At 65.0% G+C, this 57,671-nt stretch carries 47 protein-coding genes and 2 pseudogenes (2 of these 49 cut by a window edge); 28 read left to right on the forward strand and 21 right to left on the reverse strand.

All coding sequences use genetic code 11. The features are described 5' to 3' along the window. The 6 genes and pseudogenes from G6N16_RS01105 to G6N16_RS01130 all read left to right on the forward strand — a co-directional run. Positions 1-243, forward strand: partial view of a TIGR03084 family metal-binding protein gene (locus G6N16_RS01105; protein ID WP_062655121.1) — the 3' end only. 570 nt of this gene lie to the left of the window's left edge; 243 of the gene's 813 nt are visible here — the last part of the coding sequence; its start codon lies off the left edge, out of view; its stop codon occupies positions 241-243. Further along, positions 240-1,976 carry an acyclic terpene utilization AtuA family protein gene (locus tag G6N16_RS01110; RefSeq protein ID WP_011895440.1) on the forward strand — a complete coding sequence of 579 codons (1,737 nt, stop codon included), beginning with the start codon at positions 240-242 and terminating at the stop codon, positions 1,974-1,976. The genes G6N16_RS01105 and G6N16_RS01110 overlap by 4 nt, the downstream gene beginning before the upstream one ends. 413 nt (positions 1,977-2,389) lie before the next feature. Next, the gene (locus G6N16_RS01115) at positions 2,390-3,052 is read left to right on the forward strand and encodes a TetR/AcrR family transcriptional regulator (RefSeq protein ID WP_062655122.1); all 663 of its coding nucleotides are present in this window, start codon (positions 2,390-2,392) and stop codon (positions 3,050-3,052) included. Positions 3,053-3,065: 13 nt separating this feature from the next. Then, a complete protein-coding gene (locus G6N16_RS01120) occupies positions 3,066-3,629 on the forward strand; it encodes an adenylate cyclase regulatory domain-containing protein (RefSeq protein WP_163787718.1) in 564 nt (187 codons plus the stop codon). A gap of 83 nt (positions 3,630-3,712) precedes the next feature. Further along, a protein-coding gene (locus G6N16_RS01125; protein ID WP_110810710.1) for an IS3 family transposase occupies positions 3,713-4,851 on the forward strand; the annotation gives its coding sequence in 2 pieces (ribosomal slippage) (positions 3,713-3,983 and positions 3,983-4,851; 1,140 coding nt in all). Positions 4,852-4,883: 32 nt separating this feature from the next. Beyond that, positions 4,884-5,456, forward strand: a pseudogene (locus G6N16_RS01130) (adenylate/guanylate cyclase domain-containing protein); the annotation flags it as partial. Between the two features lie 109 nt (positions 5,457-5,565). Here G6N16_RS01130 and G6N16_RS01135 read toward each other — a convergent pair. Further along, positions 5,566-6,711, reverse strand: a complete 1,146-nt coding sequence (locus tag G6N16_RS01135) for an acyl-CoA dehydrogenase family protein (protein ID WP_043985036.1) — start codon at positions 6,709-6,711, stop codon at positions 5,566-5,568. Positions 6,712-6,849: 138 nt separating this feature from the next. Here G6N16_RS01135 and G6N16_RS01140 point away from each other — a divergent pair, with 138 nt between their 5' ends. Next, on the forward strand, positions 6,850-7,566 hold the full coding sequence (locus G6N16_RS01140; RefSeq protein ID WP_234711386.1) for a TetR/AcrR family transcriptional regulator: 717 nt from the start codon (positions 6,850-6,852) through the stop codon (positions 7,564-7,566). Between the two features lie 23 nt (positions 7,567-7,589). Here the strand turns inward: G6N16_RS01140 and G6N16_RS01145 are convergent, their stop codons facing one another. The 8 genes from G6N16_RS01145 to G6N16_RS01180 form a co-directional block, all read right to left on the reverse strand. Then, positions 7,590-8,390 (reverse strand): SDR family NAD(P)-dependent oxidoreductase, encoded by an 801-nt coding sequence (locus G6N16_RS01145; protein ID WP_234711385.1) that lies wholly within the window; start codon positions 8,388-8,390, stop codon positions 7,590-7,592. A 163-nt stretch (positions 8,391-8,553) separates the two neighbouring features. Further along, positions 8,554-10,011, reverse strand: coding sequence for a cytochrome P450 (locus tag G6N16_RS01150; protein WP_043985034.1), 1,458 nt, complete (start codon positions 10,009-10,011; stop codon positions 8,554-8,556). A 154-nt stretch (positions 10,012-10,165) separates the two neighbouring features. Further along, the gene (locus G6N16_RS01155) at positions 10,166-11,755 is read right to left on the reverse strand and encodes a flavin-containing monooxygenase (RefSeq protein WP_043985033.1); all 1,590 of its coding nucleotides are present in this window, start codon (positions 11,753-11,755) and stop codon (positions 10,166-10,168) included. A 62-nt stretch (positions 11,756-11,817) separates the two neighbouring features. Beyond that, on the reverse strand, positions 11,818-12,780 hold the full coding sequence (locus G6N16_RS01160; RefSeq protein WP_043985032.1) for an alpha/beta hydrolase: 963 nt from the start codon (positions 12,778-12,780) through the stop codon (positions 11,818-11,820). Continuing rightward, positions 12,777-14,291, reverse strand: a complete 1,515-nt coding sequence (locus G6N16_RS01165) for a flavin-containing monooxygenase (RefSeq protein WP_043985121.1) — start codon at positions 14,289-14,291, stop codon at positions 12,777-12,779. Before G6N16_RS01165 ends, G6N16_RS01160 begins: the two co-directional genes overlap by 4 nt. Before the next feature lie 86 nt (positions 14,292-14,377). Beyond that, positions 14,378-16,045: a flavin-containing monooxygenase gene (locus tag G6N16_RS01170; protein WP_043985031.1), complete on the reverse strand. Its 1,668-nt coding sequence runs from the start codon at positions 16,043-16,045 to the stop codon at positions 14,378-14,380. Continuing rightward, a complete protein-coding gene (locus tag G6N16_RS01175; protein ID WP_011895451.1) occupies positions 16,042-16,965 on the reverse strand; it encodes a hypothetical protein in 924 nt (307 codons plus the stop codon). The genes G6N16_RS01170 and G6N16_RS01175 overlap by 4 nt, the downstream gene beginning before the upstream one ends. A 31-nt stretch (positions 16,966-16,996) precedes the next feature. Beyond that, on the reverse strand, positions 16,997-17,833 hold the full coding sequence (locus G6N16_RS01180; protein WP_043985120.1) for an SDR family NAD(P)-dependent oxidoreductase: 837 nt from the start codon (positions 17,831-17,833) through the stop codon (positions 16,997-16,999). 140 nt (positions 17,834-17,973) lie between these two features. Between G6N16_RS01180 and G6N16_RS01185 the strand changes: the two genes are divergently transcribed. Further along, positions 17,974-18,615 (forward strand): TetR/AcrR family transcriptional regulator, encoded by a 642-nt coding sequence (locus G6N16_RS01185; protein WP_074243573.1) that lies wholly within the window; start codon positions 17,974-17,976, stop codon positions 18,613-18,615. 147 nt (positions 18,616-18,762) lie between these two features. Here the strand turns inward: G6N16_RS01185 and G6N16_RS01190 are convergent, their stop codons facing one another. After that, positions 18,763-19,962: an acyl-CoA dehydrogenase family protein gene (locus G6N16_RS01190; RefSeq protein ID WP_372508921.1), complete on the reverse strand. Its 1,200-nt coding sequence runs from the start codon at positions 19,960-19,962 to the stop codon at positions 18,763-18,765. A 106-nt stretch (positions 19,963-20,068) separates the two neighbouring features. Between G6N16_RS01190 and G6N16_RS01195 the strand changes: the two genes are divergently transcribed. The 5 genes and pseudogenes from G6N16_RS01195 (at position 20,069) to G6N16_RS01215 (ending at position 28,252) form a co-directional block, all read left to right on the forward strand. Next, positions 20,069-21,670 (forward strand): acyl-CoA carboxylase subunit beta, encoded by a 1,602-nt coding sequence (locus G6N16_RS01195; protein ID WP_043985027.1) that lies wholly within the window; start codon positions 20,069-20,071, stop codon positions 21,668-21,670. Between the two features lie 5 nt (positions 21,671-21,675). Continuing rightward, positions 21,676-23,691 carry an ATP-binding protein gene (locus G6N16_RS01200; RefSeq protein ID WP_011895456.1) on the forward strand — a complete coding sequence of 672 codons (2,016 nt, stop codon included), beginning with the start codon at positions 21,676-21,678 and terminating at the stop codon, positions 23,689-23,691. A gap of 58 nt (positions 23,692-23,749) precedes the next feature. Continuing rightward, positions 23,750-24,904: an acyl-CoA dehydrogenase family protein gene (locus G6N16_RS01205; protein WP_043985026.1), complete on the forward strand. Its 1,155-nt coding sequence runs from the start codon at positions 23,750-23,752 to the stop codon at positions 24,902-24,904. A gap of 127 nt (positions 24,905-25,031) precedes the next feature. Next, complete coding sequence (locus G6N16_RS01210; RefSeq protein WP_062655125.1) at positions 25,032-26,588, forward strand: acyl-CoA synthetase; 1,557 nt, start codon at positions 25,032-25,034, stop codon at positions 26,586-26,588. Between the two features lie 267 nt (positions 26,589-26,855). Then, a pseudogene (locus tag G6N16_RS01215) lies at positions 26,856-28,252 on the forward strand (IS1380 family transposase). Positions 28,253-28,710: 458 nt separating this feature from the next. Here the strand turns inward: G6N16_RS01215 and G6N16_RS01220 are convergent. From G6N16_RS01220 to G6N16_RS01240, 5 genes are all read right to left on the reverse strand, one after another. Further along, positions 28,711-30,003, reverse strand: coding sequence for a PucR family transcriptional regulator (locus G6N16_RS01220; RefSeq protein ID WP_011895461.1), 1,293 nt, complete (start codon positions 30,001-30,003; stop codon positions 28,711-28,713). Between the two features lie 18 nt (positions 30,004-30,021). After that, complete coding sequence (locus tag G6N16_RS01225) at positions 30,022-30,321, reverse strand: hypothetical protein (protein WP_131805205.1); 300 nt, start codon at positions 30,319-30,321, stop codon at positions 30,022-30,024. Positions 30,322-30,787: 466 nt separating this feature from the next. Continuing rightward, complete coding sequence (locus G6N16_RS01230) at positions 30,788-31,687, reverse strand: alpha/beta fold hydrolase (protein ID WP_011895462.1); 900 nt, start codon at positions 31,685-31,687, stop codon at positions 30,788-30,790. A gap of 52 nt (positions 31,688-31,739) precedes the next feature. Beyond that, positions 31,740-32,174 (reverse strand): PaaI family thioesterase, encoded by a 435-nt coding sequence (locus G6N16_RS01235; protein ID WP_011895463.1) that lies wholly within the window; start codon positions 32,172-32,174, stop codon positions 31,740-31,742. A 48-nt stretch (positions 32,175-32,222) separates the two neighbouring features. Continuing rightward, the gene (locus G6N16_RS01240) at positions 32,223-32,816 is read right to left on the reverse strand and encodes a TetR/AcrR family transcriptional regulator (protein ID WP_011895464.1); all 594 of its coding nucleotides are present in this window, start codon (positions 32,814-32,816) and stop codon (positions 32,223-32,225) included. Positions 32,817-32,996: 180 nt separating this feature from the next. On the opposite strand from G6N16_RS01240, the gene G6N16_RS01245 reads away from it, so the two are divergent. The 4 genes from G6N16_RS01245 to G6N16_RS01260 all read left to right on the forward strand — a co-directional run bounded on the left by G6N16_RS01245 (position 32,997) and on the right by G6N16_RS01260 (position 37,426). After that, positions 32,997-34,490, forward strand: coding sequence for an acetyl-CoA acetyltransferase (locus tag G6N16_RS01245; protein ID WP_041800306.1), 1,494 nt, complete (start codon positions 32,997-32,999; stop codon positions 34,488-34,490). Beyond that, on the forward strand, positions 34,487-35,584 hold the full coding sequence (locus G6N16_RS01250) for a zinc-dependent alcohol dehydrogenase (protein ID WP_043985022.1): 1,098 nt from the start codon (positions 34,487-34,489) through the stop codon (positions 35,582-35,584). The genes G6N16_RS01245 and G6N16_RS01250 overlap by 4 nt, the downstream gene beginning before the upstream one ends. A gap of 35 nt (positions 35,585-35,619) precedes the next feature. Continuing rightward, positions 35,620-36,195, forward strand: a complete 576-nt coding sequence (locus G6N16_RS01255; protein WP_041800308.1) for a carboxymuconolactone decarboxylase family protein — start codon at positions 35,620-35,622, stop codon at positions 36,193-36,195. A gap of 71 nt (positions 36,196-36,266) precedes the next feature. Then, positions 36,267-37,426, forward strand: a protein-coding gene (locus tag G6N16_RS01260) for an IS3 family transposase (protein ID WP_110810709.1) whose coding sequence is annotated in 2 segments (ribosomal slippage) — positions 36,267-36,558 and positions 36,558-37,426 — 1,161 coding nt in all. Because the reading frame shifts where the segments join, the coding sequence is not laid out codon by codon here. A gap of 70 nt (positions 37,427-37,496) precedes the next feature. On the opposite strand, the gene G6N16_RS01265 is transcribed toward G6N16_RS01260, so the two are convergent. Beyond that, complete coding sequence (locus G6N16_RS01265) at positions 37,497-38,045, reverse strand: hypothetical protein (protein ID WP_052537336.1); 549 nt, start codon at positions 38,043-38,045, stop codon at positions 37,497-37,499. 179 nt (positions 38,046-38,224) lie between these two features. Then, positions 38,225-39,094: a metal-dependent hydrolase gene (locus tag G6N16_RS01270; protein WP_011895469.1), complete on the reverse strand. Its 870-nt coding sequence runs from the start codon at positions 39,092-39,094 to the stop codon at positions 38,225-38,227. A 102-nt stretch (positions 39,095-39,196) separates the two neighbouring features. Between G6N16_RS01270 and G6N16_RS01275 the strand changes: the two genes are divergently transcribed. Beyond that, entirely contained in the window at positions 39,197-39,838 is a 642-nt protein-coding gene (locus G6N16_RS01275) for a TetR/AcrR family transcriptional regulator (protein WP_011895470.1), read from the forward strand. 91 nt (positions 39,839-39,929) lie between these two features. Here G6N16_RS01275 and G6N16_RS01280 read toward each other — a convergent pair whose 3' ends face one another. After that, complete coding sequence (locus G6N16_RS01280) at positions 39,930-40,571, reverse strand: TetR/AcrR family transcriptional regulator (RefSeq protein ID WP_085981140.1); 642 nt, start codon at positions 40,569-40,571, stop codon at positions 39,930-39,932. Between the two features lie 373 nt (positions 40,572-40,944). On the opposite strand from G6N16_RS01280, the gene G6N16_RS01285 reads away from it, so the two are divergent. Further along, positions 40,945-44,031, forward strand: coding sequence for an MMPL/RND family transporter (locus G6N16_RS01285; protein ID WP_062660222.1), 3,087 nt, complete (start codon positions 40,945-40,947; stop codon positions 44,029-44,031). Positions 44,032-44,270: 239 nt separating this feature from the next. Here G6N16_RS01285 and G6N16_RS01290 read toward each other — a convergent pair whose 3' ends face one another. After that, the gene (locus tag G6N16_RS01290; protein WP_062660257.1) at positions 44,271-45,440 is read right to left on the reverse strand and encodes a Fic family protein; all 1,170 of its coding nucleotides are present in this window, start codon (positions 45,438-45,440) and stop codon (positions 44,271-44,273) included. Positions 45,441-45,978: 538 nt separating this feature from the next. On the opposite strand from G6N16_RS01290, the gene G6N16_RS01295 reads away from it, so the two are divergent. Beyond that, positions 45,979-47,223 (forward strand): exo-beta-N-acetylmuramidase NamZ family protein, encoded by a 1,245-nt coding sequence (locus G6N16_RS01295; protein ID WP_083029228.1) that lies wholly within the window; start codon positions 45,979-45,981, stop codon positions 47,221-47,223. Between the two features lie 3 nt (positions 47,224-47,226). Here the strand turns inward: G6N16_RS01295 and G6N16_RS01300 are convergent, their stop codons facing one another. Beyond that, on the reverse strand, positions 47,227-48,585 hold the full coding sequence (locus tag G6N16_RS01300) for a DUF3533 domain-containing protein (protein WP_083029227.1): 1,359 nt from the start codon (positions 48,583-48,585) through the stop codon (positions 47,227-47,229). A 100-nt stretch (positions 48,586-48,685) separates the two neighbouring features. Here G6N16_RS01300 and G6N16_RS01305 point away from each other — a divergent pair, with 100 nt between their 5' ends. The 6 genes from G6N16_RS01305 to lfrA all read left to right on the forward strand — a co-directional run bounded on the left by G6N16_RS01305 (position 48,686) and on the right by lfrA (position 55,320). Beyond that, positions 48,686-49,243: a PadR family transcriptional regulator gene (locus G6N16_RS01305; RefSeq protein ID WP_083029226.1), complete on the forward strand. Its 558-nt coding sequence runs from the start codon at positions 48,686-48,688 to the stop codon at positions 49,241-49,243. A gap of 105 nt (positions 49,244-49,348) precedes the next feature. Next, the gene (locus G6N16_RS01310) at positions 49,349-50,161 is read left to right on the forward strand and encodes a DUF1906 domain-containing protein (RefSeq protein WP_083029225.1); all 813 of its coding nucleotides are present in this window, start codon (positions 49,349-49,351) and stop codon (positions 50,159-50,161) included. A gap of 53 nt (positions 50,162-50,214) precedes the next feature. Then, complete coding sequence (locus tag G6N16_RS01315; protein ID WP_083029288.1) at positions 50,215-51,912, forward strand: N-6 DNA methylase; 1,698 nt, start codon at positions 50,215-50,217, stop codon at positions 51,910-51,912. Continuing rightward, on the forward strand, positions 51,905-53,002 hold the full coding sequence (locus tag G6N16_RS01320) for a hypothetical protein (RefSeq protein WP_083029289.1): 1,098 nt from the start codon (positions 51,905-51,907) through the stop codon (positions 53,000-53,002). The genes G6N16_RS01315 and G6N16_RS01320 overlap by 8 nt, the downstream gene beginning before the upstream one ends. A gap of 113 nt (positions 53,003-53,115) precedes the next feature. Then, on the forward strand, positions 53,116-53,670 hold the full coding sequence (locus G6N16_RS01325; RefSeq protein WP_083029224.1) for a TetR/AcrR family transcriptional regulator: 555 nt from the start codon (positions 53,116-53,118) through the stop codon (positions 53,668-53,670). A 75-nt stretch (positions 53,671-53,745) separates the two neighbouring features. Continuing rightward, the gene (gene lfrA, locus G6N16_RS01330) at positions 53,746-55,320 is read left to right on the forward strand and encodes an efflux MFS transporter LfrA (RefSeq protein WP_163787719.1); all 1,575 of its coding nucleotides are present in this window, start codon (positions 53,746-53,748) and stop codon (positions 55,318-55,320) included. 139 nt (positions 55,321-55,459) lie between these two features. On the opposite strand, the gene G6N16_RS01335 is transcribed toward lfrA, so the two are convergent. Beyond that, positions 55,460-55,924: a GatB/YqeY domain-containing protein gene (locus tag G6N16_RS01335; RefSeq protein WP_083034014.1), complete on the reverse strand. Its 465-nt coding sequence runs from the start codon at positions 55,922-55,924 to the stop codon at positions 55,460-55,462. Positions 55,925-56,030: 106 nt separating this feature from the next. Between G6N16_RS01335 and G6N16_RS01340 the strand changes: the two genes are divergently transcribed. Further along, positions 56,031-57,449, forward strand: coding sequence for a DUF3824 domain-containing protein (locus G6N16_RS01340; protein ID WP_163787720.1), 1,419 nt, complete (start codon positions 56,031-56,033; stop codon positions 57,447-57,449). Next, positions 57,431-57,671: the 5' portion of a DUF4129 domain-containing protein gene (locus tag G6N16_RS01345; protein ID WP_083033469.1), read on the forward strand. The gene runs 410 nt beyond the window's last position; 241 of the gene's 651 nt are visible here — the first part of the coding sequence; it begins with the start codon at positions 57,431-57,433; its stop codon lies beyond the right edge, outside the window. Before G6N16_RS01340 ends, G6N16_RS01345 begins: the two co-directional genes overlap by 19 nt.

A 57,671-nucleotide genomic window follows, 5' to 3' on the forward strand; every position in this document is an offset into this window, starting at 1 on the left:
CGTGTCGAGCTCACCGCACCGGGGGGCACGCTGTGGACCTGGGGCCCCGACGGCGTGCCCAACCGGGTCACCGGCACTGCGCACGACTTCTGCCTGCTCGTCACCCAGCGCAGGCATCGCGACGACACCGCACTGCACGTCACCGGTCCGCTCGCCGAACAGTGGCTCTCCATCGCGCAGGCCTTCGCCGGACCTCCCGGTGGCGGGCGCACCGCAGGACAGTTCGACGGAGGTGTGTCGTGAGGGACCCGGTACGCATCGGAAATTGCTCGGGCTTCTACGGCGACCGGATCGCCGCGGCGCGGGAGATGGTCGAGGGCGGGACGGGCGAGCAGAGCATCGACGTGCTGTGCGGGGACTACCTCGCTGAACTGACGATGCTCATCCTGGCGAAGGCCCAGGCGAAGGATCCGGCGGGCGGTTACGCGCGCACGTTCCTGACCCAGATGGAGCAGGTGTTGGGCACCTGTTCCGACCGCGGTATCAAGATCGTGGCCAACGCCGGTGGGCTCAACCCGGCCGGGCTGGCCGTCAGATTGCGCGAGCTTGCGGACCGGCTCGGTATCACCGTCCGGATCGCCCACATCGAAGGTGACGACTTGCGCGGGAACCTCTCCGCGATCACCCCTGCGGTCGGTGAGGTCAAGCCGGTCTCGGCCAACGCCTACCTCGGGGGTTGGGGTATCGCCGAAGCGCTGGGTGCGGGCGCCGACGTCGTCGTCACCGGACGGGTGACAGACGCCTCGCTGGTCGTCGGCCCGGCCGCCTGGTGGCACGGGTGGGAGCGCACCGACTGGGACCGGCTCGCCGGTGCCGTCGTGGCCGGCCACGTCATCGAATGCGGACCACAGGCCACGGGCGGCAACTACGCCTTCCTCGACGAGATCACCGACCGTCGCTACCCGGGCTTCCCGATCGCGGAGGTGGCGGCCGACGGCTCGTCGGTGATCACCAAGCACGCCGACACCGGGGGGCTGGTGTCGGTCGGTACGGTCACCGCCCAGCTGCTCTACGAGATCGCCGAGCCGGCCTATCTGGGGCCCGACGTGGTGACTCACTTCGACACGATCTCGCTGGCCCAGCAGGCCGAGCACCGGGTGGCGATCACGGGTGTCACCGGCAGCCCGCCACCGGAGACGCTCAAGGTGGCGCTGAACGAGGTCGGGGGCTACCGGAACACCATGACGATGGTGCTCACCGGCTTGGACCTGGAGGCGAAAGCCGCGTTCGCGCAGCAGCAGCTGTTCGACATCCTCGGCGGCCGGGGATCCTTCGCCGAGGTCGACGTCCGGTTTCTGCGTTTCGACACACCGGACGCCCCCACCAACGACCAGGCGTGCGCGCACTTGCGGATCACGGTCAAGGACACCGACCCGCGCAAGGTCGGCCGGGCGTTCTCGAGCGCAATCATGGAGATCGCTCTGGCCGGGTATGCCGGCTTCCACACCACCACGCCACCCACGTCGGAGTCAGTGTTCGGCGTGTATCGCCCAGCGACCGTGCCCCGGTCGAGCGTGACGCAGGTCGTGGTGCTGCCCAACGGTGAGCGCCGGAGGATCGCCGATCCGCCGACCGGTAGCGTGCCGGCCGCGAAGGTCCGGGGCAGCGCGGCAGCCGCGCCGCCGACCGAGCCGACATGCCGCGCGCCGCTGGGCGCGGTTCTGGGCGCGCGGTCCGGCGACAAGGGCGGCAACGCCAATATTGGTCTCTGGGCCCGCGACGACGCCGGCTATGCCTGGGTGCGCGAGCACTTAACCGTCGAGCGACTGCGCGGGCTGCTCGGCCCGGAGGCTGCGCAGCTGCGCATAGAGCGATTCGAGCTGCCCAACCTGCGTGCGCTCAACGTTGTGGTGCACGGGCTGCTGGGGGAAGGCGTGGCATCCTCGACCCGGCCGGATGCCCAGGCGAAGGGCTTGTGCGAGTACCTGCGCTCCCGCATCGTGGACATACCGCAATCCCTTGTCGGCGCGACCTGACAAATCCCGAATTTGGAGTAGCCGGGCCACTCTGTCGACGTATCGCCAATCAAGTCGCCGTCCTCTGCCTGCTGCTTGACGTAGCCCCTTTGCCAAAGCCGTGTTGCCGAACGATGTGATGACGATCGGATGACGCCAACAGCGTCCGGCAGACGGAGAGATGGCTTTGTCCAGTTCCTTGCCGAACTGGACATCCAAAGAGGGCGCAGCGATCTGCCCACGCGGTTGCCGATCTTGGCCAATGAGCGGGCACATCCACGAATGGGGATCACACGCGCAGGCGCCAGCCACCTGCCACTGGGCGTCTACATTTCAACTCAACCTGGGATTGTGAGCAGGTGTTAACGTTCGTAGTGTAGCTCCCGGCGCTGCAGTGCTGCGCGAGCCCTGGTTGCGAGCGAAGGAAGGTAGTAGTGAACAAGGTGGTCGTTGCCGGACGTACCCGGGTCGGCGGCGAACGTCGGGAACGGATTCTCGCCTCTGCCACCGAGTTGATTGCCGAGCGGGGCTACCACGCTGTCTCCATGGCCGACATCGGCGTTGCATCAGGGGTTGTCGGGCCGGCCATCTATCGCCATTTCAACAGTAAGAGCGATCTACTGGCGGCCCTCTTCGAGCGAGTGGTGGACAAACTCCTTAAGCGTGCGACGGCGATCGTCGAGCAGTCCCGCGACGAGGCGGAGGCGCTGACCCTGCTGGTGTCAGACCAAGTCGCCTTGGTAATGGATCAACGCGAGCTGGCAATGGTGTATTACCGCGAAGTGCACAATCTGTCGGATCAGCACCAGAGCCGGTTGCGCCGAAAGCAGCGACTCTATCTAGAAGAGTGGGTACACCTCGTCGGAGAATTGCGGCCCGCGGTCGATGAGATTGAACTTCGGGCGATGGTTCATGGAGCGATCGGAGCCATTCAATCGATCTTGCACTACCGCGGCACTGGCCTGGCTCCCGAACAGACCTCTGCGCTGCTCGTTGCGATGGGTCACGCCGTGCTCGGCGTCCCCGCGTCTAGCTACCAGATGGGTGCCGTGACCACTGCTCGATCCTGTCCTCGTCCTGGCACGCCGCAGCACTAGGGACATTCTGAGGGTGTCAGCAACACACGAAGACGACTTCGCTCAGTATGGTCTGCTCGACGGTCTCGAGGGCAACAGCCGCCAGGAGAGGACTGATCTTATTGCCTGGCTGCATGCCCAGGGCTTCACGACTGATCAAATCCGACTGGCGGCTCCAACCCCTCTCCTGCTTCCTACCAGCCGCGTACTGGGTGATGAGGGGCGGTACATCTCTCTGCGCGAGCTGAGCACAGAAACCGGAATGGACCCAGAGCTCCTCACACGGCTGCTCGATGCTGCCGGCCTCCCTCGACCGGAAGACCCCTGCAACGCGGAACTGCTTCGTGCCGACGGTGACGCAATCGCACGCGCACGACACTTCATCGACATGGGCGTTAATCCAGACGAAACAGTCGCCATATTGCGGGCCCTCACGGCAGGCATCGGGCAGGCCACAGAGATGATGCGTGACTTCGTGCTGAACATGTTGCTTGTTCCGGGGGGGGGAGCGAGATCCAACTCGCTGACGCCCTCCAAGAGTTCGCACGACGAGCGAGGCCAGACTTGTTATCCGCGGTTGGCGAACTTTTCCTCATGAGTCTGAGGTGAGCCCTCTGTAGTGGTCCAGTCGTTGTGGGACTCTGTTGTCCGAGTGTTCGGGCAGGAAGAATCACCAACGAGATGGCATCGAACAAGCGCCGGCGGCATACGCCGGATCAGATCATCCGCAAGCTCGCCGAGGGCAACAAGCTGCTCGGGACGGGTCAGGAGCTGGCCGAGGTCTGTCGGCATCTGGAGATCGCGGAATCGACGTGGCATCGCTGGCTGGCGCAATACGGCGGCATGAAGGCCAACGACGCCAAACGCCTCAAGGAGCTCGAGGCCGAGAACGCCCGGCTGAAGAAGCTGGTCGCCAATCAGGCCCTCGACATCGACATGCTCAAGGAGATCGGGTCGGGAAACTTCTGACCCCGAACCGCAAACGCCGCGCAGCGACCATGCTGTGTGAGCGGTTCGGGGTGTCGCAACGCCGCGCCTGCACCGTGGTCGGCCTGCACCGCTCCACGATGCGGCTGACGCCATCACCGGTCACCACCGAGGAGGCCGAACTGCGGGCCTGGCTGCGACGGTTCTCTACCGACCGGCCGCGGTGGGGTTGGCGCCGAGCAGCGAAGATGGCCCGCCGGGCGGGCTGGCAGGTCAACAACAAGCGCATCCGCCGGCTCTGGCGCGAGGAGGGCCTGCGGGTTCCGCAACGCCGCCGCAAGAAGCGCTTGACGGGCATCGGGGTCGCAGTGGGCGCAATGTCGCCCATCTGTCCGAATGTGATCTGGGCGATGGACTTCCAGTTCGACACCACCGCCGACGGCCGCACCCTCAAGATGCTCAACGTCATCGATGAGTTCACCCGCGAGGCCTTGGCGATCGAGGCCGACCGATCCATCGACGCCGACGGCGTCGTCGCCGTGCTGGACCGCCTCGCTTTGATGCACGGGGCGCCGCACTATGTGCGCTTCGACAACGGGCCGGAGTTCGTCGCGCATGCTGTGGCTGATTGGTGTCGATTCAACAGTGCTGGTTCACTTTTCATCGATCCCGGCTCACCGTGGCAGAACGCCTTCATCGAATCGTTCAACGGCCGACTGCGTGACGAACTGCTCAACTCGTGGCGCTTCGACTCGCTTCTGGAAGCGAGGGTGATCATCGAGGACTGGCGCCGCGATTACAACGCTAACCGGCCCCACACCGCCCACGGGGAGCTCACCCCTGCCGAGTTTGCCCTACAGTGGGCCACGACCCACCAACCGAAAGTCGCATAACGACTGGACCACCAAACGGGTCCCCCTCAAGTCTCCGCAGTTCGTTGGAGGCAGAGGCGATCACCGCCGCAGAACGAGCAGCAGGACGGCTGCCGGAAGCGCGCGAGATAACCGTTGCATTCGCCGACGTGGTGGGGCTTACCGAATTGGGCGAAAAGCTTCAGCCCGACGATTTGGAGAGGCTCGCGAATCGACTTGCGACTGCTGCGCGCGATGCAGCCAACCCACCGGTGAGATTCGTAAAATCCATCGGGGACGCGGTCATGCTGGTCTCGTCACAACCGACGCCGCTGGTAACGACGATGCTGGACCTGGTCGACAGCGCGTCGGCAAACGACCTGCCTTCCTTGAGGATTGGCGTGGCGTCCGGGTCAGCGGTCTCGCGGGCGGGCGACTGGTTCGGCAACCCCGTGAACCTGGCCAGCCGAGTGAGCGCGGCGGCGCGGCCAGGGGCAGTGTTGGTGGCGGACTCGACGCGGGCGATCGTCGACGACGACGCAGGCCTCCGGTGGTCGTCCGCCGGCGCATACCGTCTGAAGGGCGTCAGCAGCAAGGTCAACCTGTCGCGGGTGAGGCGCGCCCAGGCGGCTGAGTACCCCGTTTGAATCGAGCTCACTAGCGCCCGCCTAATGAACAAGTCAAGACCTACTTGATAAGCCGAACGCCACCTCGCTATCGCGGCCCCTCGTAACCAATCTAGCGGTCGAATTCGATCTAAAGCGACCGAGCAATGATCTCCTTCATAATCTCGTTTGTCCCACCGTAGATCTTCTGAACGCGAGCATCGGCCCACATCCTGCCGATGGGATACTCGGTCATATAGCCGTAGCCGCCGTGGAGCTGCAAGCAGTCATCAAGGGCGACCATCGCACGCTCAGTAGTCCACCACTTCGCCATCGCGACAGTGGGGATGTCGAGTTCACCGCGCAGATGGCGGGCGACGCAGTCGTCGATGAAAACGCGGCTGATATGGGCATCGGTGGCGACCTCGGCAAGTTTGAACTTGGTGTTTTGGAAGGCGAAGACAGGCTTGCCGAAGGCATGCCGATCCTTGGTGTATTCAACAGTGAACTCGAGCGCTGTTTCTAGTACTGTCACTGCACCAAGCGCAAGGATCAATCGCTCTTGGGGAAGTTGCTGCATCAACTGAATGAATCCCAGTCCTTCAGTCGTACCCAGGAGGTTCTCTACGGGAATGTGCACGTCTTCGAAATAGAGCTCGGAGGTGTCCTGGCCGCGCTGACCGACCTTGTCCAACACCCGACCCCGCCGGAAGCCCGGCCGATCGCCTTCGACCAACACCAACGAGATTCCGTTAGCTCCGGCAGTCGGGTCGGTCTTGGCGACGACGATGATCAAGTCGGCCTGAGCGCCATTGGTGATGAATGTCTTGGAACCGTTGACAACGTATTCGTCTCCAACGCGCAGTGCCTTGGTCGTAACAGATTGGAGATCGGAGCCCGTGCCTGGCTCCGTCATCGCAATCGCGCCAACCATCTCACCAGTTGCCAGTCGGGGCAGAAAACGTTCCTTCTGCTCGTCGGTGCCATACTCGAGCAGGTAGTGGGCGACGATTCCGCTATGCAGCGCCGCACCCCATGCTGAATCACCGATGCGGGCCTGTTCCTCGATCAAGACCGCCTCATGGGCGAATGTTCCACCACCTCCGCCGTACTGTTCGGGGATTGACATGCACAGCAACCCCAGATCACCCGCCCGGGTCCACAGGTCTCGATCCACGTGGTGCTGCTCGATGAAGCGGGCACTGTGCGGCGCGATCTCCTTCTCACAGAACGTGCGCGCCAAATCGCGGAGTGCATCGAGGTCGTCGTCCATCCAGCTAGAGCGATTGGCTGCCATTAGAGAGTCCTCACTGTTATTACTTGCGCACCGATCCCGCAATGGGTCTCGCTACACGCTTATGGGTACATGGTGTACCACGAAACGGACACTGGGTACAACACGTACCCAGAACTTTCCAGAGCGCGGGGCGCTACGGTGAGCATCGTGGAGCGAAAGCAATGGGCGGACACCACAGCGGGACGCCGTGCAACCAGTAAGTTGCCAGGCCGCGAACTACGTCGTGAACAGATCATCGAAGCAGCGCTCAGCGCAATCGAAGACAACGGACCCCACGCACTCACCGGCCAGATCGCAGACAAGGCCGGTTTAGTCCGCACGCACTTTTACCGCCACTTCGCAAGTAAAGAAGAACTCGATCTGGCCGTCGCCCGCCACGTCCACCGCGAACTCACTGCAAAGATTCGCCTAACTCTGGATGTGCAGGGATCACCGCTAGACGTGATTCGCGCGCCGGTCACACAGCACGTCATATGGGCTGACGAACACCCCAACCTCTATCGGTTCTTGGTGAACCGACACTATCGGCGCAGCACCGAGAAAACCTCGCCCGGCACCAGTGCATTCGCCTCCGAACTCGCCGTCGCGGGTGCCCGTTACTTTCCTCGCTACGGCGAGGACTCAGAGGCGGCAGACCGCAATGTCGCCGCCATCATGGGCCTGATGGACGCTTCGGTCCTATGGTGGCTGGACCATCGCGACTCCACTCGTGACGAACTCGTCGTTCGATTGACACGGCAAACCTGGTTGATAATCAATGACAGGCTGCAGGAACTGGGATTCCAGCTTGATCCCCACTTACCACTCTGCGAACCGAAAACCTCATCAGGTACAACTCGAGCCTCCCCACGCTAAACCCTCCGTCTTAGACACCGCCATCAACGATGATTGCGTTGGCGCCGCTCACCAACGCCGCGCATCAACGCGAAAGCTTTCAACCCGAGCGACGGCGCAGCATCGCTAGTGCGCGCAACTACGCCGCGCCACCGAGGAACTACCCGGAATATCTGGCGACTCTCCAGCAACTCGAGTCCTGCGCGGGCCACGGCCGCCGCATCCATTGGACGAGGTCCGGCGAACAGTAGCGCCGCCCCAGGGTCGGCGACTCGGTCGGTGACCATTTTCGTACTCACCACGTCGGGGCATAGCGCCCGGGCACGGATTTGCAATCCCGCATGGTCAAGATCGCCTTGCAGCGATGTGGTGAACGACAATACGGCGGCTTTAGTGGCTGCGTACATCGCGAGTCCAGGGATGGGGGCCAGAGCCGAGAGCGACGCGATGTTGAGGATCGCACCCCCACCTGCGCCCATGGCGGCAACTGCCGCGTGTGACCCGGCAACGACACCTCGTACATTTACATCGAGGATCGACGCAATCTCGGCATCGCTGTGACTCCAGCTGTTACCCGCGATTAGGATCCCAGCGTTGTTTACCCACACCGCCAGAGGGCCAGCGGCTAAAGCCTGAGCAGCGACTTCCCGATGACCCGACGGATCTCGTACGTCGTGCGTGGCGCTCCAAGCGCCACCGCCGACCTCGGTGGCAGCGCGCTCCGCCGCGTCGCCATCGACATCCGTGAGCAAAACCTTGTGACCGGCAGCGGCGAGTTGTCTCGCGATCTCCAGACCAATCCCTCGACCTGCTCCTGTGACGACGGCTGTTGATGGTTCTAGCATGACCATCCTTTCCGGCAGTTTGCGTAGGTTTGCCGACTACGGTTCGCCGGGGTTTGTTGAGGATCTCCGAGGCCACTTGGAGGACTGCGTCGATTCTGCCGGCGCCCTGTGAGGGCGATGTGCTCGGCCAAGCACTCAAAAGTCTCGTGGAATGACCTAGATATCATCGGCGACACAACGTAATAGGTAGGCCGTCGACAGGGACAGGCAGGGACGTATTGTCCCACCGAACGCGGTAGCCGTCATCCAGACTCCAGGTGAATTCCCGCAGCATCTCGTGCAGTATTGCCTTCACCTCCAAGGTGCCGAAGTGCATCCCGATGCACTTGTGCGCGCCTCCTCCGAACGGAAGCCAGGCGAAGCGGTGGGCGTGATCCTCGCGCCGTGGCGGCTCGAATCGCGTTGGGTCAAACCGGTCCGGCTCGGTCCACACTGTGGGCGCAAAGTGGTTGACCGCAGGCGTGATGGCGACAAGCACTCCGGAGGGGACGTAGTAGCCATCAATTGCGGTGTCGGTCACCGTCTTACGCATAACCAACGGTACCGGTGCAACTAGTCTGAGCGACTCCTTGATGACCAAGTCCATCGCCGTGAGCCCCTCCAGGTCCTCAATGTCCGGCAGATCGTCGCCTAGACGGTCAGACTCAGCACGAAGTCGATCCTGCCATTCAGGATTCTTCGCCAAGAAGTACGCCACAGCGGCAGTGGTGATCGTTGACGTGTCATGAGCGGCCATCATCAGAAAGATCATGTGATTTATGATGTCCGCATCAGTGAAGCGTTCGCCGTCCTCGGCGCGCGCCTCACATAGCGCGGCGAATAAATCATCATTCTGCCCCGAGCGTGCCGCCGGTAAGTGCCGGGCGAAGTACGCCTCCAGCAACCGGCGACCGCGCACTCCGGCGCGGTACCGCGTCCCGGGCAGAGGAGCACGCACGATCGCACTGGCAGCGCGGACGGTTGCTACAAAGGCTCGATTTACTGAACGGCTGTCCTCTTTCCCGCGGCCGCCCATGAACACATCGGTTGCCACGTTGAGCGTCAAATCCTTCAACAGGGGATACAAGCGGACACCCGAACCGGTCGGCCACTTCGGTACGCTAGAACGAACCGATGGCCCGACCTGCTTGACATAACCGGTTAGTCGCGGACGTGTGAACGCCTCCTGCATGATTCGCCGATGCATCAGATGCTCATCGAAGCTCATCAGCATCAGCCCCCGATGAAAGAACGCATCGATGAGAAAACCCCAACCATCTTGCGAGAAAGCCTTGGCTTTGGTGGTGAGTGCTTCTTGAGTTGCCTGCGGTCCCGCAATGACGACCATCTTGGTGCCAAACGCCCCCATCCACGAGACCGAACCAAATCTCTCGTACCGCTCTCTACTGAGGTCAGAGCCGAAGCGAATGTAGTCCAGTGTGTGGCCAACGAGAGGCAATCCCTGATCGCCGATAACTGGCTTCAATCCGCTACCTGTCGGCGGCGCGGCAAGTTCGCGAACCGGCCATCGTCGACTCACCTCCTGGATAGCGCGCTCGACGCGCTGCGGGAGGGGATTCAGTAGTACCGACGACAGACGGTCACGGGACTTGCTTGCCGAACCGGACGGCGATTTGGTCATCGAGTGCCCCCTTGATGTTGTTTCTCGCATTATCGGAAGGATTTCACCCATCGTTTACACCGGTGACCACCCTGTCAACGGCGATCACAGTTGCCGCTCGAATGTCAGCGACTCCCCGCCGTCCTCGGATACCCGTCACTGAACAGAGCCGCCACTAGTCGACGCTATCGGCCCCGCTGGGGGCATAGGGCATGTCGGCCAGATGGGTGTTGGCCGGCTCGGGTGTCCCCCTGCGCGACGAGTTCGCGGGCGCGGGACGCGACAGGACGTAAGCGCGCCGCTTCGGCCTGCGCGCACGAAGGCGATACAGGAAGGTCGGGCTGGGCCAGTTGGTGGATATCGAACCGCGCGCCGAGCGATACCAGCTCGTGCACATAGTCCACACGGATTTGTCCAGGCGGCGACCCAACCGGTCGTTGAAGCGCTTCTCCACGTCGGCACGCACCTCGATGACACTTCGCGGATGGGCACGGAGAACCTTCATCAACCTGACGATGTGTCGGGCCTGCGACTCGAGCATGTAGACAATCGACCCGGATCCCACGTTGGTGTTCGGCCCGTACATCATGAGGAAATTCGGGAAATCTGGCACCGACAGGCCGTAGTAGGCGTGCGCGCCATCTGCCCACACGTCCGACAATGTTCGGTCCGAACGGCCGTGGACCTCCATCGGGGAAAGAAACTCGGTGGCACTAAAGCCGGTGCCGTAGATGATGACGTCGGCGGCATGGAATTCGCCGTCCACCGTGCGAATTCCGCCGGGTTCTACTGCCTCAATATCGTCGGTCACCAGTGCGACGTTGGGACGGGCGAGTGCGGGGTAGTAGTCGCTGGAGAACAGGATCCTCTTGCATCCGGGCGCATAGTCCGGTGTCAGTTGGGAACGCAGCCGCGCGTCGTGCACCTGGCGACCTAGGTGCCTGAGGGCGACGCCGCCAAGGACTCGCGCCACTGGCTTCGCATCGACGAGTGCCAACGCCAAGAACTCGAATATCGTCCAGATCATCAGACGTTCGCTGAGCCGCAGAATGGGTAACTTGCGCAGCAGTTGGTGATGCCGCCCACCGTACTGACGATCGAATTTGGGCAGCACCCATGGGGCTGACCGTTGGAAAACATCCAAGTGCGCGGCGCATGCAGCGACCACCGGGACGAATTGCACCGCACTTGCGCCAGTGCCGACGACCGCAATGCGCTTGCCGCTGAGATTCAGATCGTGGTCCCAATTGGCGGAATGAAACGACGGGCCCGCGAACCCCGACATTCCAGGAATGTTCGGGATCGAAGGGCGCGACAGCTGTCCCACGGCCGAAATGACGACATCACACTCCAATTCTTCGTTGGAAGTCGTGGTCAGACGCCATGTGTTCGAGCGCTCATCGAAGGCTGCCTTGGCGACTTCGGTCTTCGTCCGAAGGAGGGGCAGCAATCCACTTTCGTCGACGACGCGGCGAAGGTAGGCGAGGATGTCGCGTTGTTCCGCGTAACGCCGGCCCCACGTGGGATTTGGCGCCGAGGAGATCGAGTACAGCTGCGACGGGACATCACAGGCAGCCCCCGGGTAGGTGTTCTCCCGCCAGACTCCCCCGACACCATCGCCCTTTTCGACGATGAGGACCCTGTCGAACCCCGCGCGTGTGAGGCGGAGTGCCAGGGTAATTCCGGCGAAGCCGGCGCCGATGATGACGATCGAGGGGTTACCAGGGGGATTGTCCTGGGTTTGTTCAAGTTTCACGGGTTTCATCGTTAGCTCATACAACCTTCGTGCTGGGGCGCCTCGTGGTCAAGGCGTGCGCAGGGACGCTGTCAACGGACGGTGGCCGAAGTAGCCAAGAACTCGCCACCGAGCCTGAGGGCCTCACGCGCTTCGGGCAATAGGCGAAACATCGCCTGGAAGACATGGATCTGGCCGCGGAAAACTTGCAACTGCGAGGAGACCCCTGCAGTCTGCAGACGTTTGGCAAAGACTCTGGAGTCGTCGAGCAACATCTCTCGTCCGCCGACCTGAATCAAAGTTGGTGGCATGTCCGTGAGATCAGCGTCGAGCACGCTTATCCTCGGGTCGGCTGGATCGGCGCCCGCCACGTACAGACCCATTGTTCTCGACGCAGAGATGGCGGACGCAAAGGGGTCCCGTCTGCGCAGATCACGGTCCATCGCAAGTTGACATGTCAAATCCAGCACCGGCGACATCAGCAGCATGGCATCCGGCGTCGGCAGTCGATGTTCCCGAGCGCCAAGCGCCGTCGCCGCAGCAAGCTGGCCGCCTGCGGAATCTCCGGCGAGCGCCACCGTGCCAGAAGACGCGGTGATCGCGCTTCCCTCTGTCAACCATCGATAAGCGATCAGTGCATCATCTGCGGCCGCCGGGAAGGGATATTTCGGGACCAATCGATAGCGCACGGCAAATACCGGCCTGCGGGCGGCCGCGGACAGTTCGCTGATGAGGCCACGGTGGGTCTCGGGAGAGCACATAGAAAATGCGCCGCCGTGTATATAAAGAATCGGCGGAGCATCCGAGGCCACGTTGGCCGCCTTGACCCAGTCGCCTCGCACACGTTCACCGGCGAAGGGCGTGTCTACCTTCTCGACACTGATTGCGCGCCTTGGCCGCGACACCACGAGTGTTCCCCGTAGCACGCGGTCCATGACCGCGAAGCCATGCTCGTTGGCCGGAATCACCTGCGTGAGAGGTCGAAGAACGCGTCGCGCCGTTGCCGCGACCAGGTGGCTCGCCATGCTCGGATTCGGCCTGGCAGGTGAACTCATCCGGCGGTGACCACCTTCTGTGGGGCAGTGTCCGCCTTTTTCGCCGGTCGTCGTTCGAAACGGTAGTCGGCCAGGTCGAATCGTCGACTGCGCCAGATCGACTCGACCGTCGTCGTCGGACGCAGAGGCACGTCCCCATGCTTGTCGAAGTAATAGCTGTTCGCGCCCGCGCAGCTGTCCTGCCAGAAGACCTGCGTATGCCGCCGTGCCAGCATCTCCGCGAAGAAGCGTTGATTCGCCTCCTCGCGTACCTCGACGTAGTTCGAGCCGGCCGTCCTGGCCTGCCGGAGGCAACGGAGAATGTGACCCGCCTGTGCCTCGATGAGTGCGAAGTAGGACGAGCCGTTGTATCCGTACGGGCCAAACACTGAGAAATGGTTCGGGAATCCTGGCACGCTGACGCCCTCATATGCCTGGAGTCGGTTCTCGTCCCACCACTGTGCCTGGTCTCGGCCGGCGACACCTCTGAGCGAGTAGGTGGGCATGCTGTCCGATTCCATGACCTTGAATCCCGTTGCCAGCACGAGCACGTCGATCTCGTGTCTGGCGCCATCGGCCGTAATTACCGCGGTTTCATCCACCCGGGTGATGGGGTTGGTTTCAAGATGGACGTTGCCGCGGTTGAACGTCTTGAGATATTCGTTGTGAAAGCTTGGCCGCTTGCAGCCCAGCGCGTAGCGCGGTGTCAGCTTATCCCGAACGACCGGGTCTGTGACCTGCCGACGCATGTAGCTGATCGCTGCACGCTCGATCGCCGACGCCAGCGGTATGGCGGTATGGAAGTGCGCTGCGACGGGAAAGGTGAGTTCGACAAACGCCTGGCTGGCTGCCCGCGCGGCGATCTGCGCTCCGGGTGCGAGCCGGAGAAGAGCACTCAGCGGGCGGGGCACCGCGAAGTCGAATTTCGGTAGACACCATATCGGGGTGCGCTGAAAGACGGTGAGTGTGTCCACGTCCTTGGCTATCGAGGGGATCAGTTGCACCGCCGAGGCGCCCGTCCCGATGACGGCGACCCTCTTTCCGGTGAGGGTCTGCTGGTGGTCCCAGCGCGACGTGTGCATCGTGACCCCGCCGAAGTCCCCGACCCCCGGTATGTCCGGCGTTTTTGGTCGCGTGAGAACCCCGGAGGCATTGATGACGAACCTGGCTGTCAGTTCCTCATCTGTCGAGGTGAACAAACGCCACAATGTCGATTCTTCGTCGAACTCAGCCCTCACAACCGTGACTCCGAAGCGGATGCGCGACGCGAGGCCATATTTTTCCACGCAATGCTTCGCGTAGTTCTTCAGTTCGATCCCCGGCGCATAGGTACGTGACCACGACGGGCGTTTCTCAAAGGAGAATTGGTAACTATATGACGGAATGTCTACTGCAATCCCCGGGTAGGTATTCCAGTACCAGGTTCCACCCACCCCTTGGGCCTCATCAACGATGAGGAAGTCTGAGAAACCTTCCTTCAGCAGCTTGATGCCCACCCCGATCCCGGAGAATCCAGCTCCGATGACCAATATCTCGTGGGTGGGGACCTCGTGGGTGGGGACCTCGTACGTAGAGGCTCCGGAGGTGGGGGCATTCTCGTCGCCCGCGACATGGACACTCAAGCGTCTTTCCTCACTCTCGAGGCTGCGCGCTTAGGCGGTACTTTCCCGACGCCCACGTCCAGGATGTCGGCTTTGACGTCAGACCGCGTTGGCAGGGCGCCTGCGCTTTTTCGGCCCTGGGTTACCTTGGCCTTGCGGCCCTGGGCAACCTTGGCCACATTCGAGCCGTTTTGGGCGTGTTCGGTTGGGTGGTGCTCAGTTCGTGCGGTTGTCGGGGTCGTTACATAATCACCCATGTCGACCTTGGACAGTGCGCGCACGAACTGGGTGGCGAAACCGGGGTACATGGTGCCGTTGTATCCGTCATTCGTGAGGTACCAGCTCTTGCAACCCGAATTCCAAGTCGTACTTCCCAACCGCTGCTGTACCTCGCCGTGGTAATTATTTTGCCGATCTTCGCGGACCTCGAGCGTACTGAGATCATTCGCGATGATCGCGCCGATGGCTTTGACGATGTAGTTGATCTCGGCCTCCATGTACACGAGGGCCGAGTTATGGCCGGGCCCTGAATTCGGACCGAAGGTGAAGAACAGATTGGGATAGCCCGCAACGGTGACGCTCCGGTACGCATAGGCGCCCTGGGACCACTCGTCGGAGAGCTCACGACCAGCTGCGCAGATGGGAAAAGGCGTGCCGGCCTTGCATACATCGAAGCCGGTGGCAAAGACGATGCAGTCCACTTCGTGTTCGATGCCATCTGCGGTCCGTATGCCATTCGGCGACAGGGTCGCGATCGGCCATGAGATGAGCTTGCAGTTGTCGCGTTGAAGAGCGGGGTAGTAATCGCTGCTCATCAGCATCCGTTTGCAGCCGGCGCGGAAGTTCGGCGTCAGCTGGCGCCTGAGCCAAGTATCCGATACCTGCCTCCGTAAATTCGCCTTCGCCACCAGCTGGATGCCGGTGGTGACCGGGGTATCCCAGACCATGCCGACGGCCATGAGCTCGTGCACCCAGAACCACGCCTGCCGTGCGGCTTTCTGCACGAGAGGCGCTCGACGAAACGCCGTGCGCGCCCACTGCGGATGGGAGAAGTCGGGCCGAGGGAGGACCCAGCCGGGGGTGCGTTGGAAGACCTTCACCGACCGCGCAGTCTTCACCAGTTCGGGAATGATCTGAACAGCGCTGGCTCCGGTGCCGATCACGGCGACACGTTTGTCGCTCATGTCGTAGTCGTGATCCCAACGCGCACTGTGGATCTTGTGACCATCGAAGGTGTCCAGTCCGCGGATGTCCGGCAGGCTCGCATTCGCCAGCGGCCCACTGGCCATCACTGCGGTGCGCGCCGTGAACTGCGAGCCGTCAGCTGTCTGCGCCGTCCACAGTGCGCTTTCCTCGTCGAACTCCAGACCGGTGACGTTCACTCCGAACCGGATGAAACGCGACAGCGAGTACTTGTCCACCATCGTCTTGATGTAGCCGAGGATCTCGGCGCTGCCCGAATACGCGCGGGACCAGTCCGGATTTTGCTCGAACCCGTAGGAATAGAGCAGCGACGGGATGTCGCACGCCGCGCCGGGATAGGTGTTGTCCCGCCAGGTACCACCCACCTCGTCGGCACGTTCAAGGACAACGAAATCGTCGATACCCTGTTGTAGCAACCGGATTGCGGTTCCCAGGCCGGCGAAACCCGCACCGACGATCAAGACGGTCGTGGTGTCGCTCATCTGGCCACCGGTTCGTAGGTCAGCTCTTCTGTCCACGTCGGTGACTTACCGAGCACCTCGGTGGGGAAGTGGTCGATCGCGGTACCCAGCCGCTGCGAAATGAAATGCAATGGCTGAGAACGCTTGATGCTGGCGGACATGTGAGCCTTCAAGATGTGGTAGCCCGGAACGCGGCGCGTGAACTCACTACGATCTCCGACGTTCTCGTACCGCATCACCGCGTTGTAGAGCTTCTCCTCCGACAATCCCATGGCGTTGAGATTGGTCAACATCCTGGTGAGCAACGGCACGTAGAGGACGCCGCCGAGAAGGATTCTCGGGTCGATGAGCGCCCCCATCGTCTGAGTCGCATGAATGCGCATGGGGCTGGCGCCGAGGTCGTTCAGAACCTGGAATCCCACTGCCAAGTGCCGCGATTCGTCGTTGTTGACCTTGTTGAAGACCTCGGCGCAGAGCGGATCCTGCACCTCGTCGAGAAGGAACTTGAGCAATGCTCCGTCGAGCGCAGTCTCCAAGGCTGGGATCGCCGCTCCGATCACCGTCAGCGGGAGGGCCTCGGCGTATCGGTCGATCCACTCGATGACCAGTCGAATATTCTTGTTCGGCACCGGGATTTCCCCTTCCTCGAGCATCCCCCACCGCTGCATGAGCGCCAGCTCCGCGTTGGCGTGCCGCTGCTCCTCGGCATGGAAATACCGGTAGATGTCACCTAGAGCCTCGAACGGCGCTTTCGGCGCCATGGCGGCGAACGCGCGTGCACCGACGTGTTCTATCCACACCACGTCAGCCATGAACTGCTTCAGTTCGGGCCGCTGCTCATCAGTGATTTTATCGGCGCCCGGCGCATCCCAATCGATGTCGGCCAGCGCCCACTGCCGATTCTTGATCGTCTCGAGCATATCGCTGTATTTGAATGCCATTGGAGTCTCCTTTGTCTTTGTCTGGAATGACTTAGCGCGCGATTCGCTCAACCAAACCGAGCGCACGGGTATACGTGGCAGGCACTGCCCGCTTAAATAACCAGAGAATCTTCGCGTCGACTTGGGGTAGGACGTGCAACTGACCGCGATCGTTCGCGTCCAACGTTTTGCGCGCCACCGATTCCGCCGACACGCCGGTCCACTTCATCAAATTCGTTGCCAGCTTGGCGGCCGACTCCTCAATACCAGGGTTATCGACGATGTTGGTCTTGACAAATGTCGGGCACAGTACAGTCACCGCCACACCAGTACCACTCAGCTCGGCCGCCAAAGTCTCGGATAGCGAGAGCACTCCGGCCTTGCTGACGTTGTAGGCAGCCATCCGAGGCGCCGCTCCGAAACTTGCAGCCGACGCGACGTTGATAATTCCGCCGCTGCCCCTCGCGCGAAGCCGCGGTACGAAGATCTCGCAGCCGTAGATCACTCCCCACAAGTTGATTGAGAGCGTCGTCTCCCAGTCGCGTTTAGCCGTCGCGCCGATGACATTGCCACCGACTCCGATGCCCGCGTTGTTGATCACCAGGCTGGGCGACTCCCCAAACCACTCTTCAGCGCTGTGGGCGAGTTCGCGGACCTGTTCTTCATCGGAGACATCGCACACGATGTCGAGGCCATCACCGCCCGCTTGGACGACGAGACCGACCGTCTCCTTGGCACGCACGGGATCGATGTCGGCGCATACCACCCGCCCGCCTCTGCGGGCGAGCTCTACCGCAAAAGCGCGACCAATTCCACTGCCAGCCCCTGTAACAACCGCGTTCGCGCGGTCACTTCTGCGAGGCGACTTGCCCCACCACAAGAAATCCATCAGTACCGAGTCCTTGGCAGATCGGAGCATGCTGATCCGGTGAACCAAGCCAATCTGCTGCCGCTTGGTGGCAGTGAACACAATTGTGGTCGCATGCCACCAGTTTGGCGGGGGTGCTATGTCTTTGTCAAGATGTATGCGTGCGGACAAAGGCAGCAAGGTGGGGCGGGCGTACAGGCGCCGAACGACGGGCTGACCGGAGGCAGCGCCTAGTCGCCGCCGCAACAGATATCTGGACGGAAAGCGGATGGGCAGCGGTTACCATGCGTGGGGTCTGCTCCAGAGCCGCGCTGAACGACCGCTATTACTATGAGGAGTTCAAGACCCGCGATGAGTTGCTCGTAGCAGCGTGGGACGGTGTCCGAAACCAGATGCTCGGCGAGGTTTCAGCAACGTTTGCCGAACGCGTCGGTCAACCACCTGTCGAGACCATTCGCGCCGCGATCTCGATCGTCGTCCTCCGCATTTCGCAAGATGCCGGCCGAGCCCAGATTCTGCTGACGCAACACGTCGGCAGTTCAACATTGCAAGATCGTCGTGCGGTGGCCTTGCAGGAAGCCACCCAGCTCGTCATGGCCGCCAGCAAGCCGCATCTGAAGCCTGACGCAGACGAAATGGCCTTGCGCATGGACACGTTTGTAGCGGTCGGCGGCTTCGTCGAACTGATCAGCGCCTGGCACGCAGGACTACTCGTCGACGTAAGTCAAGTCGACATCGTCGAACATACGAGCAGACTTGCTGAAACACTGGCTCGCCGCTACGTGGTTGATACGTCTCGCTAGCTGGTACTCGGGATGCAATTTCCCGGTGGCGAAGGCTGCATTGGCCGCAGGGGGCGTGACACACCGTTGACTTACCTTAGAAACGGTGGAAGGTCCGTCTCGTCGACCTGCCAAGCCGACGCTCCTGCTGTCGAATGGCGGCTTCACTCAGAGGCCAATCTGCTTGGCGATGATCTCCTTCATGATTTCGGTGGTGCCGCCCCCGATACCCAGGATGCGCGAATCGCGATAGTGCCGTTCGACCTCGGTCTCGCGCAGATAGCCCATGCCACCGTAGAGCTGCACGGCGGTGTCGACGGCAAGCGCACAGGCTTCCACGGCCTGGTTCTTCGCCATCGAGACCATCCGCACGTCGGTGTCACCCGCGATGATGCGGTCCACGGCGGCGCGGGTATAGGTACGGGCAACGTCTACGGCCGTGGCCATGTCGACGATCTTGTGCCGCACCACCTGTCGGGTGGATAGCGGTCGACCGAAGGTTTCGCGCTGCTTGACCCACTCCAGCGTCAGGTCGAGGCAGCGCTGGGCCGTGGCGTAGCACTGGACGGCGATGAAAGCACGTTCGACTTGGAACTGTTGCATGATCTGCAGGAATCCGCTGCCTTCGGGGCCAACCAGATTGACCACCGGCACGCGCACGTCGCTGAATCCGAGTTCAGCGGTGTCGGAGCACAGCCAGCCCATCTTCTTCAGTGTCCGCGAGACCGCGAAACCCGCGGCGCCACGCTCCACCACGAGCAGTGAAATCCCCGACGGGCCCGGGCCGCCGGTACGCACGGCGGTGGTCACGAAATCGGCGCGGACACCCGAGGTGATGAACAGCTTCGCACCGTTGACCACGTAATGGTCGCCGTCGCGCCGTGCGGTAGTACGGATGCCGGCGACGTCAGAACCGGTGTCGGGTTCGGTGATGCCGAGGCTGCCGATCTTCTCCCCGGCCAGGGTCGGCACCACGAAGCTGCGGATCTGCTCGGGATCGCCCTGCGCGGCCATATGGGGCACTGCGATGTGATGCGTAAGTAGGCTGGCCAGCAAGCCCGAGGAGCCGCCGGCCTCCATCACGGCCTCGGTGAGCAGCACCAGGTCGCGCAGGTCACCGCCGGAGCCACCGATCTCTTCCGCGAACCCGATGCCCAGCAACCCCGCTGCGGCTGCGCGGCGGTGGAGTTCTCTAGGGAGTTCTCCGGCGTCCTCCCAGTCTTGCAGGTGAGGAACGATCTCCTTCTGGGTGAACGACATGGCGAGGTTGCGCAACGAGATGCGCTCGGGCGTCATCCACGGGTCGGCTGCGGCCGCCTCCGCTTCCCGCTGATCCGGCTGTTTCATGTGAGTTGCTCCTGCTGTGATCACTCGGGGACGGCACGATTGCCACGTCGACCCCATTGTCGTCGAATGTTAATGACCGATAACGTAGCGTGTCAGGAGATCGACGTTGATGTCACCTGGAGGAAAGTTGATTGACGTCCTGCCCGACCGGGTCGACACCCGCGCGCCGGTATACCTCGAGAATCGCGAGGGACTCATCGCGCAGCTCCATGCGCTCGCCGAACAGCTGGCGTTGGCCAACGGTGGCGGCGGCGAGAAGTACGTCGCCCGGCACCGTAGCCGCGGCAAGATGCTGGCTCGGGAGCGCGTCGAGCTGCTCATCGACCCCGACACGGCCTTCCTGGAACTCTGTCCGTTCGCGGCGTGGGGCACGAAGTTTCCGGTGGGCGGCAGCGTTGTGGTCGGCATCGGCATCGTCGAAGGCGTCGAGTCGATGATCATCGCGCACGACCCGACCGTGCGCGGCGGAGCCTCGAACCCCTACACCTTCCGAAAAGTGTTCCGGGGCATGGCAGTCGCCCGCGAGAACCGGCTGCCCATCATCAACGTCGTCGAGTCGGGCGGGGCGGACCTGCCCACGCAGGCCGAGATCTTCGTGCCCGGGGGCCAGCTATTCAACGACCTCACCCAGCACAGCGCGCAGGGCCTGCCGACACTGGCGCTGGTATTCGGTAACTCGACGGCAGGCGGCGCGTACATCCCCGGCATGTGTGATTACGTGGTGATGGTCCGCAACCGGTCCAAGGTCTTCCTCGGTGGTCCGCCGCTGGTGAAGATGGCGACCGGCGAAGTGTCCGACGACGAGTCGCTCGGCGGCGCCGACATGCACGCCCGCACCTCCGGGCTGGCCGACTACATGGCCGAGGACGAGCAGGACGCCATCCGGATCGGGCGGCGCATCATGGCCAGACTGAACTGGCGCAAGCTCGGGCCCGGCCCGACACAGCCACCGACCCCCCCGCTGCGAGACCCCGACCAACTCCTCGGGATCGCTTCGGTGGACCCGAAGGTTCCCTTCGACCCACGTGATGTCATCGCCCGAATCGTGGACGGGTCCGCCTTCGACGAGTTCAAGCCGCTATACGGCACCTCGCTGGTCACCGGTTGGGCCTCGATCCACGGATACCCGGTAGGGATCCTTGCCAACGCGCGCGGAATCCTGTTCAGCGAGGAGGCGGAGAAGGCCGCCCAGTTTATTCAGCTGGCGAACCAGATCGACACGCCACTGGTGTTTCTGCAGAACACCACCGGCTACATGGTCGGCGCGGAGTACGAGCAGGGTGGCATCATCAAGGACGGCGCGAAGATGATCAACGCCGTCTCCAACAGCGCTGTCCCACACCTGACGATCGTGATGGGCGCGTCCTACGGTGCGGGCAATTACGGGATGTGCGGGCGGTCCTACTCTCCCCGCTTCCTGTTCACCTGGCCCAACTCGCGTTCGGCCGTCATGGGCCCGGCCCAGCTCGCGGGCGTGCTGTCGATCGTGGCCCGCGAGTCGGCCGCCGACCGGGGGCTCCCGTTCGACGAGGAGGCCGACGCCCAGATGCGCGCTGCCGTCGAGGGCCAGATCGAGCGTGAGTCGTTGGCGCTGGCCAACAGCGGCAGGCTCTACGACGACGGGATCATCGACCCGCGCGACACCCGTACCGTTCTCGGGTTCTGCCTTTCCGTGGTCCACAACAGCGAGATCCGTGGCCAGCGTGGCTACGGCGTGTTCCGGATGTGATGGCGATGCCCGTGATCAAGAAGCTGCTGGTGGCCAACCGGGGAGAGATCGCCCGACGCGTGTTTCGCACCTGTCGCGAACTCGGCATCGCGACCGTCGCCGTGTACTCCGACGCCGACGCCGACGCCTGGCACGTGGACGATGCCGACGAGGCCGTCCGGCTACCGGGTTCCTCGCCGGCGGAGACCTACCTCGACGGTGACCGGGTGATCGCCGCCGCCCTCCTCACCGGCGCCGACGCCGTGCATCCCGGCTACGGCTTCATGTCGGAGAACGCCGGCTTCGCGCGGGCCTGCGCCGACGCCGGGCTCGTGTTCGTCGGCCCGCCGCCGGATGCCATCGACGCGATGGGTTCCAAGCTGACGGCCAAGGCGATGATGGCCGATGCGGGCGTGCCGGTTCTCCCGGGCGGCGACGCGACCGGCCTGGACCCCGACAAGCTGCGCAAGCTCGGCGCCGAGATCGGCTACCCGCTGCTGGTCAAGGCGAGCGCGGGTGGCGGCGGGCGCGGCATGCGGGTTGTCGAGTCGGCCGACGACCTCGACGGAGCCGTGGCCTCGGCCTCGCGCGAGGCGATGTCGGCGTTCTCGGACGGCACGGTGTTCCTCGAGCGGTACGTGCAGCGTCCCCGCCACGTTGAGATCCAGCTGTTGGCCGACATGCACGGCACGGTTGTCTCGCTGTTCGAGCGGGAGTGCTCGGTGCAGCGCCGCCACCAAAAGGTCATCGAGGAGGCGCCCTCGCCCGTCGTCGACGACGACCTGCGCGCCCGGATGGGCGCGGCGGCGGTCGCGGCGGCACAGGCCGTGGGTTACGTCGGGGCCGGAACGGTCGAGTTCGTCCTCGACGCGAACGGCGGCGATGACGACGGGACGTTCGCCTTCCTGGAGATGAACACCCGGCTGCAGGTCGAGCACCCGGTCACCGAACTCGTCACCGGGCTCGACCTCGTGCGCCTGCAGTTGCTGGTGGCGATGGGTCGGCCACTGCCTGCCGAGGTGAGCAAGCCGCGGATCACCGGCCACGCGGTCGAGGCCCGGCTCTACGCCGAGGACCCCACGAAGGGCTACCTGCCGCAGACCGGAACGCTGCGCACGATGCAGATCCCCGACCACGTCGGGGTCCGGGTGGACTCCGGCGTGCGCGACGGCTCGGTGGTCAGCCACCACTATGACGCCATGCTGGCCAAGGTGATCGCCTGGGCGCCCACCCGCGCCGAGGCGCTCGGCGCGCTGTCCGCCGCGCTCGCCGGCGCCCGGATCCACGGACTCACCACCAACCGGGATCTGCTGGTTCGCGTTCTGCGCCACGACGAGTTCGCCGGACGCGGCACCGACACCGGGTTCCTCGACCGCCACGACGTGGCCGACCTCGGCGCAGCCCTCATCGACCGCGACGGGGAGGGCTTGCACGCCATCGCGGCCACACTCGCCCAGGTCGCGGGACGCCGCGCGGCGGCCCCCGTCCAGCCGACGCTGCCTGCCGGGTGGCGCAACAACCCGTCCCAACTGCAGTCCACCGGATGGCTGACCGCCGACGGCCGCGAGCGTCGGGTGGGCTATGCGCTGCTCCGCGACGGCGTCGAGGTCGAAGTCGACGGCAAGCCCGTCGAAGACGTCAGCGTGCTCGTGCAGCGGCCGGACCGGGTGGTCCTGGAGACCGGCGGGGTGCGGCGCGGCTACGACGTCGTCCTCGACGCCGACATTGCCTATGTCGACAGCCCTGCCGGGTCCACTGCGTTTACGCAGGTACCACGGTTCCTGGACCCGAGCGCGCTAAAGCCGGCGGGCTCGCTGACGGCGCCTATGCCGGGTTCGGTGATCCGGCTGCCCGTCGCCGCGGGCGACGTCGTGACGGCCGGGCAGGCGCTGGTGGTGGTGGAGGCGATGAAGATGGAACACACCATCGTCAGCCCAATCGACGGGATCGTCGCCGAGCTTTCGGTCGAGGTGGGTCAGCAAGTGTCCACCGGCGATGCCCTCGCGGTGGTCGGAGCGGCCGCCGGTGCAGATCAGGATTGAGCACCATCGGACCCGTCACCGGCCCCGGTGGCCGGTGACATCGAAGTAGGAGAGCGGTATGGAACTGCACGAGACCGAGGAGCGGCGAGCGCTGCGCAAGGCCGTGTCCGAGATCGCCAAGGACTTCGGGCACGACTACTACGTGGCCAAGTCGCTCGGCGGGGAAAAGAGTTCGGAACTCTGGCACGCCGTCGGGGAACAGGGGTTCCTCGGGATCAACATCGCCGAGGAGTACGGCGGCGGTGGCGGCGGCATCTACGACATGCAGATCGTCGGTGAGGAACTGGCCGCGGCCGGCTGCCCGCTGCTGATGACGGTGGTCTCCCCCACCATCTGCGGCACGATCATCCAGGCTTTCGGCAGCGACGAACTCAAGGCACGCTGGCTGCCGGGCATCGCCAGCGGCGAGGTCATCATGGCGTTCGCGATCACCGAGCCGGATGCGGGCTCGAACTCGCACAACATCTCCACCTACGCCAAGCGCGTCGGCGGGGATTGGATACTCAACGGCACCAAGTACTACATTTCCGGCGTCGACGAGGCGGAGGCCATCCTGGTCGTCACCCGCACCGCGACCGACGACCGCGGACGCGGACGGCTGAGCCTGCTCGTGGTCCCGACCGACGCGCCCGGGCTGACCAAGACCCTCATCCCGGTACAGGCGGTGACACCTGAAAAGCAGTTCACGCTGTTCTTCGACGACGTGCGGGTGCCGGCCGAGAACCTGATCGGCGCGGAAAACGACGGTTTGCGTCAGGTATTCATGGGCCTCAACCCCGAACGCATCATGGGCGCCGCCCTGGGAAACGGCATCGGCCGCTACGCGCTGGACAAGGCCTCTGCCTACGCGCGCGAGCGCAAGGTCTGGGACGTGCCGATCGGAGCCCACCAGGGCCTGTCCCACCCGCTTGCGCACGCTAAAATCCAGCTGGAGCTGGCCCGGCTGATGACCCAGCGGGCGGCCTCATTGCACGACGCCGGCGATCCCGGTTCCGCGGAGGCGTCGAACATGGCCAAATACGCTGCGGCCGAGGCGGGCATCCTCGCCCTCGACCAGGCGATCCAGACCCACGGCGGCAACGGGTTGGCCACCGAGTACGGGCTGGCCACTCTCTGGGGCCCGGCACGGCTGATGCGGACCGCGCCGATCAGCCGAGAGATGATCCTCAACTACGTGGCACAGCACAGCCTCAACCTGCCACGATCGTACTGAGCATCCTTCATCCGTTCCTGTCCGCTTCCGTCTACCAAGACGGACAGTGGTGATCGGTCGCCCGCCGGGGCCGGGTCCTGCCTTAACGAGCATTTGTCAACCAAAACTGCCGAGGAGGCAAATCAACATGGATCGCGGTATCGGTCAGTGGGTCACCAAACGGGCCTTCCTCAACGGGCAGCGCACAGCGCTCGTCCAAGGTGACACCAGCTTCACGTACTCCGACTTCGATCGGCGCACCAACCAGGTGGCCTCGAGCCTGTTGCGTCTCGGTGTCCGTAAGGGGGACCGGGTGGCCATACTGCTGGTGAACTCGGTCGAGTTCCTGGAGGTCCTCCTCGGCTGCGCGAAGATCGGCGCCATCACCATCCCGATCAACGTCCGGCTCGCCGGCCCGGAGATCGGCTACATCCTCGCCGACTCCGGCGCCGACGTGTTCGTGTTCCACGCGCCGCTAGCAGCGGCGGCGGTCAGCGCGCTGACCGAGCCTGGGGTCCGGGTCCGCCACACCCTCCGGGCCGGGGGCGCCCCGGCCGACGGCGAGATCCCCTACACCGACCTGCTCTCCGACGGTGCGCCCGCGCCACTCGACAGCGACGTCGAGGGCCGCGACCCCGCGTTCATCATGTACACCTCGGGCACCACCGGCCGCCCGAAGGGCGCCATCCTCACCCACGACAACCTACTGTGGAACGCCATCAACGTGCTGGGCGCCGAACAAGGCCTGACCGGCAGCGACGTGACTGTCGCAGTCGCCCCGATGTTCCACATCGGCGGGCTCGGGGTACATACGTTGCCGTTGCTCTACGTCGGCGGGACCAGCGTGATCCTGCCGTCGTTCGACCCGGTGGGCACGCTCAAGGCGATGGCCGAGAGCCGGGCCACCGTCCAGTTCATGGTGCCGGCGATGTGGTCGGCGCTGACCCAGGTGCCCGACTTCGACTCCTACGATCTCTCCGCGTTGCGTCTGGCCATGGGCGGCGGCGCACCGATGCCGCTGACTGTCATCGACTTCATGCAGCAACGTGGCGTCCCCTTCACCGAGGGATTTGGGATGACCGAGACTGCACCCATGGTCTCGGTCTTGGACGCCGCCAACATCACGACGCGGGCCGGATCAATCGGCCGGGTCGCCATGCACGTCGATGCCCGCATCGTGGACGCCGACGACCGGGACGTCCCGGCCGACACCGTCGGCGAACTCCTGGTGCGCGGACCCAACGTGTTCGTCGGGTACTGGATGAAGCCGGCGACCACCGCCGAGGCCTTCCGGGGCGGCTGGTTCCACACCGGCGACCTCGGCCGGATCGACGCCGACGGCTACATCACGCTCGTCGACCGCAAGAAGGACATGATCATCTCGGGCGGGGAAAATGTCTACCCCATCGAGGTCGAGCAGGTGCTGTTCCGTCACCCCGGTGTGCTCGACGCCGCGGTGGTCGGCGGTCCGGACGACAAGTGGGGTGAGCGCGTCGTCGCGGTGGTGGTGGCCGACCCAGCCGCCGAGCAGGAACCCAGCGCCGACGAACTGATCGCCTGGTGCCGCGAACGGCTGGCGCATTTCAAGTGCCCCCGCGAAGTGCACCTCCTTCCCGAGCTGCCCCGCAACGCCACCGGCAAGCTCCTCAAGACCGAGCTGCGCAAGCGATTCACCGGCGTCGAGGGCGGCGTCGTCCAGCGCTGAGGCACGACACCGGAGGCGGAGCGCGGGTTTGGGAAGTGTTGTCACGACGAGTAGCCACGGTCGCCGCTGCAAATAGCTGAAGATGTTAATCGTCGCTAACGTCTAGCGCGTGGCAAGACCACGCGCGCCACTTGTCGGATGTTCTTATCCTCGATCCACCGATGAATTGGCTGGTCGTGGGGTGTCGGAATGAGGAAAGTGCCCTCTGAGCTGCGATGATGAGTGTTCTCTACGCACTTATCGGCACAACTCGGAAAGGCACTTCCGGTGCAAGTGTCCCATAGGTTCGCCGCATCGTCGGCGGTCTTCGATGATGAGCGTCTGGTGTCGTGCGCAGGCCTGGTACCGGTGATGGCCCTTGCCGAGCAGACCGGACTGTCATCGTCATTGGCCGACAAAGTTCGGTTCAGCTGCGAGCGGGTCAAGTCCGGTGCGGCCAATCCGTCGCCGAAGCTGACCACGCTGATCGCCGGGATGTGCACCGGCGCGGACAGCATCGACGACCTCGACGTAGTTCGTAGCGGCGGGATGAAGACCCTGTTCGGCGAGGTGTACGCCCCGTCGACCATCGGAACCTTGTTGCGGGAGTTCACCTTCGGCCATGCCCGGCAACTGGAGTCGGTGCTCAGTGAGCACGTGGGCGCTCTGTGCGAGCGTGTCGATCTGTTGCCCGGCGCCGACGGGCGGGTGTTCATCGACATCGACTCACTGCTGCGCCCGGTCTACGGCCAGGCCAAACAAGGTGCGAGCTACGGCCACACCAAAATCGCCGGCAAGCAGATCCTGCGCAAGGGTCTTTCCCCGTTGGTGACCACCATCAGCACCGAACACTGCGCTCCGGTGATCACCGGAGCACGACTGCGGGCGGGCAAGACCAACTCGGGCAAAGGCGCGGCCCGCATGATCGCCCAAGCCGTCGCCACCGCCCGCGGCGCCGGTGTCACCGGGCGCATCCTGGTGCGCGGCGACTCGGCCTACGGCAACAGCAGCGTGGTCACCGCCTGCCGCCGCGCCGGTGCCCGGTTCTCGCTGGTGCTGACCAAGACCGCCGCAGTCGTCGCGGCCATCGCCGACATCAATGACACCGCGTGGATCCCGGTGTGCTATCCCGCCGCGATCCCGACACCGGTGCCTGGATCTCCGATGCCGAAGTCGCCGAAACCACCTGCACCGCTTTCAGTTCCACGAAGACTCCGATCACGGCACGGTTGATCGTGCGCCGGGTCAAAGACGCCCGATACCCCGACGCCCTGTTCCCGGTCTGGCGATATCACCCGTTCTTCACCGACACCGACGAACCCGTCGACGTCGCTGACATCACTCACCGCCGCCACGCGATCATCGAAACCGTGTTCGCCGACCTCATCGACGGACCCCTGGCCCACATGCCCTCGGGACGTTTCGGGGCGAACTCTGCCTGGATACTGTGCGCGGCCATCGCCCACAACCTGCAGCGCGCCGCCGGCATCCTGGCCGGCGGTGCACACGCGGTGGCTCGCGGCGCCACCCTGCGCCGACGCCTCATCACCATCCCGGCCCGACTGGCCCGCCCCCAACGCCGACCCATCCTGCACCTACCAGCCCACTGGCCGTGGGCGACGCACTGGCTCCGATTGTGGCGCAACACCATCGGCCACAGCCCGCCAGCAACCGCCCCCACCTGACCAATCCGCCGAAAGGCCACGACCGGAGCACACAGGAAAAAGCTGGACAGACTAGCCGATACCCCCTGCTCACAGCCAGCAAGCGACCACCAAACCATTCCAGCCTCAGCCACGACAGCTCATCGGTGGATCAAGGCTTATGCCTCCTGGTTGTCTGGGCCGACAAGTCGCAACCTGCGCCACGACTCGCCTGTCGCCTTGCGCGATGGGTGCTTGAGCGTGTCTGACGTCGATGAGCTTCGGTGAATGGGTTGCTTCAGCTCCGTACGGCGGCGATCGACGACTCCACTCGATCAGCCTGCCCGCAGCAGAGCCCCGCGGCAGCGTCGAAACATGAATCGAACTCGGATTATCAGGCCGGGCGGCGCCGGATCGTCGCGCTGACCATCCTCAGATTCGGCGTGTTCGTCAGTAGACGGCACAGTTACGCAGCAAGGGCGTTCGCGGGACACGAACGACTAGGACCGCCCCAAGGCTTGTGTTGGGTTCAGTGCTACTTCGCCGAGCCAATAGCACATCAGTAGGGCGACCTCGACGTCTAATCGTTCCGCGGCGATCGGGCGACCGCGGCGCTCGAGTGCTCGATTTACGCGATACTTGACGGTATTGGCGTGTATCTGCAATTCGTTGGCGGCGGCTTTGAAGCTGGAACCGGCACGCAAGAACACCCTCAGCGTGTCTCGTAGACGCTGGTCCGATGCAGTGTTCTGAGCCAACGGGCCCAGCACATCGTGAATCCATTCCTTCAGAGTCGCGTCATCGGTCATCAGCATCGAGGCCAGGGCCACACCGGGATCTCGTGCAGCGACGATCCGGTGCCGTGAGGAGCCGTCGGCTGCCACCGCGACCACACGGGCCTGCTCAGCCTGTCGGTAGGTGCGGCGGAAGCCTTCAATCCCCGGAAGTGGTTCACCGACGGAAAGTCTTGGGCCGTCAGGTTGAGCCCGGACGAAGTCGCGCAGCTGCGATAAATAGTCCGACGGGCGGTGAACCGTCATCCATGCGCATCCGACGAGGCGGTCGATGGAGAAGTAGACCGATTGCTTCGCTCCAGTGGCGGAGACCGCGTGTTGCATGAAGCGCTCCATGGCGATGAACTCGTCGGTGTCGGCGCCCGCATCTCGGTCGAGCCATACCATGAGAGCCACATGCGTTGCGCCCAAGAAGTACCTCATAGCCGACGACGCTTCGGTCAGGTCTACGTCGCGTCCGTTGAGGATGTCTCGAATGGCTTGTGCACGCAAACTTCGTCGGCGCTCGTCCCACTCCGCGCGTTCAGTCTGATATGTCTCCAAGACCTGCTCAGACATCCAGTCGATGTAGCGGAAAGACACACGGGTGATGTGTTCAATGAGCGCCAATTTCTCCTCGGGCGGTAGGTCCGCGCTCCGAAGGCCAGCGATGATGAGGTTCAATCCATACTGGTGCCCGAGCCTGTATGCCCGCAGCAGCGCGTTGACGGGTACCTCGCGTTGCGCCATCCTCCGGGCGTGTTCAAGGGCGGCCGTCGGTGACTCCATGCGGTCGAACGGGATCGAGTGACGGACGACGGAGAACCAAGTGTCTACGTTCGCGGCGACGGTGTCACTCAGTAGCTCTTTGAGCTGTTGATCGGCAGCGAGTTCGGCAACTTGCTCAATCAGAAGGCCATGTATGGACTCGGGCAATTCTCTGACGAGGTCGCCGAGGTCTCGGAATAGGTGATGAACCGCGTGACCGGGGGTGTCTTGAACTTCGGATGAATCAAGCACAGCTGCGACCGTACTCGATTACTTGTCTTTGCGAGACAACAGACGCCCGCAGGTTCGACCCTTCGAGACATACCGATCGCGGATCCGGGTATCTACGCTGTTAAGGAGCGGTGAGCCACGTTTTACCATTTCAGCAGCCGAACGAGGCATTGCTGTGGGCCACGGCGAACGGATGCGCGTGAAGAGGAAGGCGGAGGCATGAGTTGTCTGCTCGCAATAACCTTGTTTGCGGCCTTCGCGGCCGGAGCAGCCCCATTGCGAGGAACGATCAGCACCGCCCTGGCCGCAATAGACGACTTTCTCGATCGTTTCGGCCACGAAGTTTCCGGAACTGCTCATGCGAAGGAACGCCCGCCGCTCTGACGAGGTGGTCGAATCGGGCGCCGGATATGCCCGCCCGCCTCCCGCATACCGAAGCTGAAGCCTGGATAGCAGTAGGCTGTCCTCTGGACTCGCCCCCGGCCGTCGACTGACTCCAAGATCCCAACAGCAGCGCCGATCTGATCCGGGTCGCCCCGGCGGCGGGTGTGTTCGTCAAGGTGTGCGGGCACTGGTTCGGAGAACTCCGACCGCTCGATCCGACCTGGACAGCGCCCACCAGCAAAATGCTTCGGTTCGAATGATAATTCGGCCCAGGCGATGGTCGAACCATACGGTTTGGCATCGCTGCCTTCGGATGCGCCGATACTGCGCCGCCGGGGTTCCGTTCATGGAGGTAGTTCTGACACCTCGACAACGAACCAGAGTGGCCGGGCCGCGGCCATCGCAGGGCCCTGAAAGACGCTCAGTCCGACGAGTCGTTCAGCGTGCGGTCGAGAAAATCTGCGACTGCCGAAGTGAAGGCGTCGTTGTCGTCGCCCGCAACCATGTGGCCCGTGCCCGAAACGTCGACAGCCTCGGCGTGCGGTACGACTTCGAGGAACTCCTCGACCGACTGCTGCGACGTCACGTCGGAGTGAACGCCGCGAATGAGAAGCGTTGGTGCTCGCACGCGGCGGGCCCCTTCGATGAGAAGGTCGCTTATGGCGCCGAATTCTTTGGCACCAGTTGCTGGGTCGCCCTGCAGGAACTCGAAGTTGGAAGCTATGAACGCCGGATCCCATCGCCAGATCCACCGACCGTCGTCGCGCTGCTGCAAGACCTTTCGGAGACCGTCCAAGTTCTTGGGCCGAGCGCGATGCCGGTTGTACTGGGCAATGACGTCCGCGGCCGCGTCGAGCGTATCGAATCCGTCGGGATGGGCGCCCATGAAAGACACGACGCGGCGTGCTCCGTGAAACTCCATTCGCGGAGTTATGTCGACCAGTACGACGGCTCCCCACAGATCGGCAGGCGCCACCAAATGCGTTCCCAACACCGTCATGCCGCCCAAGGATGCGCCAACGACAGCTGGCGGGCGGCCATCGCTGGCATATCGGCGAATCGACAGCAGGTCGGATGCAAGTCGGTCGAGATCGTATCGACCATCGGGGTCCCACTCGCTGTCGCCGTGACCGCGGGCGTCGTAAGCGACGACGGTATACCCGCGCGCGTGTAAGCGGCGCGCGGTAGTCGCCCAGGCATGGCGGTTCTGTCCACCGCCGTGCAGCAGTATGACGACCGCGCGGGCGGATTCGTGTCGGTAGACATCGGCTGCAAGGGCGGTTCCGTCTTCGTTGCGGACGCGCTCGAACGTTGAGGTCATTTGCTGTGTCCTCGATGGTCGCCTTGGGCAGCGTTCTCGTTCCGCGACCGGATCACGAGGCGCTCTGGGCGACGACGGTCACTGTTCCCTGTGCGGCGCATACCGGGCGTCCCGTATTGGTGATGTCGATCCTGGCGACGCCGCTACGCTTCCCCAGCGCGATGATGTCGGCGACCGCAACGCAGACTCCACTGGACACCGGACGTAGGAGGTTCAGTTTGAATTCGGTTGTGGCCACCCATGACCCAGGTGGGATCACCGGATAGAACACCACGCCCAAGCAGTGGTCGACCATCGCTGACAGGCATCCGCCATGCAGAGTGCCGAAAGGAGTCAACAAATCGGCTCGGGCGTCCATTTCCACTACCAGTCTCCCGGCGGAGAACTCGATGTGGCGGAAGTCCAAGTACTTGGCGAGCCCTCCCGAGGTTCCCCCCGCGTGCTGGAGCTCCTCGGCTATTTGCTTGTTGAACTGGGGGAAGTCCATGGTCAGCGCCTCGTTTCGTTCAGCGATACCGATGCCATCGCTGAGACACTACTCCGCAGTTGTCGCAGCAATGCAACTGTGAGTGTCGGCCAGTAGCGCGGGAAGCAGGAATCGGCGCAAGAAAGCATCGATTCCTTCGGGGCTGCGGTGCCGGGGGCCGCGAACCGCGAGCAAGCTGAGGATGATGCGCAAAATCCATTCGGCGGCGTCATCGACCGAAACGCCGGCTTCGAGTTGATGCCAGTGTGCGGCGAACACGGGTCGCAGAAACTCGGCGACGAGTTCGAACAGCGCCACCGACGTTCCCTCGGCCAGTCCCACGCCGGCGAGTTCATCGTCGCTGGCGAAGAGCATGCCGATTATCGGTTCGCGGCGTGCCGCGCGCACCGTGACTGCAACGAAGTCCAATATGGCAGAGCCCAAGTCGGTGTGCGCCAAGATCCGTCCGCTGGTGCGGTGCAGGTAGCGTTCCGCTGCGCGGACGATGACACCGGATACGACGGATTCGCGACTAGCGAAGTAGCGATAGACCGTGGCGCGCGATACGCCCGCATGCCTGGCGATATCCTCCATCGTGGTGCCCGACAGCCCCTTGCCTTGCAGGCACGTTTCGGCGGCGTCGAGTAGGCGATCGCGCGCCATATCGCGGTTTCGCCCAGGAGTCGCGTCGCCCCGCCGCAACGATCTCTTCGTCACGGGTACGAGTATGCCCTGTCAAGGGACTCGCTCTGTCGAACACCCGCGGTTGTCGCATGGAAACGGATGTGACAATATCGCAGTCGTGTCGCATAGAAGACCTCGACGATGAGCGTGATCTGACCGTTGGCCATCCCACCACGCACTCCGGTTGTCGTCGGCGTCGGTGAACTGACACATCGCGGTGAAGGCACCGTCGATCCCATCGATTTGGCCGCCGAGGCCGCGCGTCGAGCGCTGCATGATGCTTCGGCCGCGATCGGGCATCGCATCGATACCGTGGCGACGCCCGGAATCTTGATGATCCCACGCGACAACCCCGCGTCGAGGATTGCCGAAGCGACTGGGCTGACGCCGGATCATCGCATCAGTTGTCCGGTCGGCGGCAACACCCCCCAGTATCTGGTCGAGGTCCTCGGCCGCCGCATTTGGCGCGGCGTCAGCGACGCGGCTCTGATCGTCGGAGCGGAAAGCGGCGCGTCAGCACGCAAAGTCGCATCCGGTAGCGCACTTTTGGAGCCCAAACCCATCGCAGCACAGGACGAGTCACTCGGTGACACCCGCCCGGGACTGAGCGAAGCCGAGGTGGGCGCCGGGTTACATTGGCCGCACGAGGTGTACCCGATCTTCGAATCCGCGATCGCGGCCCGATCAGGCCGCACATTCGACGAACAGCGCCGCTGGCTGGGTGACTTGATGGCTCCGTTCACGGTTGAGGCGTCCCGACATCTCGAGCAGGCCTGGTTTCCGCGTGCCCGTAGCGCAGACGAGCTCAGCACGGTCTCCCCGGCTAACCGGATGGTGTGCGAGCCGTATCCGAAGCTGCTCAACAGCATCATCGCCGTGGATATGGCTGCCGCTTTCGTGATCATGGCCGCCGAAGTCGCCGAGGAACTCGGAGTGCCCAGTGATCGTTGGGTCTTCCCGTGGTCGTCGGCCACATGCAACGACGTGTATTTCCCGGTTCAGCGGCCTGATCTGGGTCGTTCCGCCGGAATAAGGGCCGCCGGCAAGGCGGTATTGGCGGCCAGTGGACTTCACATCGACGACATTAGATGGTTTGATTTCTACTCTTGCTTTCCTTCCGCGGTCGAGGCGGCGATCGACGCCTTGGATCTCGACCCGGCGGATGACCGCGGGTTCACGGTGACCGGCGGACTGCCCTACCACGGAGGGCCGGGTAACAACTATGTCAGCCATTCGATCGTCGAGATGGTGCGACGCTGCAGGAGCGACCCGGACGCCGTCGGGCTCGTGTCCGGACTGGGCTGGTACATCACAAAGCACTCGCTGGGTCTGTGGTCGGCGACTCCACCGCCAACGGGATGGCAGACTCCGGACATGGCCGATGCGCAGTCTGCGATCGACGGCACCTCCCTCCCGGTCGCTTCTCCCGCCGACGCATCCGGAGAGGCGACCATAGATGGATACACCGTCGTGCACGACCGTGACCAAGGCCCCTCCTGGGTGCCGATTTTCGCGCGCATGACCGACGGCCGCCGCGTCGCGGCGCGCAGTGACGATGCCGAGGTGGCGGTGGCAATGTCACGAGACATGTGCGTCGGACACCAAGTCGCCGTGCGGCAGGCGGACGGACACGTCGAATTCGAACTGTCGTGAACGCCGACGCGCTCGTGCTGACCAAGCCGCGCACCCTTGAACGGCGGCATCTTCCGGTGCCGCGCATCGACGACGAGTCCGGTCTCCTGCGGATCGAGGCGTGCGGGCTCTGCGGAACCGACCACGAGCAGTTCAGCGGACACCTGCCGACGGGGTTCGCCTTCATCCCCGGACACGAGATCATCGGCGTCATCGAGGGAATCGGTGACGCCGCGCGCGAGCGTTGGGGCGTCTCGGTGGGTCAGCGAGTCGCCGTCGAGGTGTTCCGATCGTGTCGGGAGTGCGACTCGTGCGGCCGCGGCGAGTATCGCAGGTGCTCGAGCAACGGCCTCGCCACCATGTTCGGCTTCGTCGACGTGAACATCCCGCCCGGCCTGTGGGGAGGCTATGCAACCCACCTGCATCTGCCGTTCGATTCCATGCCGTTGCCGGTCCCGGACGGACTCGACCCGATCGTCGCGACGTTGTTCAATCCGCTTGGGGCAGGGATCAAATGGGCTGCCATGTTGCCCGAGACAAGCCCGGGCGACGTCGTCGCGGTCCTCGGACCAGGGATCCGCGGGATTTGTGCTGCCGTAGCCGCCAAGGAGGCCGGAGCGGCATTCGTCGCGATGACCGGGGTCGGCCCTCGCGACCGAACTCGGCTAGCCGCAGCCCACCAGTTCGGCGTGGACCTGACCATCGACGTCACCGAAGACGACCCGGCGCAGGCCCTGCAAATGGCGACCGGCCGGCTCGCAGATGTCGTCGTCGACGTCACCGCGAAGGCGCCAGCCGCATTCGCGGACGCCGTCGCACTCGCGCAGCCCGGCGGACGCGTGGTGGTCGCGGGCACACGCGGCGGCGGCGGAGCGCCGGGCTTCGAGCCAGACCTGCTCGTATTCAAGGAACTACGCATCTTCGGTTCGTTGGGGGTCGACTACCCCGCCTACCAGAGCGCCATCGAGCTGCTGGTCTCTAGGCGTTGGCCCTTCGAAGAATTGCACCGCGAGATCACCGGTTTCGCCGGCCTGCCCGGGCTGCTCGACCTTCTGGCCGGCAACGAGCCGGACCGGGTCCCCGCTCTGCACAACGTCTTTGTGCCGATCGCCTGACAGCGCCAACTAGCGCCCAACCGGAAGGATCCACCGTGAGCAGCCAAAGCCGGGTTGACATGCTTGCCCTGACAGATGCCCGCGAGCGCGCCGCTCAATGCGGGATTCCGGACGCCATGGCTGAACTGTCTGTTTTCAGGATCGCGCTTCATCAGCCCCCTGTAGCCGTCGCATTGCATGGAATGCTGGAGGCGTTGCTGTGGAAAGGCGCGCTGGATGCGCGGCTACGGGAGCTGATCATCATGCGAATCGGCTGGGTCACTGATTCGGTCTATGAGTGGACGCAACACTGGAGGGTTGCCCGCTTGCTCGATGTGCCCGAACGCGACCTGCTCGGGGTGCGCGACTGGCAGAACGCCGGCCACTTCGGCGAAGCCGAGCGGGCGGTACTGGCGGCGACAGACGAGACGTTGCGTGACGGCACCATCTCGGATGAAACCTGGGCTGAGTGTCAGCGCGCGTTGCACGGGGACCCGGCCGTCCTCGTCGAACTCGTCGCCGCGATCGGGAATTGGAGATTGTTCTCAGCGCTGCTGCGGTCCTTGCACGTGCCGCTAGAAGACGGCCTCGAAGGATGGCCCCCTGACGGAGTTCGACCCTCCGTTGACTGAAGGGGGGACTGCCCCCAGTTTGGTTGACTCCTGACCTGTGAGGATTCGTCCTTGCTGGAAGGATCAACCTCGTGCCGACACCGTTTCCTGCCGAGTTCCGTGCCGACGTCATCGCGGTGGCCCGCAAGGGCGAGGCGCCGCTGCGCCAGATCGCGAAGGACTTCGGCATATCGGAGGCTTGCCTGCACCGCTGGCTCAAGATCGCTGATCGTGAGGATGGCCGCGGTAAGCCCGCCTCAGCGGCCGATGCTGAGGACATGGCCGCGCAGCTGCGCGAAGCACACAAGCGGATCAAACTCCTCGAGCAAGAGGCCGAGGTGATGCGCCGCGCGGTCGGCTATCTGTCCCGGGACGCCAACCCAAAATGATGTACCCGCTGGTCCTTGACCTTGCCGCTGACGGCGTGCCCGTCACGGTGACCTGCCGGGTCCTGGGATTCTCCACCCAGGCGTTCTACAAGTGGCGCAAAGCACCGCTGTCACAGCGGGATTGGGACGACGCGCACCTGATCAACGCGGCTCGCGAGATCCACGCTGATGATCCCGCTTTCGGGTACCGGTTCATCGCTGATGAGTTGCCTGGGCGCGGGATCACCGCCAGCGAGAACCGTGTCGCACGGCTGTGTTCCCAGGAACGGATCTGGTCGATCTTCGCCAAGAAGCGAGGGCTGAACCGCCGATCCGGGCCGCCCGTGCATGACGACCTCGTGCAACGTCAGTTCAGCGCCCACGCTCCCAACCAGGTCTGGCTGGCCGACATCACCGAGCACCGCACCGATGAAGGCAAGCTCTACCTCTGCGCCATCAAAGACGTCTACTCCAACCGGATTGTCGGCTACTCGATCGACTCCCGAATGAAGTCGTCGTTGGCCGTGGCGGCGCTGGACCACGCTGTGGCGCTGCGCTCACCGGTTGCGGCGATTGTCCACTCCGACAGGGGTAGCCAGTTTCGATCGCGAAAGTTCGTCCACGCGCTGTCACACAACGGATTACACGGATCGATGGGCCGTGTCGGTGCCTGCGGAGACAACGCAGCCATGGAGTCGTTCTTCGCCCTGTTGCAACGCAACGTCCTGGACCGACGACGCTGGACAACCCGCGCCGAACTCCGGATGGCGATCGTCATCTGGATCGAGCGGACCTACCACCGCCGCCGGCGCCAACGCGCCCTCGGCAGGCTCACCCCGATAGAGTTCGAACTGCTCCACACACCAGTCGCAACCGCGGCCTGAAATTCACACCCCGCGAGTCAACTGAACTCGGGGCAGTCCCGGGTGATCGGCTCGCCATGTCGACTCCGTGCTATGACTCTGCCCCTAGCACCTGTTGGTCGGGATCTGACGATGTCGAACGGTCGGGCGGTTGCATCTGCAGACGGCGATTCCACCACCGAGGATTGCGCCGGGCCTGAAGACTGAGCCGACGGAATTCCATCCGCTGCAGTCGAAGGAGAACTGGAACACCCAGCAGCGGGACGATCGCACCACGGACCGCACCTCGGCGACCATTCTCCAGCAATCCGGCTACAGCACTGAGCCCCGAAATGTAAAGAATACCGTTGTAAGGCACCAGGATTGGGCCGCATAGTCCTTCGCACTCGGACAGGCTTGGCACACCAAATCTCCAGCGCTTCGGCCAGTGTATGAAGTGAGCCAACACGGTCGTCAGGAACAGGCCGTTCACAACACCGAGGACAGCCTCGTGACGCTTATCGGCACGTTCCGCCATGCGAAGTACTACTGCGGTGCTCATGCCCCAACCCGTCGCTGCCGGCACCGGACCAATCACCGACGCGAACGGCATCGCAACTCCGGACAGCAATTCGTAGAAGACATGCGCGCTCGCTGACACGGCGCCAACTTGTGTGCAGATTTGCCGGGACGTCTTCGGACGCTGACGGGACGGCGGTAATGGCCCTTCCGCCCGCATCAGCGGAATGCCTGAACGCGCGATGCGGCCACGGCGCAACGCACTTCTTCGTGAAGAGGTCGTTCCATATGGCGGCTTTCACCACAAAAGTACTTGTCGACCTACACGTTACTCCGTAGCTGTTGGCCGCCATCGGCGTCGAAGAGTTCCTTGGTCCAACGTTCGAGGATTTCTGCGCTATCCCAGTCGTCGGGATGGAACCCGGCGTGGGTGTAGGAACGGAAGCGCTCAATCGCTGCTCGGCTGAACAGCGGGTTATGACGGAAGGCTCGAAGGCTGCGCAGCAACCGCACCGGGTTGTAGGCGGCACGATCGCCGGCCAGAGAGCGGGTGGTCTGGATGACCAACTCGGTGAACAATAGGAGACTGGCGATCCGCATTCCCCAGACCCTGGTGCGTTCGCTTCCACCGACCGTCTCGTAGACATCGAAAGCGACGGCCTTGTGCTCGCATTCCTCCAGTGCGTGCCAAAGCAGAATCGGCCGCACCTCGGTGTAGCCGATCAGTTCTTGAGCTTCGTCGCTGGTGAGAATGATCTCGGCGAATGTCGCCGTGTAGTGCTCGAGGGCTGCCGTCACAGCCAGGCGCATCTTGGGAGAAAAACGCTTCTCGAGTCGGCCAACCAACTTCTTGATATGCCGATCGATCCCCTCGGTGGGATAGCCCATCGCTTGAAGGCGATCGTTGAGCAGCCGATGCTGGTGCCGGTGGGTGGCCTCTTGAGCGATGAATCCCTTGACCGCCTCCTTCAGGTCAGCGTCGCTGATGTGGTCCCGGTACTCGCGGACTGACCGGATGAAGAAGTCTTCGCCTTCGGGGAACGTGGCCGACAAGGTGGACACAAAGTGGCTCATCACCAAGTCGCCATCGACGAAGTGCTGCCGACTGGTCTCAGCAGGCATGTCGAATCGGACACGGCGGGGCTTCGGGACGACCCGCGTGGTGGGCCGTGTGGACGAATCGTCGCTCATGTTGTTCTCCTGTTGTCATGGGCACTGATGATCTGACTTTACGCCTAGTCAGAATTAGATGGCAAGCTATGCGTTGTGCGATCGGTGCGGGTGTACAGCGGGATGTCCGCCGAGGAGCGTCACCGGAACAGGCGCACGCGTCTCATCGAGGCCGCGATGGAGTTGATCGGCACGCACGGCGTTGCCGCCGCCACGGTGACTGCCGTATGCGCTGAGTCCGGCGTGACGTCACGCTACTTCTATCAGCATTTCCCTGACAGAGACGCCCTCTTGCGAGCTGTCTACCAGCAGCTCTACGCAACCTTCCAGGAGGTGATAGTTGACGCGATCCCCGATGCCGGCGCCCCACCCGAGGTGCTCGCGTACGCGCCGATCCGCGGGCTGGTCAGCATGATCAACAATGATCCTCGACTGGGTCGGATCTTGTTCGTGGAATCTGCAACGGAGCCGCTGCTTCGGGAGTTACGCAGCGACATGATGACCGGTTTCACCGACCTCGTATTGCGTGAGGCCAGACTTCACCTTGACATCGCCGACTCCGCAGTGGGCGTTGCCCATTTGGCCTCGACATTGGGTGTGGGTGGGTTATTCGAAGTCTTGCGCCGCTGGCTCGACGGAGAACTCGAGTTCACCACCGATGAACTCGTTCAGCACTGCGCAGGTTTCCTGGGCAGCCTCGGCAGCTATGTGCTGCTGCAGAACGCAGTCGAGTCGGCCACGACCAAAGCCAAACCTCAGAGTTAGCTTCTGGCGCCTCCCGGCCGCGCTTCGCGAATGTCGAGGTGCCTCCGCTTGCTTCATTCCGGACTGAACACATGAACGCCGCTGTACAACATTAGAGGCCAGCGTCGTCGACCAAATAACGTTCGGCGAGCGTCTCGGCAAGCCGACTCGTGTGCTCCACGATCTCCCCCTGGATGACGTCAAGCAAACCTGCATGCCATGCGGTGATCAATTCGACGAAGCCACCAACGGCCACCAGTGTGTCCATCCGAAGGGCGGTTTCATCGGCTTCCGGCCTCAGGTGTGGCTCACTGGCTGCGATCACCAGGTGTGTCGCCTCCTGCAGTGCGACAGCGCGCCGATCCTGAAGCGGGGAACTGCCCACGTGTTGAGCCAGTAGAATCTTCGCCCTGCCCGGATCCTCTGCAATCCGGTCGACCACCGCGGCGATGGTCACGCGGATGGTCTCCATCGGCGGCTGCCCGATGCGTTCTGCGAGCGTCGCAGAAACCTCACCGAGCATCTCGTTGCGCACGCCGTCCCATGCAGCGACAAGTAACTCGTCGCGGGTCTTGAAGTCTTCGTAGAAGTAACGGTCGTTCAGGCCGGTTTTGGCGCACACTCCTCTCATCGTGACTGCTGCCCAACCGCTTTCACTCCAGATTTCCGTCGCGGCATCAATGAGGCGCTGACGGCGCTCCGCCCGGCGTTCAGCACCGGTACGCCCGCCCCATCTCTTCGACCGCGTCCGCACATGTCCATCTTGGCAAGCCACAGTAGGTCGCAACACTTTGGTAGCATCCGCCCCCAATGGGGGCGCGTGCCACCATAGGACTCCGCGGAGGGCAGCGATTGACGATCAGAACGCTCAAACTTCGAGTTCTCAGAGACGTGGCAGCGGCTGTCGTCATTCCCGCCCCCAGCAGTGATCGTGCGGCACTGGCGACGGTGGCGGTAGGAGGCGCCCTGCACGCCGTGCAGGTATTCGCGGCCGACTGGCCCGCCGCAATCCCGTAGGGAGTCGACTCATGACGCTCTTGAGCGAGGCCCCCACCGGTCGCCGTCACCACTTGCACTACGTGCGGTAGCGTACCGATACCGGCAGTATCGCTACCAGTGGAGGCCAAGTGACCGACGGCAGTGCAGATGCCCCAAGCCAGGCCAAGCGGCCTGGTCGGCGCGCCAACGGATCCACCGACCCGGCCGACACTCGCGAGTACAGCGAACGGTTGGCGACCCTGGCCCGGTTCACCCTCCGACACAAAGCGCTCGTCATCGGGGTATGGCTAGGCGCCGCGGTGGTTCTCGCGCTGCTGTTCCCACAGCTGGAAACCGTGGTGCGCCAACAGTCGGTGGACCTCATTCCTCGCGACGCCCCGTCCTTGCAGACGGTTGACCGCATGAGCGCCGCGTTCGGCGAAGAAGGCTCGAAAACCATGGTGTTCGTCGCCATGGAAGACCCCACTGGCTTGACTCCAACTGCACGGCAGCGCTACGGCGAACTCGTGCGCCGGTTGCAGGCCGAGGGCGACCACGTCCTGCTGGTGCAGGACCTGCTGGCCGATCCGATTACCGAAGCTCAGGCAGTCAGCGCCGACCGCAAAGCCTGGTATCTGCCCGTCGGTGTCACCGGCACCCTCGGAGACCCCACGGCAGCCGAATCCTTGAACGCGGTGCGCGACATCGCCGCGGAGGTGTTCACCGGATCGACCACGACCGTCCAAGTGACGGGACCACCGGCGACCTTCAGCGACATGATCGCCTCCGCCGAGCACGACCTGCTGTTGATCTCGATCGCTACCGCCGGCGTGATCGCCCTGATCTTGCTGATCGTCTACCGGTCAGTGTTCACCGCGCTGTTGCCACTGCTGGTAATCGGGTTGAGCCTGGCGGTTGGGCGCGGCGTGCTATCCGCCCTCGGCGAGATGGGCATGCCGGTCTCCCAGTTCACCGTCGCATTCATGACGGCGATCCTGCTCGGCGCCGGAACTGATTACACAGTTTTTCTGATCAGCCGGTACCACGAGCAGCGCCGCGCCCAAGTACCCGCCGATCAGGCGATCATCCACGCCACCGCCAGCATCGGGCGCGTCATCCTGGCGTCCGCCGCCACCGTGGCACTCGCGTTCTTGGCCATGGTCTTCGCGCGGCTCAGCGTCTTCGCCGCCCTGGGCCCCGCGTGTGCCATCGCCGTGCTGTTCGGATTTCTGGCGACCGTCACCCTGCTGCCACCCGTGCTGTCGCTAGCCGCCAAACGCGGCATCGGTGAACCCAAATCCGATCGCACCCGCCGCTACTGGAACAGCGTCGCCGTCGCCGTGGTCCGCCGTCCGGTGCCACTGCTGATCGTCAGCCTGGCCATCCTGCTCGCCCTGTCGGCAGCCGCTGCGACCATCAAAATCAGCTACGACGACCGCAAGGGACAACCAGACACCACGGCCAGCAACCAGGGCTACCAACTTCTGGACCGCCACTTCCGCAAGGACGTCGTCATCAGCGAGTTCCTCGTCGTAGAGAACCCGACCGACATGCGGACCGGGAGGGGGCTGGCCGATCTCGACGAGATGGCCTCTCGCGTCTCCCAGATCCCCGGCGTCACCAGGGTGTCCGGAGTCACCCGCCCCACCGGGGAGCGCCTCGACCAAGCAGAACTGGCCTGGCAGAACGGCCAGATCGGCGAGAAAATGGCCGGCGCGGTCGCCGAGGGCAACTCACGCAAGGACGACCTCGCCAAACTCACCGGCGGCGCCGACCAGCTCGCCGACGGCCTCGCCCAACTCGATGGCACGGTGCGCACCGCCCTCGCGCCACTGGCCGGAATCCTCACCCAAGCTCAATCCGCGGGAACTCAGGTCAACCAGTTCCGCCCACTGCTGCAACAACTTTCCGCCACCGCCCCCGCCGTCGACCAAGCCATCCAATCCGGCCCAGGACTGCGACCGCTGGCCAACCAGGCGCAGAACGCGATCACCCAGCTCGATCCACTCGTGGGCGCGCTCAACACCTCACCGTGGTGTGCCGCCACCCCGCAGTGCGCCCAAATTCGTGACCAGGTGAAGATTTTGGTCAGCCTGCGCGACAGCGGATTCTTCGACCAGATCGCCGACCTCGGGGACCGCTACGATCCCGCGACCAATGCCACCGTTGGTGGCACCCTCTCCAACGTCCAGAACGCAGTCGCCTCGCTGGACAAGGCATTCGGAGCCCTCGGTGACCCCGCCGACCTAGCCACCAATCTCCGCCGATTGCAGGAGGGAATCGGACAGCTCGCCTCCGGCGCTCAAGCACTCGCGACCGGTGTCCGCACCCTCGCCGACAGCAACATCGAAATGCTGTCCGGTATGAGCCAGATCGCCACCCAACTACAGAATTCCTCACGCGCAGCGGCGGACTCCGACTCCTCGAGCGGTTTCTACTTGCCCGCTAATGCATTCGAGAACCGGCAATTCACCGATGTTGCCAAGCAATTCCTCTCACCGGACGGCAAGACCGCGCGGTTCATGATCGAAAGCAGCCACGACCCTTACAGCGTCGAAGCCATGGAGCTCGCCAGCCGCATCACCGACACCGCCAACACCGCACGACCCAACACGTCGCTCGCCGACGCCACCGTATCCGTCGCCGGCTTCCCCGCCGTCAACTCCGATATCCAACGATTCCTATGGGCCGACTTCGCACAACTGGCCGTCGCCACCATAATCATCGTCGGCGTCATCCTGGTCCTACTGCTGCGCGCACTCCTGGCACCGCTCTACCTCTTAGGCACCGTCGTGCTCAACTACCTCGCCTCGCTCGGCATCGGCGTTGTGGTATTCCAATGGGGACTGGGCTACGAAATCGCTTGGCCCGTACCATTACTGGCATTCATCATCCTCGTCGCCGTCGGCGCCGACTACAACATGCTGCTCGTCTCACGGCTCCGCGAAGAATCCGGGACCAACATCCGCGTCGGCGTCCTGCGCACCGTGGCAAACACCGGAGCCGTCATCACCTCAGCTGGTCTGATATTCGCCGCCAGCATGTTCGGCCTCATGGTCGGCTCAGTCGCAATCATGATCCAAGCCGGCCTCATCATCGGCTTCGGACTGCTGCTCGACACCTTCCTCGTGCGCACCCTCACCGTGCCCGCGATCGCCACACTCCTACGCGAAGCCAGTTGGTGGCCCACCAAAGCAACGCGGACCCCAGTAGCTGACACCGCCACGCAGAAATAATGAGCAACGCACTACTAGTGGAAGCGAGGAATGCGAGGGCCATTCACAGCCGTGATCTTTGGTTGCGGATCCGTCGGAATCTGGCGTTGCAAGCCCGTCGAGTAAGCGTCCATGAACTGCTGCAGCTTTGCGTTCAGGCGCCGCCCATAGCCGACTGGATCGTCTTGGTAGCCCACCTGGATAGGGGGTCCGACCAGCCGTTCCATGCCAGTGAATCGCGCCAGCACGCCGACGAATGCTCAGTATTCTAGAGCCGCGAGCACACCGTCACACTGAAATATTCGGTCGTACCGGCCCGAAGTTCGTTGGCGCAGAATTCCTTTGTCCACCAATTTTGTGATGGCGGTGTTCGCTGCCTGGTAGGAAACACCGTGCAACGCTGCCGCAGCCGACGCCGTGATCATCGGGTAACCGATCAGGTCGTCAGCGATCCTGAGCGAGACCCCTTTGGCTCCGCGCAAGATCACCTGAAATTCCTCACGGAGCGCCAGGAGCTTGTCCACTCGCTCAACGACTTCCAAGGCCTCGGCATGGATGGCCGCGGAAATGAAGCACACCCAGCTGTCCCATCCACCGGTCTGCGACACGCGCAACAATCCGTCCTGATACTCGGTGCGGTGTTGCTCCAGCCACGGTGAGATGTTCAGGACCGGAAAACGCAGTTCACCAGCACTCATCAACTGCAGCGCCATGACGAGACGCCCCAGCCGGCCGTTGCCGTCATGAAACGGGTGCAAGGTCTCGAACTGATAGTGCGCGACCGCTACTCGGATGATCGTCGGTATTGCGCTGGGTTCCCGGATCCAGTCCTGCCACAGCCGCAACCCGTCGAGCAGCCGATGATCAGCCGGAGGCGGCACGAACCGAGCCGACGTGACACGCCGATTGCCGAGTCCGATGAAAACCTGAGTGGTGCGGACGCTGCCCGCGTGCGAGCCATCACTGGCGGTCCCACGCAGGAGTTCGCGCTGTAAATCCTCGAGCATCCGAACCGATATCGGTTGCCCTTCGGCCACGAGTTCGTATGCCCGCTCAGCTGCGGTGACGTAGTTCCTGACCTCACTGACCGAACTGGTGAGCTCCTCAGCTTCGAGAAAGTCTGCTTCGAAAACGTCCGCCAAGAACGCGTAGGTGCCCTCCAGCGCGGAGGTACTTACCGCTTCCCGACGAGTGGCCGGCCGAGCGAGCAGGCTCGGGTTCGGCAGCAATGAAGACGCTTGGTCGGCACGTGCCATCGCCGCCGCGGCGTCGATCACCGCGGCATAGGTCTGAGCTTCCAGTTTGAGGTCCGCAGGAAGGGGGTCCGGCACGTAGGCGACGTATTCGTACGCCTCACCTAATCGGGGGTCATGACCCCCGATTGGCACCAACCGTCCGATCGGGCTGTTACGAAGCGCCTCGATATCCATCGGATCCACCTCAACTCGCCAAGCTTGAATTCCAGGAGTGCAATTTCAAGGTTAGCGCCTCAACCTTGAAAACTGACATCCTGATTTCAAGGTTCCCGCTCTCGGTAGATCAGAAGCGGCCTTGACCACCAAGGTGTCTCAGTCCGCAGGCAGTCCGCAGTAGATTTTCGCGACTCCTGCGCGCGCCAACCCACCCAATACAGCTGAGCTGGGAAACTTACGCGGGCCAACGTACCCAACGTCATCAAAACCCCAGGTGGCGTGGTTCGGGACGAAGAGGTCGTGGGTTCGAATCCCGCCACCCCGACAGTGTGAAACCCGCTCTCGCCTGTACCAACAGGTGGGGGCGGGTTCTTTCGTTTCAGGTTCGCCGGCGCCACGGGACCAGCTCCGGCCGGGGGCCCGAAAGCTACTGCGAGCGCACCACGTATTTGGCGGTCGTACCGGCTCCCGATCATTGCGCGTCACCTCCTCCGTCGACGTATTTCCAGGGTGAACGACAACTAGGTCGTTTCTCGGGCCGTTCTATAGTGCCCGGATGCGCCTCGCCCGATTCGGCCGCTGTCTGCTGAGTGTGCTGCTGGCCTGCGCCGCGGTTGCCGGCGGCGTGCAGGCGCCGGCATCGGCGGCGCCCGACGGCGGGGTGGTGCCGGGCATCGAGGTGTTCCTGGCCAATGTGCCGTCGGCGCTGCGCGGCAAGCGGGTCGGTCTGATCACCAACAACACCGGTGTCGACCGCGCCGGCACCTCCGACATCGACCTGATCGCCGCACATCCCGACCTGCGGCTGGTGGCGCTGTTGGCCCCGGAGCACGGCATCCGCGGGACCGCCGAGGCGGGCGTCGGGGTCGCCGACGGCGTCGACGCGAGGACCGGGGTTCCGGTCTACTCCCTCTACGGCGCCCAGGGGCACTCCCCGACGCCGGAGATGCTGAAGGACGTCGATGTCCTGGTCTACGACCTGCAGGAGGTCGGCGGGCGCACCTGGACCTACGTTTCCACCATGGCGCTGGCCATGCAGGCCGCGGCGCGCAAGGGCATCCCGTTCGTGGTGCTCGACCGGCCGAACCCGATCGGCGGTCAGATCGTCGAGGGCGCGCTGCTGGAGTCGGCGTACTCGTCGTTCATCGGGATGTACCCGATCCCGGCGCGGCACGGCATGACGGTCGGCGAGTTGGCCAACCTGTTCAACCGGCAAGAGGGCATCGGCGCGAACCTGACCGTCATCCCGGTTCAGGGATGGCGACGCGCGCAATGGTTCGACCAGACGGGCCTGCCCTGGGTGAACCCGTCGCCCAACCTGCGGTCGCTGGCGGCAGTGACGAACTACCCCGGCACGGTCTACTTCGAGGGCACCAACATCTCCGAGGGCCGGGGTACCGACCGTCCCTTCGAGCAGGTTGGCGCCCCCTGGCTGGACGCGGCGAAGGTGGCGGCGACGATGAACGCGCTCGGCCTGCCGGGTGTCACCTTCCAGTCTGTCAGCGTCCCGGTCGACGACGGCGCCGCCAAGTACCCCGGCCAGACCATCGGGGCCGTCCGGTTCGTCATCACCGATCGGCAGGCCTACCGTCCGGTCGGCACGGCGCTGCTGCTCATCGACGTGATCCGCAAGCAGCACCCGAACGACTTCGCCTGGGGCCCGTCGTTCGATTCACTGACCGGATCGGGCAAGGCGCGGGCGGCGATCGACGCCGGCCGGCTCGCGCCGCTGCTGGCGGAGTGGGACCGTTCGGCCGCCGGATTCCGGGATAGCCGCGCCGGGTATCTGCTCTACGACTGACCCTCAGGCGGCGACCCGCCGCCCGGCCCGGTGCTTGGGCACCGGCGAGATCCGCGCCGGGTTCAGCTCGGGGTGGCGCGCCGAAGCGGCCACCCGGTCGAACGCCCGCACCGCGACCAGCCCGATGAGGATCGCCGCCCCGGCCAACCCGGCGACCGTCCACCACGCCGAGCTCAGCCCGGAGCCTGGTGTGGAGCCGAAGTAGAGGATGGAGCGCAGGCCCCGGACCACCGGTCGCATCGGCTCGAAGTGGGCGATCGCGCGGTAGAAACCGGGGACCGCCTCCAGCGGAACGGTGCCGGCCGATGACGGCATGGCCAGTGCCACGAAGAAGAACATGTTGATCAGCGGCCCCAGCGCACCGAAGCAGGCGAACACCGTCAACGCACCGATGCCGACCGCAGCGACGGTCGAGGTGCCGAACAGCCACAACAGCCAGGGCCGGTCGATCGGCATACCCAGGCCCGGACCGGCGACGAGCTGGGCCAGCGCCGCGGCGATCGGCGCCGCGGCCACCATGATCAGCCACTTGCTCACCAGGCTCTGCAGCCGGCTCAGGTGCAGATACGGACGACGACGCACGATGGGCCCGATCTCGGTGGGCAGGAACCCGCTGGAGGCGTCGATCAGCGGTTGGATCGCCGAGGCGCCGACCAGCCCGAGGAGCACCAGCACGACGGCGTAGTAGAACGCGCTGGTGCCCATTCCGGTGTGCGACGGCAACGGGTCCAGCGGCGCGGTGGCCACCGAGAACGGCGCGGCCAAAGCTGAAGCGGCGGCGGCCGTCGTCTCCGGCGGCGCCGAGGCCAGCAACCGGTGACCGAACTCGGTACCCACCCCGGCAAGCACCGGCGCCAACTGGCCGGAGATCAGGCTGGTCACCATCGCCCCGGTTGCCGGGTTGGTGTCCAGATGTACGACGGGATGCACGGGGGCGCCCGGCGCACCGCTGCGCAGGGCGGCGATCTGGGCGTCGAAGTCCGCGGGGATGCGGACGGCTCCGTAGAGCGAGCCGTTGCCGATCTGCCGCGCCTCCTCGCCGGCGTCGAGGCGCCGCAGCGCGATGGCGCCGGTGTCGACGTGGTCGGCGATCGCGGCGGCCAGCGCCTCGGCGGCGCTGCCGTTCGGGTCGGTGACGCTCTGCTGCTCGACGACCAGGCCGACCGGGAGGTTGTGCACGTTTCCCGGCGGGTCGATGGTGCCGCCGAGGTAGACCGCGGGAACCGTCAGGGCCAGGACGAGCACCACCAGCATCGGCAGCATCCAGGTTCCCGGGTGGGTGACGAACTCGCGCAGCACGCGCGTCCGCTCGGCGCGCGCTCGCGGGAGGGCGTGCGCGTCGGTCTCGGAACTCGGGGACATCCCGCCTCCATTACTCAACTAGTTGACTAACTAGAAGATAGGAGCGGGATTCTCACCTAGTCAAAATATTGACTAGGTTCTACGTTGTTATCCTGCGCACATGGCGCTGCGCGATGCGATCCTGGCCGCCCTGCTCGACGGGGAGGCGTCCGGCTACGACCTCGCCAAGGCCTTCGACATGTCGGTGGCCAATTTCTGGATGGCCACCCCCCAACAGCTCTACCGGGAGCTGGAGCGGATGCAGGCGGCCGGACTGATCGAAGCCCGGCTCGTCGAGCAGGACCGCCGCCCCAACAAGCACCTGTTCTCCCTCACCGACGCCGGGCGCGAGCAGCTGCGCCGCTTCACCGCCATCCCGCCCAAGCCCGGCGCGATCCGCGAGGACCTGATGGTCGCCATCCAGGCCCTCGACGCCGGCGACGCCGCCGCGGTGCGCGACGCCGTCGTCGCACGGATCGCGTTGGCCGAGGACAAGCTCGCCCACTATGAACGACGCCAAGACGAGCTGCTCGGCGGCCGCTCCGAGGCGCAATTCCTGGCCGAGGCGCCGCGGATCGGGCCGTATCTGAACCTGCTGCGCGGCGTGAGTTTCGAGCGGGAGAACCTCGCCTGGTTCCGGCGGGTGATCGCGGTGATTGATCGTCGGCGAGCCGGGTAGCTCGACCGCTCACCTGCCGACTTCTCGCTCCAACCAGGCCAGATTTCCACCAAATCGCAACATAAGTCACGTTCTCCTCATTAGTCTCATTGGTAACATCGGTCGATGCCGGATTTCCGGGGTACTTCCGACCCGCTGCGCCCGTCACGCCTGATATCCCGGCGTGACGCGCTGCGCTATGCCACCGCGCTGTCGGCGGCCGCCGGGCTGGCCACGACGGCCGCGGGCCTGGCGATCCCGAAGGCGTCGGCCGCCGCGCCCACGCTGATCGACTTCGCGGCCAAGCAGATCCCCGCGGCCGACATCCGCGCGGCCGGGCACTCCGGCGTCATCAACTACGTCTCCACCTCGCGGCCCGGATCGACCTTCGGTGCCAAGCCGATCACGCTGCCCTACGCCCAGGCGTTGACGTCGGCCGGGCTGATCATCGTCAGCAACTACCAGTACGGCAAACCGGGCGGGACCGCCCCGTCGGACTTCACCCGCGGATACGCCGGCGGTGTCTCCGACGCCCGCACCGCCTGGCAGTTGCACACCGCGGCCGGCGGCGCAAAGAACGCGCCGATCTTCTTCAGCGTCGACGACGACATCAACCAGGACACCTGGAACCGAGTTGCCCTGCCGTGGTTTCAGGGGATCAACTCGGTGCTGGGCGTGCAGCGCACCGGCGTCTACGGCGGGTACGACGTGTGCCAGTGGGCCGCCTCGAGCGGCGTCATCGGGAATTCGAGTGTGTCCGGCTATAAGTGGGCCTGGCAGACCCGGTCCTGGTCAGGCGGGCGCGTTTTCCCCGCCGCGGTCCTCTACCAGCGCGTGGTCAGCACCGCGTCGGCCCCCGGACCGGTGGTCGGCGGAGTCAACGTCGACGTCAACGACGTCCGGGCCGTCGACTGCGGCCAGTGGAACAAGCACACCTAGCCGCGCGCCGTGACGGGCGGGTCGACACCGGGTTGTCGGTGGGTTCCGGCACGATGATGGGCATGACAACCGGTGACGACGCGGCGCAGCGCAAGGCGCGCGGTGCGTTCTTCACCCCGGCGCCGGTGGCCCGCTTCCTGTTCGACTGGGCGGTCCGCTCCCCCGGCGACGACGTCCTGGAACCGTCCTGCGGCGAGGCGGTGTTCCTGCACCAGGCCCGCCCTGGCCACACCGGCCGGCTGACCGGCGTCGAGCTGCACACCGGCTCGGCCCGCCGCGCCCAGCGCAGCCTGCGCGACGCGGGGATACCCGCGACCGTCGGCGTCCGGAACTTTTTCCTGCACAACGAGTTCGGCGCCTACGATGCCGTCGTCGGGAACCCGCCCTACATCCGCTACCAGGATTTCACCGGCGCCGATCGGGCCCGGGCCCGCGCCGCGGCGCTGCGCGCCGGGGTGAGCCTGCCGAACCTGGCGTCGTCGTGGGCCGCGTTCACCGTGCACGCCGCCCTGCAGCTGCGCCCGGGCGGGCGGCTGGCCCTGGTGCTGCCGGCGGAGTTGCTGACCGTCAATTACGCCGCCGGGGTCCGGCAGTTCCTGATGGACCGGTTCGGCGCCGTCGGACTGGTGCTGTTCGAACAACGGGTATTCCCAGGAGTTTTGGAAGAGGTCGTGCTGCTGCTGGCCGACGGCTACCGGGGCGACGGGAACGTCGGAGGAGCCGGCCCAGCGGACCACGCCGGCCGAGCCGGCCCAGCGGACCACGCCGGCGGAGCCGGCCATATGGACCTGTGGCAGGTCCGCGACGCCGACGGACTGGCCGAGCTGAGCGAATCCCGGCGCTGGACCCCACCCGGCGGCGGCGCCAAATGGTCGGCCGGGTTGCTGTCGACGGCCGGGCGCGCGGCACTGGAGGACGCCACCGGCACCGGCTTCACCCCGCTGCAGTCCTGGGGCGACACCACGCTGGGCATGGTGACCGGCAACAACCGGTTTTTCGCACTGTCCCCGCAGCGGGTCGACGCCCTCGGCCTGACCGACGACGACGTCATCGACCTGTCACCCCCGGGATCCCGGCACCTTCGCGGACTTTCGCTGACCGCGCGCGGTCTGCGCGATCTCGGCGACGCCGGGGCGGCCAGTCATCTGTTCCGGCCGGCCGGCGAACCGTCGGCCGCGGCCAGGCGCTACATCCGGGCCGGCGAGGACCTCGACGTGCACCACGCCTACAAGTGTCGGGTACGCCGGCCCTGGTGGCGGGTGCCGCATCTGCGCCCGGCCGACCTGCTGCTGACCTACATGAACGCCGACACCCCCCGGCTGTGCAGCAACCGCGCCCGCGCCCATCACCTCAACTCGGTGCACGGGGTCTATCTGCGCGACGGTGTGCGCACCCTCGGGCTGGACCTGCTGCCGCTGGCGGCGCTGAACTCGGTGACCCTGCTGGGTGCCGAAACGGTTGGGCGTGCCTACGGCGGCGGGCTGCTCAAGATCGAGCCGCGGGAGGCCGACGCGCTGCCGGTGCCGTCGCCGCCGTTGGTCGCCGCACACGCCGCCGCGCTGCGTGCGCTGCGCCCCCGGGTCACCGCGTTGCTGCGGACCGGCCGGCTGCTGGATGCGGTCACCTGCGTCGATGCGGTGCTGCTGACCGACGGCCTGGGATTGGCGACCGATCAGCTGGCGGCGCTGCGGTCCGATCACGCCGCGCTGACCGCCCGTCGTGTCGCCCGGGGCAGGGCCGCCGGTGGCTGAGCGCACGGCCAAACCCAGCGCCAAGGCCGCCGCGTGGCCGCTGTTCGACGCGATCGTTGCCGAGGCTCCGGCCGCCGGTACCAACCCCTGGCTGCCCGACGGCGGCTTCGTCCCGGACTACGCCACCCTGGCCCGGCTGCTGGCGGTGCCACTGCGGCTGGGCGCCGAAACCCGTTCCGGGGTACCGGCATTGGCCGTTGATGTGTGGGTGGCCTACGAGTTGCGCCGCGCCGGCCTGGACCCCGACGCGGTGTGGCCGCGGGCCGAGCCGCCGCGCGTCGTCGACCGGGATGTGCTGGCCTTCATCCGCTCGGTGCCCCGGGGTATGCGTGAGGAGTTGCTGGCCCGGCTGCGCGGTGGGTCCGGCGGCATCGGCACGGCGTCGGCCAACATCGCGGGAAAGAACTACCTCAAGCAGGTCGACGTCATCGTGTCATCCTGGCAGACCGGGCCCGAGCTGCTGATCTCCACCAAGCGGATGGATTCGTCGTTCGGCAAGAACGCGGCGAACCGCGTCGAGGAGTCCTACGGGGACGCCAAGAACCTGGCGCTGCGCCACCCGCTGGCCGCGCTCGGCTTCGTCTACGCGCTGCGCTCCACGGCCTATACCGAGGAGCGCCGGCAGTTCGACTGGATCGCCGATCTCCTGGTCAAACTCGGCCGGGAGGACGACGCCTACGACGCATGCGCGTTGATCGTGCCGGAGTGGGGCGACGACGCCGAGCCGTCCCAGCCCGAGGCCCAGTGCCCGTCCGTGCTTCAGCCCCCGTCGCAGATCCAGGCGCCGATCGCCCGAACCCCACCGGAAACCCCGCCCGCACCCTCCCCCGACGACGAAGACGACGAGTGGGGCTCCGGCGGCCTGTTCGACCTGCACGATGCCGAGGTCGAGGACGTCGAGGCCGCATCTGCGGTCGACGTTGCGGCCGAGCTCGCAGCCCTGCCCGTCGTCACCCTGCGCCACGACCTGGTGCCCGCCGAGCTCGACCCCGCCCGGTTCTTCGCGCTGATGATCCAGATCATGCTGGACAATTCCAGCGTCACCCAGCACGAGGCCGCCCGGGCCCGCCGCGCCGCCGCCCGCGGCTGAGGGCCCGGCCGCCCCGCCCCTCCTGCCACCCGCGACTGACGACCCGCTACTCCGATGGGCCATAGCGAGACACAACTATCTCATTTTGACGATCTCATGCTACCTTTGAGGACATGAATGCGACGGAGACCGGGGCCCGCGGGCGGACGAGGCGGGCGATACTCGACGCCGCCATGTCCGTGCTGTCGGCCGAACCGGCCGCGCCGCTCGGCGACATCGCCGCGGCCGCCGACGTCGGACGGTCCACGCTGCACCGGTACTTCCCGGAGCGAACCGACCTGATCCGGGCGCTGGCCGTGCATGTGCACGAGATCAGCACGGCCGCGATCGTGGCGGCCGACCCGGCCAGCGGAACGCCCGCCGAAGCGCTGCGCCGCGTCATCGAGTCCCAGCTCGACATCGGGCCGATCGTGGTCAACATCTACATGGACCCCAACGTGCTCGCCGACCCCGCATTGATGTCCCATCTGGACACCGGCGACGACGCCATCATCGAGGTGCTGGAACGCGCCTCGACCGGCAACGTCCCGCCCGGATGGGCGCGACGGGTGTTCTGGGCGCTGCTGGAGGCCGGCTTCGACGCCCTCCTCCAGGACAACCTGCCTCGACACCAGATCGTCGACGCCATCATGACCAGCCTGACGGAGGGACTCATCGCCCCCACCTAGCGTCGGCGAACCACCACAGGCAATTCAACACAGCTGTACCGGGCTACCCGGCCCGACTCGATTAGAGGAATCCTCATGTCCACCCGCCTCGACAACGTGGCGAACACCCAGACCTCATTCACGACGACACCCCGCCGAGCCTGGCTGGCCCTGGCGGTACTCATGCTGCCGGTGCTGCTGATCGCGATCGACAACACCGTGCTGGCGTTCGCGCTGCCGCTGATCGCCGAGGACTTCCGGCCGTCGGCCGCCACCCAGCTGTGGATCGTCGACATCTACTCCCTGGTGCTGGCCGCGCTGCTGGTGCCGATGGGCAGCCTCGGCGACCGCGTCGGCCGGCGCAGGCTGCTGCTGATCGGAGCGACGGGATTCGCCGTCGTCTCCGCCGTCGCCGCGTTCGCACCCAGCGCCGCGGCGCTGGTCGGCGCGCGCGCCGCACTCGGCGTCTTCGGGGCGATGCTGATGCCGTCGACCCTGTCGCTGATCCGCAACATCTTCACCGAGGACTCCGCACGACGGTTGGCCATCGCGGTGTGGGCGGCGTGCTTCACCGCTGGGGCCGCGCTCGGCCCGATCGCCGGCGGCGCGCTGCTGACCCGATTCAATTGGGGTGCAGTCTTTCTACTCGCGGTACCGCTGTTGGTGCCGCTGCTGATCTTCGCACCGCGACTGGTTCCCGAGTCGCGGGACGCCAATCCGGGCCCGCTGGATCCGGTCAGCATCGCACTGGCCCTGACCGCGATGGCTCCGCTGGTGTGGGCGATCAAAGACATGGCTCACCAAGGTGTTTCGACCTGGTCCGTTGCGGCGTTCGGCGTCGGCATTGCTTCGGCGGTGCTGTTCGTGCGCCGGCAGAACCGCAGTGCCACACCGATGTTGGAGATGCGACTGTTCCGCCACCCGCCGTTCGCCTCGTCGGTGCTGGCGAACTTCCTGTCGATCGTCGGGTTGATCGGGTTCTTGTTCTTCACCGCGCAGCATCTGCAGCTCGTGTTGGGACTGTCCCCGCTGCAGGCGGGTCTGGTGACCCTGCCGGCGGCGACGGTCTCGGTGATCGGCGGGCTCGCGGTGGTGCCGCTGGCCCGCTGGTTCGGCCCGGATCGGCTGATCATCGCCGGCCTGGCGCTGGTGGTGGCCGGATTCGTGCTGATCCTGCTGTTCCGCGACCACCTCACCGTCGTCGCGGTGATCGTGTCCCTGGTAACCCTCGAGCTCGGCGTGGGGGTGTCCCAGACCGTCTCCAATGACACCATCGTCGCGTCGGTGCCGCCGGCGAAGGCCGGTGCCGCCTCGGCGGTGTCGGAAACCGCCTACGAGCTGGGCGCGGTGGTCGGCACCGCGACCCTGGGCACCGTGTTCACCGCGTACTACCGGCACAACGTCGAACTGCCGCGCGGCCTTTCACCGAGCCAGAGCGCCGACGCCGGGGAGAGCATCGGCGGCGCGGTGTCGGTGGCCGGTGAGCTGCCCGCCGAGTTGGCGGCGCGGCTGCTGGATTCGGCCCGGACGGCCTTCGACTCGGGTATCGCGCCGACGGCCGGGATCGCCATCACCCTCACCCTGGGCGCAATCGCCGTCGTCGCCCGGGCGTTCCGGGGAGGCTCGGCGGAGGTGGCGCGAGCGAAGCGAGTGCCGGCGGAGCCGAGGTGAAGCCGGGAACGCCCGCATCAAGACCGGCGTTCCGGGGAGGCTCGGCGGAGGTGGCGCGAGCGAAGCGAGTGCCGGCGGAGCCGAGGTGAAGCCGGGAACGCCCGCATCAAGACCGGCGTTCCGGCGAGGGTGACGAGGTTCAGAGGCGGTCTTTGATGGCCGCCGAGAGCCGGGCACCGTCGGCCTTCTCGCCGGCGATCTCCTTGGCGATCTTCATGACCTGGCCCATCTGCTTGATGCCGGGCCGGTGGCCGATCTCCTCGGCGACGTTGGCGATGGCGGTGTTGACGATGTTGGCGATCTCGTCCTCCGACAGCGGCGACGGCAGATACTCCTCGATGACTGACGCCTCGGCGCGCTCGTTGGCTGCCAGTTCGCCGCGGCCATTGGTGATGAAGATCTGGGCGGCCTCTCCGCGCTTGCGGGCCTCGCGGGCCAGTACCCGGAGCACCTCGGCGTCGGTCAGCTCGACGGGTTCCTTGCCGGAGACCTCTTCGGTCTGAATGGCGGCCAGCAGCATCCGCAGCGTCGCAACCCGCAGCTTGTCCTGGGCCTTCATCGCCTCGGTCAGATCCGATCGCAGACGCGCCTTGAGTTCAGCCATGACAGCACGGTACGCGGCGGTCCGCCACCGCAAAGAGGCGCCGTGGCATTTTCGGTGGCCATGCCAGGATGGACACCATGACCGTCAACCCCGGAGGCATGCGCGGATGAGCACGCCACCCCCGACGCCGGACGGCTCACCGCCCGGCGAGGCACCGGCGCAGGACGTTCTCCCCGGTGCACCCGGTGTGGCCGACGAACCCGCGGCGGCACCGCCCGCCCACTTCGATCCCGCCCACGCCCAGCCGATTCCACCGGCCTACCCGCCCCAGCCGTCCTACCCGACCCAGCAGCACTATCCCGTCGGGTATCCGCAGTACGCAGCCCCCGGCTATCCGCAACCCGGCTACCGCCCGACCCCGCCCGGTTACCCGGTCTACCAGCCGCAACCCGGCTACCCACCCCAAGGCTTCGGGCCACCCGGCTTCCCGCCCCAAGCCGGCTACCAGCCCGGTTACCCGCCGCAGCCGAGCTACGTCGCGCCCGTCCCGCAGCCCGGATACGTCCCCGGGCCCGCCCCGTCGGCGCCGCTGGTGTCGATCGATCTCAAGCCCGGCATCATCCCGCTGCGGCCGCTGGGCATCAGCGACATCTACAACGGCGCCGTCGCCTACATCCGGTCCAATCCCCGGACCACGCTGGGCCTGACCACCATCGTCGTCGTGCTCACCCAGCTGCTGGCGCTGGGTTTGCAGATCGGCCCGTTGCTGGCCCTGGACCGGGTCAACATGCTCGGCGACAACTCCTCCGACGTGGGCGCCTCGGCGCTGTTGCAGTTGCCCGGCGCCCTGACGACCTGGCTGGCCACCATTTTGCTGGGCGGCATGCTGACGGTGGTGGTGGGCCGGGCGGTGTTCGGCGAGACGATCACCATCGGTGAGGCGTGGGCCCGCATCCGCGGCCGGCTGCCGGCGCTGATCGGGCTGGCCGCTCTGGAGACGCTGGCGATGTTTCTTGTGCTCGGCGTCATCGTCGTGATCGTCGTCGGGCTGGCCCAGGCCAGCGCGGCCCTGGCGGTCATCGCCGGGCTGTTCCTGCTGCTGCTGTTCGGCCTGGGCGCCTGCTACCTGTGGGTCCAGCTGACCTTCGCGCCGACGGCCATCGTGCTGGAGCGGCTGTCGGTCATGGCCGCGATCCGGCGATCGTTTGCCCTGGTCCGCGGCGACTTCTGGCGGTTGCTGGGCATCCTGCTGCTGACCGCGATCCTGGTCTCGATCATCGCCAGTGCTCTCGGATTCCCGTTCCAGATTGCCGGCGCGATCATGACGTCGGGCGTCCGGGACAACGACGTGCTGCTGATCGGCGCGTCCCTGACGGCAATCGGCGCCGCCATCGGCCGGATCATCACCACCCCGTTCTCCGCCGGTGTCACGGTGTTGCTCTACACCGACCGCCGGATGCGCGGTGAGGCCTTCGACATGGTGCTGCGCACCGGCGCCGACGCCGCGTTGCGCGCGGCGGCCGACCCGGCCGCTGGGCCGCACGTTCTCGATGAGACGGATCAGTTGTGGCTGACCCGACGGTAGACATCGACGGTGACGCCGCCCGTGAGCTGGCTCGTCACGAACTGTCCAAGCCGATCTATCCGCGGCGCTCGCTGTGGGACCACGTCCTGAGCTGGATCAACGATCGCCTAGACCGGTTGCTCGCGCACGGCGCGTCCATGCCGGGCGGCTGGCTGACCGTGCTGGTGCTGGCGGTCGTGGTGATCGTCGCGGCGCTGTTGATCGTCCGGCTGGTGCGCCGGA

It is taken from the genome of Mycolicibacterium insubricum (assembly GCF_010731615.1).
GTDB classification, from domain to species: Bacteria; Actinomycetota; Actinomycetes; order Mycobacteriales; family Mycobacteriaceae; genus Mycobacterium; species Mycobacterium insubricum.

Bases quoted from the DNA above. Each gene is read 5' to 3' on its own strand.
- G6N16_RS01240 (WP_011895464.1), bottom strand. From the start codon at position 32,816: ATGGCGCGCGATCGCCTACTCGACGCCGCCGAAACGTGCCTGCAAGGC.
- G6N16_RS01205 (WP_043985026.1), top strand. From the start codon at position 23,750: ATGGAACTGCACGAGACCGAGGAGCGGCGAGCGCTGCGCAAGGCCGTG.
- G6N16_RS01290 (WP_062660257.1), bottom strand. From the start codon at position 45,440: ATGGATATCGAGGCGCTTCGTAACAGCCCGATCGGACGGTTGGTGCCA.
- G6N16_RS01325 (WP_083029224.1), top strand. From the start codon at position 53,116: ATGAATGCGACGGAGACCGGGGCCCGCGGGCGGACGAGGCGGGCGATA.
- G6N16_RS01170 (WP_043985031.1), bottom strand. From the start codon at position 16,045: ATGAGCGACACCACGACCGTCTTGATCGTCGGTGCGGGTTTCGCCGGC.
- lfrA (WP_163787719.1), top strand. From the start codon at position 53,746: ATGTCCACCCGCCTCGACAACGTGGCGAACACCCAGACCTCATTCACG.
- G6N16_RS01200 (WP_011895456.1), top strand. From the start codon at position 21,676: ATGCCCGTGATCAAGAAGCTGCTGGTGGCCAACCGGGGAGAGATCGCC.
- G6N16_RS01335 (WP_083034014.1), bottom strand. From the start codon at position 55,924: ATGGCTGAACTCAAGGCGCGTCTGCGATCGGATCTGACCGAGGCGATG.
- G6N16_RS01295 (WP_083029228.1), top strand. From the start codon at position 45,979: ATGCGCCTCGCCCGATTCGGCCGCTGTCTGCTGAGTGTGCTGCTGGCC.
- G6N16_RS01305 (WP_083029226.1), top strand. From the start codon at position 48,686: ATGGCGCTGCGCGATGCGATCCTGGCCGCCCTGCTCGACGGGGAGGCG.
- G6N16_RS01150 (WP_043985034.1), bottom strand. From the start codon at position 10,011: ATGACCAAATCGCCGTCCGGTTCGGCAAGCAAGTCCCGTGACCGTCTG.
- G6N16_RS01135 (WP_043985036.1), bottom strand. From the start codon at position 6,711: ATGGCAGCCAATCGCTCTAGCTGGATGGACGACGACCTCGATGCACTC.
- G6N16_RS01235 (WP_011895463.1), bottom strand. From the start codon at position 32,174: ATGGACTTCCCCCAGTTCAACAAGCAAATAGCCGAGGAGCTCCAGCAC.
- G6N16_RS01160 (WP_043985032.1), bottom strand. From the start codon at position 12,780: ATGAGTTCACCTGCCAGGCCGAATCCGAGCATGGCGAGCCACCTGGTC.
- G6N16_RS01230 (WP_011895462.1), bottom strand. From the start codon at position 31,687: ATGACCTCAACGTTCGAGCGCGTCCGCAACGAAGACGGAACCGCCCTT.
- G6N16_RS01310 (WP_083029225.1), top strand. From the start codon at position 49,349: ATGCCGGATTTCCGGGGTACTTCCGACCCGCTGCGCCCGTCACGCCTG.
- G6N16_RS01210 (WP_062655125.1), top strand. From the start codon at position 25,032: ATGGATCGCGGTATCGGTCAGTGGGTCACCAAACGGGCCTTCCTCAAC.
- G6N16_RS01145 (WP_234711385.1), bottom strand. From the start codon at position 8,390: ATGCTAGAACCATCAACAGCCGTCGTCACAGGAGCAGGTCGAGGGATT.
- G6N16_RS01275 (WP_011895470.1), top strand. From the start codon at position 39,197: ATGTCCGCCGAGGAGCGTCACCGGAACAGGCGCACGCGTCTCATCGAG.
- G6N16_RS01340 (WP_163787720.1), top strand. From the start codon at position 56,031: ATGAGCACGCCACCCCCGACGCCGGACGGCTCACCGCCCGGCGAGGCA.
- G6N16_RS01180 (WP_043985120.1), bottom strand. From the start codon at position 17,833: ATGGATTTCTTGTGGTGGGGCAAGTCGCCTCGCAGAAGTGACCGCGCG.
- G6N16_RS01175 (WP_011895451.1), bottom strand. From the start codon at position 16,965: ATGGCATTCAAATACAGCGATATGCTCGAGACGATCAAGAATCGGCAG.
- G6N16_RS01300 (WP_083029227.1), bottom strand. From the start codon at position 48,585: ATGTCCCCGAGTTCCGAGACCGACGCGCACGCCCTCCCGCGAGCGCGC.
- G6N16_RS01155 (WP_043985033.1), bottom strand. From the start codon at position 11,755: ATGAAACCCGTGAAACTTGAACAAACCCAGGACAATCCCCCTGGTAAC.
- G6N16_RS01270 (WP_011895469.1), bottom strand. From the start codon at position 39,094: ATGAGCGACGATTCGTCCACACGGCCCACCACGCGGGTCGTCCCGAAG.
- G6N16_RS01315 (WP_083029288.1), top strand. From the start codon at position 50,215: ATGATGGGCATGACAACCGGTGACGACGCGGCGCAGCGCAAGGCGCGC.